50 protein-coding genes and 14 pseudogenes (2 of these 64 cut by a window edge) are annotated in these 57671 nt (G+C 38.8%); 32 read left to right on the plus strand and 32 right to left on the minus strand.

Going from position 1 to position 57671, the window contains the following annotated elements; genetic code table 11:
- Nucleotides 1-170, plus strand: the 3' portion of a protein-coding gene (locus tag AC4CV5_RS12520; protein ID WP_490923186.1) for a MerR family transcriptional regulator. It extends 235 nt beyond the left edge of the window; 170 of the gene's 405 nt are visible here — the last part of the coding sequence; the start codon falls outside the window, past its left edge; it ends in the stop codon at nucleotides 168-170.
- Nucleotides 171-318: 148 nt separating this feature from the next.
- Here AC4CV5_RS12520 and AC4CV5_RS12525 read toward each other — a convergent pair whose 3' ends face one another.
- Nucleotides 319-1221 (minus strand): AraC family transcriptional regulator, encoded by a 903-nt coding sequence (locus AC4CV5_RS12525; RefSeq protein WP_373923693.1) that lies wholly within the window; start codon nucleotides 1219-1221, stop codon nucleotides 319-321.
- 165 nt (nucleotides 1222-1386) lie between these two features.
- On the opposite strand from AC4CV5_RS12525, the gene AC4CV5_RS12530 reads away from it, so the two are divergent.
- A complete protein-coding gene (locus AC4CV5_RS12530) occupies nucleotides 1387-2367 on the plus strand; it encodes an aldo/keto reductase (RefSeq protein ID WP_490922923.1) in 981 nt (326 codons plus the stop codon).
- Between the two features lie 34 nt (nucleotides 2368-2401).
- Complete coding sequence (locus AC4CV5_RS12535) at nucleotides 2402-2680, plus strand: HPr family phosphocarrier protein (protein ID WP_166850361.1); 279 nt, start codon at nucleotides 2402-2404, stop codon at nucleotides 2678-2680.
- 131 nt (nucleotides 2681-2811) lie between these two features.
- On the opposite strand, the gene AC4CV5_RS12540 is transcribed toward AC4CV5_RS12535, so the two are convergent.
- From AC4CV5_RS12540 to AC4CV5_RS12560, 5 genes are read right to left on the minus strand one after another with little or no spacing between them, the layout of a single operon-like run.
- Nucleotides 2812-3111 carry a spore coat protein gene (locus AC4CV5_RS12540; RefSeq protein WP_326221415.1) on the minus strand — a complete coding sequence of 100 codons (300 nt, stop codon included), beginning with the start codon at nucleotides 3109-3111 and terminating at the stop codon, nucleotides 2812-2814.
- Nucleotides 3111-3323: a hypothetical protein gene (locus tag AC4CV5_RS12545; RefSeq protein ID WP_326221417.1), complete on the minus strand. Its 213-nt coding sequence runs from the start codon at nucleotides 3321-3323 to the stop codon at nucleotides 3111-3113. Before AC4CV5_RS12545 ends, AC4CV5_RS12540 begins: the two co-directional genes overlap by 1 nt.
- 17 nt (nucleotides 3324-3340) lie before the next feature.
- Entirely contained in the window at nucleotides 3341-4477 is a 1137-nt protein-coding gene (locus AC4CV5_RS12550; protein WP_166850367.1) for a zinc-dependent alcohol dehydrogenase, read from the minus strand.
- A gap of 18 nt (nucleotides 4478-4495) precedes the next feature.
- Complete coding sequence (locus tag AC4CV5_RS12555; RefSeq protein ID WP_222143225.1) at nucleotides 4496-4864, minus strand: spore coat protein; 369 nt, start codon at nucleotides 4862-4864, stop codon at nucleotides 4496-4498.
- A gap of 17 nt (nucleotides 4865-4881) precedes the next feature.
- A complete protein-coding gene (locus AC4CV5_RS12560) occupies nucleotides 4882-5127 on the minus strand; it encodes a spore gernimation protein GerQ (RefSeq protein WP_166850373.1) in 246 nt (81 codons plus the stop codon).
- Between the two features lie 449 nt (nucleotides 5128-5576).
- On the opposite strand from AC4CV5_RS12560, the gene AC4CV5_RS12565 reads away from it, so the two are divergent.
- The 3 genes and pseudogenes from AC4CV5_RS12565 to AC4CV5_RS12575 all read left to right on the plus strand — a co-directional run.
- Entirely contained in the window at nucleotides 5577-5936 is a 360-nt protein-coding gene (locus AC4CV5_RS12565) for an SH3 domain-containing protein (protein WP_166850376.1), read from the plus strand.
- Between the two features lie 51 nt (nucleotides 5937-5987).
- A complete protein-coding gene (locus tag AC4CV5_RS12570; protein ID WP_004398671.1) occupies nucleotides 5988-6344 on the plus strand; it encodes an SH3 domain-containing protein in 357 nt (118 codons plus the stop codon).
- 404 nt (nucleotides 6345-6748) lie between these two features.
- Nucleotides 6749-7468, plus strand: a pseudogene (locus tag AC4CV5_RS12575) (DMT family transporter); the annotation flags it as partial.
- A 139-nt stretch (nucleotides 7469-7607) separates the two neighbouring features.
- On the opposite strand, the gene AC4CV5_RS12580 reads toward AC4CV5_RS12575, so the two are convergent.
- Entirely contained in the window at nucleotides 7608-8411 is an 804-nt protein-coding gene (locus AC4CV5_RS12580) for an alpha/beta fold hydrolase (RefSeq protein WP_222143222.1), read from the minus strand.
- Nucleotides 8412-8553: 142 nt separating this feature from the next.
- Nucleotides 8554-8817: a CD3324 family protein gene (locus tag AC4CV5_RS12585; protein ID WP_222143221.1), complete on the minus strand. Its 264-nt coding sequence runs from the start codon at nucleotides 8815-8817 to the stop codon at nucleotides 8554-8556.
- 444 nt (nucleotides 8818-9261) lie between these two features.
- Here AC4CV5_RS12585 and csn point away from each other — a divergent pair, with 444 nt between their 5' ends.
- Entirely contained in the window at nucleotides 9262-10098 is an 837-nt protein-coding gene (gene csn, locus AC4CV5_RS12590) for a chitosanase (RefSeq protein WP_490922925.1), read from the plus strand.
- Between the two features lie 830 nt (nucleotides 10099-10928).
- On the opposite strand, the pseudogene AC4CV5_RS12595 reads toward csn, so the two are convergent.
- Nucleotides 10929-11045, minus strand: a pseudogene (locus tag AC4CV5_RS12595) (aldo/keto reductase); the annotation flags it as partial.
- A gap of 115 nt (nucleotides 11046-11160) precedes the next feature.
- On the opposite strand from AC4CV5_RS12595, the gene AC4CV5_RS12600 reads away from it, so the two are divergent.
- The 3 genes and pseudogenes from AC4CV5_RS12600 to AC4CV5_RS12610 all read left to right on the plus strand — a co-directional run.
- Complete coding sequence (locus tag AC4CV5_RS12600) at nucleotides 11161-11934, plus strand: metal-binding protein ZinT (RefSeq protein WP_222143219.1); 774 nt, start codon at nucleotides 11161-11163, stop codon at nucleotides 11932-11934.
- A gap of 361 nt (nucleotides 11935-12295) precedes the next feature.
- The gene (locus AC4CV5_RS12605; RefSeq protein ID WP_490922927.1) at nucleotides 12296-14077 is read left to right on the plus strand and encodes an acid phosphatase; all 1782 of its coding nucleotides are present in this window, start codon (nucleotides 12296-12298) and stop codon (nucleotides 14075-14077) included.
- A 34-nt stretch (nucleotides 14078-14111) separates the two neighbouring features.
- A pseudogene (locus AC4CV5_RS12610) lies at nucleotides 14112-14354 on the plus strand (hypothetical protein); the annotation flags it as partial.
- A gap of 679 nt (nucleotides 14355-15033) precedes the next feature.
- On the opposite strand, the gene nikE reads toward AC4CV5_RS12610, so the two are convergent.
- From nikE to nikA, 5 genes are read right to left on the minus strand one after another with little or no spacing between them, the layout of a single operon-like run.
- Nucleotides 15034-15855: a nickel import ATP-binding protein NikE gene (gene nikE / locus AC4CV5_RS12615; protein WP_373923685.1), complete on the minus strand. Its 822-nt coding sequence runs from the start codon at nucleotides 15853-15855 to the stop codon at nucleotides 15034-15036.
- A gap of 31 nt (nucleotides 15856-15886) precedes the next feature.
- A complete protein-coding gene (gene nikD, locus AC4CV5_RS12620; RefSeq protein WP_060399099.1) occupies nucleotides 15887-16714 on the minus strand; it encodes a nickel import ATP-binding protein NikD in 828 nt (275 codons plus the stop codon).
- Nucleotides 16715-16731: 17 nt separating this feature from the next.
- Nucleotides 16732-17562, minus strand: coding sequence for a nickel ABC transporter permease subunit NikC (nikC, locus tag AC4CV5_RS12625; protein ID WP_326221429.1), 831 nt, complete (start codon nucleotides 17560-17562; stop codon nucleotides 16732-16734).
- The gene (nikB, locus tag AC4CV5_RS12630; RefSeq protein ID WP_326221430.1) at nucleotides 17559-18503 is read right to left on the minus strand and encodes a nickel ABC transporter permease subunit NikB; all 945 of its coding nucleotides are present in this window, start codon (nucleotides 18501-18503) and stop codon (nucleotides 17559-17561) included. Before nikB ends, nikC begins: the two co-directional genes overlap by 4 nt.
- A gap of 9 nt (nucleotides 18504-18512) precedes the next feature.
- Entirely contained in the window at nucleotides 18513-20129 is a 1617-nt protein-coding gene (gene nikA / locus AC4CV5_RS12635; protein WP_490922930.1) for a nickel ABC transporter substrate-binding protein, read from the minus strand.
- 713 nt (nucleotides 20130-20842) lie between these two features.
- Here nikA and AC4CV5_RS12640 point away from each other — a divergent pair.
- The 5 genes and pseudogenes from AC4CV5_RS12640 (at nucleotide 20843) to AC4CV5_RS12660 (ending at nucleotide 25857) form a co-directional block, all read left to right on the plus strand.
- Complete coding sequence (locus AC4CV5_RS12640) at nucleotides 20843-21751, plus strand: arginase family protein (RefSeq protein ID WP_490922931.1); 909 nt, start codon at nucleotides 20843-20845, stop codon at nucleotides 21749-21751.
- A gap of 241 nt (nucleotides 21752-21992) precedes the next feature.
- Entirely contained in the window at nucleotides 21993-22547 is a 555-nt protein-coding gene (locus AC4CV5_RS12645) for a flavin reductase family protein (protein WP_490922932.1), read from the plus strand.
- Nucleotides 22548-23358: 811 nt separating this feature from the next.
- Nucleotides 23359-24390, plus strand: coding sequence for an alanine/glycine:cation symporter family protein (locus AC4CV5_RS12650; protein ID WP_490922934.1), 1032 nt, complete (start codon nucleotides 23359-23361; stop codon nucleotides 24388-24390).
- An 898-nt stretch (nucleotides 24391-25288) separates the two neighbouring features.
- Nucleotides 25289-25444 carry a hypothetical protein gene (locus AC4CV5_RS12655; protein WP_490922935.1) on the plus strand — a complete coding sequence of 52 codons (156 nt, stop codon included), beginning with the start codon at nucleotides 25289-25291 and terminating at the stop codon, nucleotides 25442-25444.
- A 40-nt stretch (nucleotides 25445-25484) separates the two neighbouring features.
- Nucleotides 25485-25857: pseudogene (locus AC4CV5_RS12660) on the plus strand (YrdB family protein).
- A gap of 192 nt (nucleotides 25858-26049) precedes the next feature.
- Here AC4CV5_RS12660 and AC4CV5_RS12665 read toward each other — a convergent pair.
- Nucleotides 26050-26127, minus strand: a complete 78-nt coding sequence (locus tag AC4CV5_RS12665; protein WP_072175780.1) for a YjcZ family sporulation protein — start codon at nucleotides 26125-26127, stop codon at nucleotides 26050-26052.
- 1170 nt (nucleotides 26128-27297) lie between these two features.
- On the opposite strand from AC4CV5_RS12665, the gene AC4CV5_RS12670 reads away from it, so the two are divergent.
- Nucleotides 27298-28602: a hemolysin family protein gene (locus AC4CV5_RS12670; protein WP_222143215.1), complete on the plus strand. Its 1305-nt coding sequence runs from the start codon at nucleotides 27298-27300 to the stop codon at nucleotides 28600-28602.
- A gap of 177 nt (nucleotides 28603-28779) precedes the next feature.
- Here the strand turns inward: AC4CV5_RS12670 and AC4CV5_RS12675 are convergent.
- From AC4CV5_RS12675 to blt, 3 genes and pseudogenes are all read right to left on the minus strand, one after another.
- Nucleotides 28780-28863: pseudogene (locus tag AC4CV5_RS12675) on the minus strand (ImmA/IrrE family metallo-endopeptidase); the annotation flags it as partial.
- A gap of 3 nt (nucleotides 28864-28866) precedes the next feature.
- Nucleotides 28867-29325: a spermine/spermidine acetyltransferase gene (gene bltD, locus AC4CV5_RS12680; protein ID WP_326221448.1), complete on the minus strand. Its 459-nt coding sequence runs from the start codon at nucleotides 29323-29325 to the stop codon at nucleotides 28867-28869.
- Nucleotides 29326-29606: 281 nt separating this feature from the next.
- Nucleotides 29607-30809 (minus strand): multidrug efflux MFS transporter Blt, encoded by a 1203-nt coding sequence (blt, locus tag AC4CV5_RS12685; RefSeq protein ID WP_490922937.1) that lies wholly within the window; start codon nucleotides 30807-30809, stop codon nucleotides 29607-29609.
- Between the two features lie 123 nt (nucleotides 30810-30932).
- Here blt and bltR point away from each other — a divergent pair, with 123 nt between their 5' ends.
- Complete coding sequence (gene bltR / locus AC4CV5_RS12690; protein ID WP_456520376.1) at nucleotides 30933-31754, plus strand: multidrug efflux transcriptional regulator BltR; 822 nt, start codon at nucleotides 30933-30935, stop codon at nucleotides 31752-31754.
- A gap of 219 nt (nucleotides 31755-31973) precedes the next feature.
- Nucleotides 31974-32159 (plus strand): annotated as a pseudogene (locus AC4CV5_RS12695) (recombinase family protein); the annotation flags it as partial.
- A gap of 120 nt (nucleotides 32160-32279) precedes the next feature.
- Here AC4CV5_RS12695 and AC4CV5_RS12700 read toward each other — a convergent pair.
- From AC4CV5_RS12700 to AC4CV5_RS12715, 4 genes and pseudogenes are all read right to left on the minus strand, one after another.
- A pseudogene (locus AC4CV5_RS12700) lies at nucleotides 32280-32678 on the minus strand (sigma-70 family RNA polymerase sigma factor); the annotation flags it as partial.
- The gene (locus tag AC4CV5_RS12705) at nucleotides 32671-33192 is read right to left on the minus strand and encodes an ImmA/IrrE family metallo-endopeptidase (protein WP_490922938.1); all 522 of its coding nucleotides are present in this window, start codon (nucleotides 33190-33192) and stop codon (nucleotides 32671-32673) included. The pseudogene AC4CV5_RS12700 and the gene AC4CV5_RS12705, both read right to left, overlap by 8 nt.
- 581 nt (nucleotides 33193-33773) lie before the next feature.
- The gene (locus AC4CV5_RS12710) at nucleotides 33774-34301 is read right to left on the minus strand and encodes a PadR family transcriptional regulator (RefSeq protein ID WP_490923188.1); all 528 of its coding nucleotides are present in this window, start codon (nucleotides 34299-34301) and stop codon (nucleotides 33774-33776) included.
- The gene (locus AC4CV5_RS12715; RefSeq protein WP_268375704.1) at nucleotides 34298-35140 is read right to left on the minus strand and encodes a sialate O-acetylesterase; all 843 of its coding nucleotides are present in this window, start codon (nucleotides 35138-35140) and stop codon (nucleotides 34298-34300) included. The genes AC4CV5_RS12710 and AC4CV5_RS12715 overlap by 4 nt, the downstream gene beginning before the upstream one ends.
- 455 nt (nucleotides 35141-35595) lie before the next feature.
- On the opposite strand from AC4CV5_RS12715, the gene AC4CV5_RS12720 reads away from it, so the two are divergent.
- The 4 genes and pseudogenes from AC4CV5_RS12720 to AC4CV5_RS12735 all read left to right on the plus strand — a co-directional run bounded on the left by AC4CV5_RS12720 (nucleotide 35596) and on the right by AC4CV5_RS12735 (nucleotide 38216).
- Complete coding sequence (locus AC4CV5_RS12720; protein WP_490922940.1) at nucleotides 35596-35991, plus strand: hypothetical protein; 396 nt, start codon at nucleotides 35596-35598, stop codon at nucleotides 35989-35991.
- Between the two features lie 266 nt (nucleotides 35992-36257).
- A pseudogene (locus tag AC4CV5_RS12725) lies at nucleotides 36258-36849 on the plus strand (phage portal protein); the annotation flags it as partial.
- 59 nt (nucleotides 36850-36908) lie between these two features.
- Nucleotides 36909-37312: pseudogene (locus tag AC4CV5_RS12730) on the plus strand (phage holin family protein).
- Nucleotides 37309-38216 (plus strand): annotated as a pseudogene (locus AC4CV5_RS12735) (N-acetylmuramoyl-L-alanine amidase). Before AC4CV5_RS12730 ends, AC4CV5_RS12735 begins: the two co-directional pseudogenes overlap by 4 nt.
- A gap of 54 nt (nucleotides 38217-38270) precedes the next feature.
- On the opposite strand, the gene AC4CV5_RS12740 reads toward AC4CV5_RS12735, so the two are convergent.
- Nucleotides 38271-39110, minus strand: a complete 840-nt coding sequence (locus AC4CV5_RS12740) for a hypothetical protein (RefSeq protein WP_490922941.1) — start codon at nucleotides 39108-39110, stop codon at nucleotides 38271-38273.
- A gap of 369 nt (nucleotides 39111-39479) precedes the next feature.
- Here AC4CV5_RS12740 and AC4CV5_RS12745 point away from each other — a divergent pair, with 369 nt between their 5' ends.
- Nucleotides 39480-40127 (plus strand): hypothetical protein, encoded by a 648-nt coding sequence (locus AC4CV5_RS12745; RefSeq protein ID WP_490922942.1) that lies wholly within the window; start codon nucleotides 39480-39482, stop codon nucleotides 40125-40127.
- Between the two features lie 447 nt (nucleotides 40128-40574).
- On the opposite strand, the pseudogene AC4CV5_RS12750 reads toward AC4CV5_RS12745, so the two are convergent.
- The 3 genes and pseudogenes from AC4CV5_RS12750 to AC4CV5_RS12760 all read right to left on the minus strand — a co-directional run bounded on the left by AC4CV5_RS12750 (nucleotide 40575) and on the right by AC4CV5_RS12760 (nucleotide 43245).
- A pseudogene (locus AC4CV5_RS12750) lies at nucleotides 40575-40866 on the minus strand (contact-dependent growth inhibition system immunity protein).
- Between the two features lie 105 nt (nucleotides 40867-40971).
- Nucleotides 40972-41331 (minus strand): ribonuclease toxin immunity protein CdiI, encoded by a 360-nt coding sequence (cdiI, locus tag AC4CV5_RS12755; protein WP_490922943.1) that lies wholly within the window; start codon nucleotides 41329-41331, stop codon nucleotides 40972-40974.
- Between the two features lie 21 nt (nucleotides 41332-41352).
- Nucleotides 41353-43245, minus strand: coding sequence for a T7SS effector LXG polymorphic toxin (locus tag AC4CV5_RS12760; protein ID WP_490922944.1), 1893 nt, complete (start codon nucleotides 43243-43245; stop codon nucleotides 41353-41355).
- A gap of 191 nt (nucleotides 43246-43436) precedes the next feature.
- Here AC4CV5_RS12760 and AC4CV5_RS12765 point away from each other — a divergent pair, with 191 nt between their 5' ends.
- Complete coding sequence (locus tag AC4CV5_RS12765; protein WP_003237178.1) at nucleotides 43437-44564, plus strand: Rap family tetratricopeptide repeat protein; 1128 nt, start codon at nucleotides 43437-43439, stop codon at nucleotides 44562-44564.
- 585 nt (nucleotides 44565-45149) lie between these two features.
- On the opposite strand, the gene AC4CV5_RS12770 is transcribed toward AC4CV5_RS12765, so the two are convergent.
- The gene (locus AC4CV5_RS12770) at nucleotides 45150-45710 is read right to left on the minus strand and encodes a TetR/AcrR family transcriptional regulator (protein WP_490922945.1); all 561 of its coding nucleotides are present in this window, start codon (nucleotides 45708-45710) and stop codon (nucleotides 45150-45152) included.
- Nucleotides 45711-45902: 192 nt separating this feature from the next.
- Between AC4CV5_RS12770 and AC4CV5_RS12775 the strand changes: the two genes are divergently transcribed.
- Both AC4CV5_RS12775 and AC4CV5_RS12780 read left to right on the plus strand, forming a co-directional pair.
- Entirely contained in the window at nucleotides 45903-46430 is a 528-nt protein-coding gene (locus AC4CV5_RS12775) for a GNAT family N-acetyltransferase (protein ID WP_490922946.1), read from the plus strand.
- Between the two features lie 234 nt (nucleotides 46431-46664).
- Nucleotides 46665-47900 (plus strand): cytochrome P450 family protein, encoded by a 1236-nt coding sequence (locus tag AC4CV5_RS12780; protein ID WP_490922948.1) that lies wholly within the window; start codon nucleotides 46665-46667, stop codon nucleotides 47898-47900.
- A 543-nt stretch (nucleotides 47901-48443) separates the two neighbouring features.
- Here the strand turns inward: AC4CV5_RS12780 and AC4CV5_RS12785 are convergent.
- Nucleotides 48444-49001, minus strand: coding sequence for a recombinase family protein (locus tag AC4CV5_RS12785; protein WP_166850475.1), 558 nt, complete (start codon nucleotides 48999-49001; stop codon nucleotides 48444-48446).
- Between the two features lie 218 nt (nucleotides 49002-49219).
- Here AC4CV5_RS12785 and AC4CV5_RS12790 point away from each other — a divergent pair, with 218 nt between their 5' ends.
- Nucleotides 49220-50686 carry a SulP family inorganic anion transporter gene (locus AC4CV5_RS12790; RefSeq protein WP_490922950.1) on the plus strand — a complete coding sequence of 489 codons (1467 nt, stop codon included), beginning with the start codon at nucleotides 49220-49222 and terminating at the stop codon, nucleotides 50684-50686.
- A gap of 17 nt (nucleotides 50687-50703) precedes the next feature.
- On the plus strand, nucleotides 50704-51123 hold the full coding sequence (locus AC4CV5_RS12795; protein ID WP_490922951.1) for a universal stress protein: 420 nt from the start codon (nucleotides 50704-50706) through the stop codon (nucleotides 51121-51123).
- A gap of 329 nt (nucleotides 51124-51452) precedes the next feature.
- Here AC4CV5_RS12795 and AC4CV5_RS12800 read toward each other — a convergent pair.
- A pseudogene (locus tag AC4CV5_RS12800) lies at nucleotides 51453-52133 on the minus strand (cation diffusion facilitator family transporter); the annotation flags it as partial.
- 503 nt (nucleotides 52134-52636) lie between these two features.
- On the opposite strand from AC4CV5_RS12800, the pseudogene AC4CV5_RS12805 reads away from it, so the two are divergent.
- A pseudogene (locus AC4CV5_RS12805) lies at nucleotides 52637-52792 on the plus strand (recombinase family protein); the annotation flags it as partial.
- A gap of 120 nt (nucleotides 52793-52912) precedes the next feature.
- On the opposite strand, the gene sigK reads toward AC4CV5_RS12805, so the two are convergent.
- The gene (sigK, locus tag AC4CV5_RS12810; protein WP_013308023.1) at nucleotides 52913-53641 is read right to left on the minus strand and encodes an RNA polymerase sporulation sigma factor SigK; all 729 of its coding nucleotides are present in this window, start codon (nucleotides 53639-53641) and stop codon (nucleotides 52913-52915) included.
- A gap of 195 nt (nucleotides 53642-53836) precedes the next feature.
- On the opposite strand from sigK, the gene nucB reads away from it, so the two are divergent.
- Nucleotides 53837-54247: a sporulation-specific Dnase NucB gene (gene nucB / locus AC4CV5_RS12815; RefSeq protein ID WP_003226105.1), complete on the plus strand. Its 411-nt coding sequence runs from the start codon at nucleotides 53837-53839 to the stop codon at nucleotides 54245-54247.
- Between the two features lie 31 nt (nucleotides 54248-54278).
- On the opposite strand, the pseudogene AC4CV5_RS12820 reads toward nucB, so the two are convergent.
- A pseudogene (locus tag AC4CV5_RS12820) lies at nucleotides 54279-54991 on the minus strand (YqeB family protein).
- Nucleotides 54992-55328: 337 nt separating this feature from the next.
- Between AC4CV5_RS12820 and gnd the strand changes: the two are divergent.
- Nucleotides 55329-56222, plus strand: a complete 894-nt coding sequence (gene gnd / locus AC4CV5_RS12825) for a phosphogluconate dehydrogenase (NAD(+)-dependent, decarboxylating) (RefSeq protein WP_490922952.1) — start codon at nucleotides 55329-55331, stop codon at nucleotides 56220-56222.
- 18 nt (nucleotides 56223-56240) lie between these two features.
- Here the strand turns inward: gnd and AC4CV5_RS12830 are convergent, their stop codons facing one another.
- The gene (locus AC4CV5_RS12830; RefSeq protein WP_222143202.1) at nucleotides 56241-56867 is read right to left on the minus strand and encodes a TVP38/TMEM64 family protein; all 627 of its coding nucleotides are present in this window, start codon (nucleotides 56865-56867) and stop codon (nucleotides 56241-56243) included.
- A gap of 190 nt (nucleotides 56868-57057) precedes the next feature.
- On the opposite strand from AC4CV5_RS12830, the gene AC4CV5_RS12835 reads away from it, so the two are divergent.
- A protein-coding gene (locus AC4CV5_RS12835; RefSeq protein ID WP_373923105.1) for a peptidoglycan recognition protein family protein crosses the window boundary here: on the plus strand, nucleotides 57058-57671 show its 5' portion. 139 nt of this gene lie beyond the right edge of the window; the window shows 614 of its 753 coding nt (coding positions 1-614); its start codon is at nucleotides 57058-57060; its stop codon lies off the right edge, out of view.

Below are 57671 nucleotides of genomic sequence, written 5' to 3' on the forward strand. Positions count from 1 at the left end.
ATGATAGAATGCATTTACTTGAAAAACGTAAGCACTTGGTCGAATTAGAAATTCAAGCTCTACAGCAAAACCTGCTGGTATTAAACCGAAAGATTGAATTCTATAAGGACCAGATAGAGGGGGATCGATATGAGTTTGTCCTTTATCCAAATGAAGAGGAACAGCCATAAAAACAAATGGTTTAAGGCTGAAGGTGATTTTTAAAAATGAAAATTCCCTTCAGCCTTTATTGTTTAGAGATGAGAAGGAAGTCGAAAGTTTACTTATCAAAAAAACAGTTAGTATCGTTTTTATAAAATATAGATCCCCGTTGCTCATTTAGTCAGATTTTCCCCTCAGCCGTTTGATATCTTCTTTAGGCGGCAAACCAAACATGCGGGAGTATTCACGGCTGAATTGTGAGGGGCTTTCATAGCCGACCCGGAATGCAGCATCTGCGGCATCTGTTGACTTCATTAATAATAGGCGTCTGGCTTCCTGAAGTCTCAGCTGTTTTTGGAACTGAATCGGGCTCATAGCGGTCACAGCTTTAAAGTGCCTGTGCAGGGAAGAAACACTCATATTCGCTATATCTGCAAGCTCCTCAATTCGAAGAGGCCGGTCAAAGTCTTTCATGATGTGTTCAATGACATCTTTGATTCGATAGGTATAGCTCCCCTCAATCGCGATTTGCTCCAAAGTGCGTCCATGCGGCCCTTGCAGAACTCTATAAAGAATTTCCTTTGTAAAAATAGGGGCAAGTACTGGGATGTCTTTCGGGGTGTCCAGCAAAGAGGCCAACCTGAGTACTGCATCCAGCAAAGCTGGCTCTATTTTACTGACAAACATAGCCCTCTTCGTGTGTTTTTTCAGCCCTGCTTGAAAGTCAGAATCACTTAAAACCTCTAAGACTTGGCTCGGAGTAAATTCAAGTTTAAGAGCCATATAAGGCTCATCAGATGAGGCTTTTATCACTTGTCCGGCAACCGGCAAGTTAACAGATGCCACAAGGTAGTCAGCAGGACTGTACCTAATGCGCTCCTTTGCAAGCAATACTTCTTTTTCACCTTGAACGATAAAACAAAATGATGGCTTGTAAACGCTATAAACCGGTTCGGAAGGATGAGATTCACTGATGAAAAATAAAGACGGAACAGCAGTCTTGTGAACACCGTCCCGGCATGAATAACGTTCAATGAGTTCAGTAAGCTCTTCCTGTTGTTGGGCTATTTGCACAGACATATGTCATTCTCCTTCATCTTGATATTTTTCATTATAAGGCTTGTTTGCAAATTGTGTCATTGGCTGTGAGAGTTTTAGGCAATCATTTGATATAAATGGGATAACGGCTGCTGTTTCATTCATTGCATAATGAGAAGCAGAAAAAAGGAAAGAGGGGATCAAGAAATGGATTATGTAAAACTTGGACATTCCGGTTTAGATGTCTCTAGGCTTTGTCTGGGGTGTATGGGCTTTGGTGCAGCAGAAAAGTGGGTTCATCAATGGGTACTCGATGAAGAAAATAGCCGCCCCATCATCAAAAAAGCGCTTGAGCTTGGCATCAATTTTTTTGATACGGCGAATGTGTATTCACTGGGAGCAAGTGAAGAAATACTTGGCAGAGCGTTAAAGGATTATGCCAATCGAGATGAAATCGTGCTTGCAACGAAGGTTCACCAGCGAATGCATGAGGGCCCAAATGGTGCCGGTCTCTCACGAAAGGCGATTATGAGTGAAATTGATAAAAGTCTCAAGAGACTGGGAACAGACTATGTAGATCTGTACATCATCCACCGCTGGGATTACCATACACCTATTGAAGAAACGATGGAAGCATTGCATGATGTGGTGAAGGACGGGAAGGCAAGGTATATTGGTGCTTCTGCGATGTATGCGTGGCAGTTCCAGAAGGCGTTACATGTTGCAGAGCAGCATGGATGGAACAAATTTGTCTCGATGCAGAATCACTTAAACCTGATATATCGGGAAGAGGAGAGGGAAATGCTGCCGCTTTGCAAAGAAGAAAAAATTGGAGTGACTCCGTACAGCCCGCTCGCATCTGGGAGATTGACACGTGATTGGTCTGAAACAACGCATCGCTCCGAAACCGATCAAATCCAGAAATCCAAATACGATGCGACTGCTGATGCTGACCGGATTGTCGTGGAACGGCTTGCGGCAATCGCAGAAAAACACGGAGTTCCCCGAACCCATATCGCGCTTGCTTGGCTGCTGCAGAAGGAACCAGTAACAGCTCCTATTATTGGTGCTACGAAAACGTCCCATCTCGAAGATGCTGTCAGAGCTCTATCCGTTACGTTAACATCTGAAGAAATTGCGTTTCTCGAAGAACCATATGTACCCCATCCGATAGTCGGCCACCATTAAATGCCGATAATATGGTGATAAGGAGCAGGGAAGCATGATTGAAAAACAGTATACGATTATTGCAAGCACAGGATTTGCCCGTGCAGCAACTTTGTTGGTTCGTGCAGCCTGCAAATTTCGCTCTCACATATTTCTTTTATATGAGGAGAAATCCGTTGATCTCAAAAATCCGCCCAAGTCCCTTATTGATGTGATGTCATTAAGCATTACACCTGGTACCCACATTCATATCAGAGCTGAAGGGATTGACGAAGAACAGGCTTTGCAAGCGATAGAAGACCGGCTGGGAAGAAGCGGGTTTACGAAGAGTTAATGTATTTATAAACATAAAAACAAATGTCGAAGTTTAAAAACGGTCGCTCATGACGATTCAACTATTAATAAAACAGAAGCTGAGGGACAGTTGTGGTCAATTAATACTGTTCCTCAGCAAATCAATGTATGTTAAAGGGTTGGCAACTGAATCGCAGTTTCGATATTTTGTAAATTCAGCTTGACTTGTTCGTCTGTATTCCAAGGATGGTACCAGCCCTTTTTCATCATATAACTTGAGATTTGTTCGTGCATATCGAGGGCTTCCTCTAGATGCCGGGTAAGGATCTCTTTCACTTCAGGCGTTCCAGCTTCCGTGGCGGCCATCGCATAATTTCTGACTCCGTTTTTTGCTGCAATCAATAAGTCCATGGCAATGATTTGATCTGTTAAAACATTCATGCCTGTCAGATATTCAATGATAGGATTCATTATTCACTCATCTCCTCATTCATGCTTGCATTAGATAAAATAGAGGCAAATTCTTGTAACTGCCGTGTGGTGATGTCAACGTCTTGCTGCATGATTTCTTTCAGTTTCGGATCAGATACCAGCGCCTTCATCGTTTTGGATTTCGTCAAACAAAGGGTCTTAAATGCAGTCATTTCTTGGACCTCAAGCACTTCATGTAAGGCGTATTCCATTCTGTCACCTCCGTTTTTTAAGGTTTCAACACAACTTTTATACAATCATCCATTTTTGAATCAAAAATGTCATAGCCATGCTTCGCTTCACTGAGCGGCAGGACATGGCTTACAACATCTCCCGGATCAATTTTGCCGGTTGACACTAATTCAAACATGTATGGCATGTAGTGGATCACCGGAGCCTGTCCAGAGCGTATATTAATGTTTCGCTGCATGATATCACCTAACGGAAAACCGTTATATCTGCCGCCATACACACCAGTAATTTGGATGGTTCCCCCTTTGCGAACGGCTTGGGAAGCAATGACCAATGCACTCATCGTTCCGCCATGAAGCTTTAATCCGCTGGCAAGGAACTCAAGGTCGCTCATTTTCCCATCCATCCCAACAGCATCAATGACAACATCCGCTCCGCCTTTGGTGATTTCCTTCAAGTAACTCCCTGTATTTTCATGGTCTTCAAAATTAACAATTTCTACTTTGTTTGTTCGTTTGGCATGCTGTAAGCGATAGTTTACATAGTCAACTGCTATGACGCGTTTTGCGCCCTTTAGCCAACAAAACTTCTGAGCAAACAGGCCGACTGGTCCGCAGCCGAGAACGACAACTGTATCGCCGTCTTTTACCCCTGCATTGTCAACACTCCAAAAGCCGGTGGTCATGGCATCGGCAATCACGCTTAATTTCTCATCGGGTTCCTCACAGGATTCAGGAATTTTAAAATGGGTAAAATTTGCAAATGGCACTCTTAAATATTCTGCCTGCCCGCCTGGATATCCGCCAGTATGGCCTGAATAGCCGAAATAGGCGCCCATTTCTCCATTGTCATTAGATTGATCACATTGGCTTTCCAGTTGGTTTTTACAAAAAAAGCATTCACCGCAGGCGATAGTAAATGGAATAATGACGCGGTCGCCTTTTTTTACCTTTGTAACCCCTGGCCCAACTTCTTCAACGATTCCCATTGGTTCATGGCCGATGACATAGTCTTCATGCAGATTTGGAATGAATCCATGGATTAAATGTAAATCTGATCCGCAAATAGCTGTACTGGTGACTTTTATAATCATGTCATCGGATTTTTCAATCTTTGGATCCGGGACATCTTTGACAACAACATTTTTGATGCCTTGATACGTTACTGCCTTCATGCTGTAAAACCTCCAGTGTTAGTGTTCATCAGGTGTCCGGTCAAACATCCCTTTTCGATTTGTTTCATCAGGAAAGAGGTTCATGTTGCCGACCATGATCGTGTTTTTTGCAGAGAGCTGATCCAGCTTATACTGTTCGCTCAGCTCATACGGGTGGAACCATTTTTTGCTTATCATCAGTTCCGTAATCTCTTGGTGCATCGCGATTCCTTGCATCAGCTGTTTCCGCAACAAGGCTCTTACATCTGGTGAAGCGGTTTCAGTCAAAGCTACAGCGGTATTTCTCACGCCTTCTTTTACTCGAATAAGGAAATCCATCGCAAATGTAGTGTCTGCAAGTTCAGGCATATTTAGCGAATTAATAGGGTCTAAGTGATCATGATTCAAAGGGGCTTACCTTCCTTTCAATTGATGATTGGTGTTGGGCGGCTTTGAGGGACAGGGGCCTGAAATGGGGCACGCTCATAAACCGCTTGTAAATCAGTAAGGTCTTGAATGGATTGCTGTACATCTTTTTGCATCAAGTCCTTAAGATCTTGGTCAAATACAAGTCCTTGCATTAACTTCGATTTCGCTATACAAAGTGTTTTAAAGTTGACGATTTCATGTAGATCTACAGCCTCGTGAGCAGCTAATGTTTTATGATCCATAGTGATTCAACCTCCTTTAATCAACGTTACATTTCCCGAAATGAAGATGAAGCATACAGAAAGAACTTTTCTCCGCTAAAAAAGGCATATTCGGAATGTCCACAAGTCGCTTTATTCTCATCAAACACACAAAGCGCTTTTACGCAGTGACGTTTATTCTCGTTTCTAATTAAACAGCTTCTGTTGCAGCAGTTAATGAAATGATCACAAAAAAGTGATTTACTGCCTTGTCTCATTAAAAAATGGATAGGTCATATTTGCAAATTCTGAAAATGCACGATGTCACGAGCTTTTTGTCGAAAACATAGGAACAATTCCACTTTTGAAAGATCTAGTTTATGGTACATTGATAAATATATGGCAGAGAGGGGGGGCGCGGTTTTCCAATAGTATTTTCTTAACTGGATGTAAGAAAGTCAACGCACGACATTTAAGGGGGAGGATATAAGGTGAAGAAATTAAAAATGCTAAGTACACTAACGGTGATGATTGCATCATTGCTCATTTTTTCTAGCCATGCCCTTGCCGCTCAGTATTATACGGTCTCAACAAGCAGCGGTGCGCCTGTAAATATGCGCAGCGGTCCAGGTACAAGTTGGGGGATCGTAACGACTATACCGAGCGGAACCCGCATCCCGATCTTTTGCTACAAAACCGGTACAACTGTAACTGGAAAGTATGGAACGAGCAATATTTGGAATTACACAGAGCGAACGCTTGCCAGCGGGGAAGTCGTTTATGGATTTGTCTCTGATACATATGTCTACACGGGTTCAGACGGCCCGGTTGTTCCTAAATGCAGCTGGTAGCATATGTTCAATCGTTCTTAAAATGAAGGAATTGAAGAAAGAGGGATGACATTGACTAAACTGAAAATGCTGAGTATGTTAACCGTTATGATTGCATCATTATTCATTTTTTCCAGTCAAGCACTTGCCGTTCAGTACTTTACTGTCTCAACAAGCAGCGGTGCGCCTGTAAATATGCGCAGCGGTCCAGGTACAAACTATCCTATTATGCTTTCCATTCCTAGCGGCTCGCGTGTTCCTTACTATTGTTATGCTTATGGAACAACTGTTACCGGTAAGTATGGAACGAGTAATATTTGGGATCAAATCCAGTGGAAAGATTCCCGGGGTGTCGTGAATATTGGATATGTTTCTGACACATATGTGTACACAGGTTCAGACGGCCCTGTCGGTTACAAATGCAATTAGCTTCGGATCAAAAGTAAATTGAGATAACCGGCCCTCTCTTAGGTGGCTTACTTAAAGAAACCATACCAAGTATTATCGGTATGGTTTTTTAGGTTTATATTTTTGGATTTGCCAGAACAGCTGAGACGTTTAATAAGCAGATCAAGGAGAGGCTTGAGCATAAAAAACATGTTATCGGTACACTGAAAACTTAAACTAACTTGTGTATACAAGTTAGAATATAGCAGCATGAATAGTGAAAAGGTTAAGGAGATTACATCATGAAAACTGAAAAGCAAAATAACGTCGTGGCCCGCCCTTAGTGGAGTAAGGTGACTACTTCTCTCCGTTAGAGGCATTTATTGACCTAAATGAAAAACGGAGGGTGCAAAAATGAAAAACACTTTGTTAGGTTCTATATATTTGGTTTGGTAAAAAGGCTATCCTGGCGAATTCACAGATGTGACCTTTTGTTAATCATAGCCATTGGGATCATCGGTAATACAATTTCAATCGTTACACAGGAAGTTGGCACTAACCTATCTTCGGCACAAATGGGAGCCATTATTACTTCTTCCACACCTGCATTTATGGTGATCTTTGCTAGGCTTTTGCTAAAAGAACGGTTGAATGTAAAAAAGGGAATATCTGTGGCTTTGGCGACTATTGGCGTTTTAATGATTGTAGGGAACGGTCACATTGACATGACGAATCAAATGGGCGGAATTTCGCTGCTCATTGCTGCTTTAACGTGGGCACTGATGTCTGTTCTTTTAAAATGTGTTCCAAATCATTATTCTCCCATTGTGGTGACAACTTACTCAATCTTGGTTGCCATGATTATTTTGACTCCTTTTGTATGGATGAACGTAAATGAAGTTCATTTCTCGCAGCTGGCCCATCCGACAATATGGGGCGGGCTATTATACTTGGGGATTGTTTCAACAGCTTGTGCATTTATACTTTGGAATCGCGGATTACAAATGCTGAATGCATCAAGTGGAGGTTTATTTTTCTTTTTTCAGCCTCTCGTTGGAACATTGCTCGGATGGCTTTTGTTAGGAGAACGTATAGGCGGAACCTTCTTGGCAGGTTCAACTTTGATTCTAGTTGGTGTGCTATTAGTTATCCGGGAAAAAAAGTAGATGAATAAAAAAGAAACCTGCGGATTCACAAAGTCCAAAGGTTTCTTTTTTTATTTTAAGATCATATAACAAAAATAGCGTAAAAAACGCTCCTGTGAAATTCTCCGATAATCTAAGTTAGTTGTACATGGTCCTATGTTTATTTTTCTAACATATCGTGTAACCTCTCAGCGAATTCTTTATGATGCATTATGTTATAACCTGCATGGTTTCCAGGAAACTCAACAATTTCTGTTTCCAATTGTTCCGCTAAGGCGTTTGCGCAACGATAAGGAAAAAAATCCCGTGAAGCACTTCCGCCAGCTGGAAGTACCTTCATCGGAGCAGATGTAAACACCATCTTTAATGCTTCGATATCTAATGTATAGTTGAGAATTCCCTGAATTTCATATTCAGTGAAATACGTTGAATTACCGAGAAGCCGCTCTGTCAGCACATCCTTTGATTGTTCGTCTGTTTCTAAACTTGACAATAATGTAATGACCTCATTTCGGTGATTTTTCTTAAGGTCTTCCATGAATTGCTCGGCTAGTTTCAGCTCATTTCCATTTAAAAACTGCAATAAGACTGGTTCGTGAGGGATCATGACACTTACCTGTTCGGGATGGCGTATGCACAGATCAAGCCCGATAACAGCGCCGGAGCTGCTTCCAAATACGTATGCCGGCTTGTCGGTGAGTTTGGCTAGAAGACGGTGGGTGTCATCACTGTGTGTTTCCACACGGTATTCCTCAGTCTGATTGGCGAGATTGCTGCGGGAATGGCCACGGCGATCGTAAGTCACAACCGTGTACCAGTTAGCCAGATGGTCTGCAACATGATGGAACTTGTCGGCATCACCGCCTCCGCCATGGATCAAAAGAATGATTGGACCTGTGCCACGCACCTTATAGTGGATGTTCGCTCCAGGTACTTGCAATGTTCCTTTGTTTACTATATTCATTTGTAAATCCTTCCTTTCTTCTCTTCTCATCTCCCTTAACTTTACACAGTTGGCCAATGATATCATATGCAGGAAATAACTAAGAAACAAACTCGCCATATAAAAAAGCACTGATTACATTTCATCAGTGCTTTCGTTTTGTTTATTTAGAGTAGACAATTTTTTTTATTGTTTCAGTAGAGAGGTGATATTCATCAGATAATTGATTAATTGTTTTGCCGTTTTTAAATGCTTTTTTAATAGAAGCGTTTCTGTCATCGATTAGCTTTCTTGTTCCTGAACACGCACCCCATTTTTGATGAGAGGTTACAGGCTTAGGAATATATATTGTTTTTCCTTGAACATATTTTTGAATTTCTGATATCAGCTTTTCAGGTAAAATAGCGGTTGCTTTTACATATGCCATATCTGCCAGCTCCTTATTTTTTATAGCTAAATAAGGCGCAAAGCCACTATATCAGAAAAGCTTACTTGGGCGATTTTTTAGAAAGTCTACCCCATGCAAAGTATCGCCTTCCTAATAATAGGCTTTGCATGGGACGTTGCGGAATCTAGCATTCTCATCTTACTTGCCATTTTCATCACCTCCCAACTATTCGATGATCATTTCCATTATAGAATAGATTAAAGCCTTATTGCATTTTGTTAAATAAAGTAGTAGCAAAAGGGCTTCTCCCAGAGAGAGGGGCTAAGGCTGATTGGCAATGAAAAAAGAGTAAGATTCAAGCTGCCAGCCTTTTATTATTACTTTAGATTCAAAATATTGACAAAACAATGTATTTTCAACAATAGAGCAGCCCCTCGATGTATACTGTGTCTGTATTTACAATATTTAGCAGGAGGTAATTGGATGAAAATCAGTTTGAAGAAAAAAGCGGGTTTCTGGAAGAAAGCAGCGATTTCATCACTTGTTTTCACCCTGTTTTTCACCCTGATGATGAGTGAAACGGTTTTTGCGGCGGGACTGAATAAGGATCAAAAGCACCGGGCAGAACAGCTGACCAGTATCTTTGAAAACGGCACGACGGAGATCCAATACGGATATGTGGAGCCATTGGATGATGGAAGAGGCTATACATGCGGACGGGCAGGCTTTACAACAGCTACCGGGGATGCATTGGAGGTAGTGGAAGTATACACAAAGGCGGTACCGAATAACAAACTGAAAAAGTACCTGCCTGAATTGCGCCGTCTGGCCAAGGAAGAAAGCGATGACATCAGCAATCTCAAGGGATTCGCTTCTGCTTGGCGTTCGCTTGGAAATGATAAAGATTTCCGTGCTGCCCAAGACAAGGTAAATGACAGCTTGTATTATCAGCCTGCCATGAAACGATCAGACAATGCCGGGCTGAAAACGGCACTGGCAAGAGCTGTGATGTACGATACAGTTATTCAGCATGGCGATGGTGATGACCCTGACTCCTTTTATGCCTTGATCAAACGCACGAACAAAAAAGCGGGCGGCTCACCTAAAGACGGAATTGATGAGAAGAAATGGTTAAATAAATTCTTGGATGTGCGATATGACGACCTGATGAATCCAGCAGACCCTGACACCCGTGATGAGTGGAGAGAGTCGGTTGCCCGTGTGGACGTGTTTCGCTCAATCGCCAAGGAGAACAACTATAATTTAAACGGACCGATTCATGTTCGCTCAAACGAATATGGTAATTTCGTAATCAAATAAGCAGAGTGCTGACAAACTTAATCTAATAAAGAAGATACCAATGATATTGGTATCTTTTTATCTAATCGTGATGATCTGATTTCTCTTGAATCTACATTTATTTTTAGAAATTACTTTTTTGAAAAGGAAAGGACATAGAATACTTCCGGCTAACCCGGTGCATTCGTAGAAAATATTATTTTTATATTTAAAAATCCAATATGCTGTCGACCCTATGATCATTTCAAAAATCAAAAATTCTATTAATTGTTTTTTTGATAAAGAGATGATTAAAACTCTTGTTGGTTTTATTTTATTCATGGTGATCACCGCCTCATTGATCAAATGTATTCAGGAATTTTATAATAAATTACAAGTATGAACCAACTGGTCGGTTTTGTTGGTAGAAAGTCAAGTTCTCTAAGCTCCGCGAACTTTTGGTTTCATTTTTTTTGTAGGACAACTATAGAGACATCTTAGATGCAACGGATATTAGTAAAGGAAATCTTTATCATCATTTTAATTGAAGACATTTTAAAAGAGGGGATCAACGATGGGGGGGTTATTGATAGCATACAAATCACTTCCAAAATTCTTTTAGCATGAGGTTTACAGCTTAGATACATTATATCGAAATGATTCCATTCAACAAAAAACAGCTGGAAAAAGAGGCTATGAGGATCTTTATTAAAGGAATTAAATAAACCGTACAGTTAGAGGCATGTTTGCACGGAAACTGGATGCTGTATAGGAAAAGAAATAGAAAGACAAAAGGGCGTACAACCTCTTGTCTTTCCTATATGAACAAAATTGTTCAACATAAATATTTTAGAAGTTGAAGAATGAAAGTGTTACCAGGCATATGCCTCATGTGTCTCACCTCCAGGTACGGGAAAGATATCATTCAATATGCGAAGAATATCCTCATCCAGACTGATGTCAACGGCTTTTATCGTGTCACGCAGCTGCAGTTAAAACTGGATTTGCCAGCAATCTTTAGGAGTATTTTCCCTTTGATGTTTGACGAGATATATGTATAATATAAATCGTAATGTTTTCGATTTGAATAAAAGGAGTGTAGGAATGAAGATTTTATTTGCAAAGAGGTTAGGTATATTAACTATTGGTTCATTACTCGTATTGGCAGGATGTCAGACTTCCGGTTCATCAAAAGGTGAGTCTAATAAAACAACATCATCCTCGGCTGTTGCAGAAGACTCTTCCAAAACGCAAGAGCAAGCATCTGAAAGTCACACACACGAAAGTGCTCACGCTCATGATCATGAGCACGATCATAGTCATGCACATGATGAAGAAACGGAAAAAATTTATGAAGGCTATTTTAAAAACAGCCAAGTAAAGGATCGTTCACTTTCTGATTGGGAAGGAGACTGGCAATCTGTATACCCATATCTGCAAGATGGTACTCTTGACGAAGTATTTTCATATAAATCAAAACATGAAGGTGACAAGACAGCTGAAGAATACAAAGAGTATTATAAAAAAGGGTATAAAACAGATGTTGACCGTATCTTAATCCAAAAAGATACTGTAACGTTCTTCAAAAATGGAAAAGAATATTCAGGTAAGTATACGTATGACGGGTACGAAATTCTAACATATGATGCGGGCAATAGAGGGGTAAGATACATATTCAAACTAGCTAAAAAAGCTGAAGGACTTCCTCAGTATATTCAGTTTAGTGATCATAGTATCTATCCGACTAAAGCTAGCCATTACCATCTGTATTGGGGTGACGACCGCGAAGCTTTACTTGATGAAGTTAAACACTGGCCTACCTACTACCCGTCAGAAATGGACGGACACGATATTGCCCATGAGATGATGGCGCATTAAATGAGGAGTAACATGCCATGAAGTATGGTATTTCTGTTACACAAACGGTTAATTTTTCTTTGTGAAAAGTTGATAGAATAGGGAAACACGCTTGGTCCTTTATGGAGATTGAATGTTTAGATACCCCCTGCGTTAGCTGCTGACCTTTGTCAGCAGCTTTTTTGCCCTCTTTCGTTTCTTCCGTTTCTTTCTCTCCGCAACGGCTACTACTATTTCATTGACGCCTAGAAAAAATAAACAAAACATTAATAAAACAATGCTATTTCATTAACAAAGTTAAGATACGATCAATAATAACTTGACGGTTGGGAAAAAGCTTTTTGGAGATAGGATAAAGAGTAAGGGAGAGTATGATGAAAAAATGAAATTACTAAAGATGAAGAAGCATTTGGTAGTGGCTTTATTTTCTCTTATATTATTTCAAAGTTCTGTGAGTGTATGTTATGCGGGCTCAACAACGAAAGCAAAAACAGTAACTCCGCCGCCGCCCCCTGCTTCAGGATACTTCGTAGACCATTACAAAAATAACAGTTCTGCTAATACTACAGTGAATTCCAATCCCGCGATCGGGGTACTTTCAGAATTTAATAGACTTTGGACTCCCGGAAGTACCTGGGATAGTGGAGCCAAACTGAACAGCAGCGTGTTGGATCCCAACATTCAAAAAGTTGTTGACATTGCTGAACGCCGCACTTCCAATGAGGAAAATGCTGCATATTTTGATGATCGCAGGAATCAGAGTTACAGTGTGATTGACGGTCTCGGTCCGCTTACAGATGTATATCGAATGAATGCGGGCGCGACGACCACGATTAACAGTATCCCGGCAGATGCCATCACAAAAAAATATACTGACCAAGGAACCAACTCTGGCAGCACGAGCTCCAGTCTCGGCAGTATCGTGAGTTTGGTTAATACACTACGCGGCCCGTATTCTTCAACAAACCCGGCTAAGGGATACTTTCAATATCCCCGCCCGTTTCGCTGGGAAAGCAATACGATTCTTGTTCCGACCCTTGTTCCTGCTATCAATCCAGATCCGGGCAAAGACGGAGGTTTTCCGAGCGGACATACGAATGCTGCATACCTCAGCGCTTTTGCTATGGCTTATGCTGTACCGGAGCGTTATCAGGAACTCCTTACCCGGGCTTCAGAGCTCGGCAATAACCGCATTGTTGCCGGTATGCATTCCCCGCTTGATGTAATGGGAGGACGTGTCATGGCAACTGGCTTGGCGGCTGCTATATTATCTGATCCAGCGAATAATCATTTGAAAAGGGCTGCTTATGATGAAGCCCACAGCAAGTTGTTAACACAAACTGGTACAGCGGAAGACCGATTCAGCGATTATGACATGAATAAAAAACAATACATTCAACGATTGACATACGGATTTGAGCAAATCAATTCGACTGTTAAACTAATGGTGGTTCCTAAGGGAGCTGAAGTTCTGTTGGAAACCCGTTTTCCTTACCTTGACAAAACGCAGCGCCGTTGGATTTTAGCTACTACCGGTCTTCCTTCCGGCTATCCTGTGCTTGATGATCCAGAGGGGTGGGGACGGCTTAATCTCTTTTCCGCAGCTGATGGATATGGCGCTTTTGCCAAAGACGTCACCGTGAATATGGATGCTTCAAAAGGCGGCTTCCATGCATTGGATCGCTGGCGCAACGATATCTCCGGCACCGGAAAGCTGACTAAAAAGGGGACAGGTACGTTAAAGCTGGAGGGGAACAATACATATTCCGGCGGTACACGGATTGACCAGGGAACACTTGAGGGCGACTCGAAGACAGCCTTTGGGAGTGGTGATGTTTCAAACAACGGAGGCACTCTGAAGGAAGATGTATCAGGAAAACTGATCATCCGAGGAGACTACAAACAATCTGCCAAGGGGATACTTGAGCTGAATCTCAGCGGAAAAAATGATCTGTTTCATATTAAGGGCAAGGCAAAAATGAAAGGGACATTGCGTCTCAACTTTTCGGGAAATTATATACCTGCTGACGGATCCAAGATCATCACCTATGATAAGCGACATGGATCTTTTTCTTCAATCGAGACCGTAGGATTACCAAGCAAGTACAAAGTGAAGGTTGTCTATAAGTCCAACAGTATCCAATTAAAAGTCAAGGCAAATTAGGTTTGCTCCTAAGTATCTGCTAGCTTAAAAAGCAGTTGGTCGCGTGGCGTTAACGATGTATGCAGCTCAGTTTGTCTTCATATGGGGTCTCGAAATAGCTGGGGTCACGTATGATCTCGGAGCGATTCCATTTGGTGATCTGCTCGTTGCAACAGTTGCGCTGGTGATAGGGTGGTTGATCGCACGATTCCCTACTGGTCCGCTTGAAACGTCGATGCGACGCTTCGACCGGGTATTCAGCGCCTTGCGGCCAGTCACGGAACCGACATCGAAGTAGGCAGTGTCTTCAACATCTCGTAAGTATTGCCTGAAGGAAAATATCTGAGCTGAATATGGACAGTTTTCCGGCCTTTAGGCTTCAATCTCATAAGCAGAACTCCGAGATATAACAGAGCAGAGTGAGAAGTTTTCGAAATTGAATTTTTCCAAGGTTCTCCATATGTTAAACCCGATTTTGTTCGTCACAGTGTTTTATGGAAACGTGCAGTCTGGAGAAATTGTATGGGATCCCGGAAACCTTGGAAGGGCTTCATGGCTTGGTTAAATTTAATAGAATCCTCATTCATGGACGAAATCTATTAAAAGAACGAAGAGATTATGAGGAGCCTAATCCACCTTGCTATTTTCTCCTAATGAGGCATGAAAAACATTTTGTCGTTTAAACATAAAATAATAACGGTTTAGAGGGTGTAGAAAAAGAACCAATGGTTTAAAGCCAACGGTTCTTTTTCTATGTCATATTTAAAGCAGGAAAAATGGTTGAAATGCGGCATGTGTAGCCGTGAGTTGAAGGAATGTAACAGATCGCAGTCATCATTTGATGCAGTTAATGGTGCAACCGTTCTATTGATATCAGCACTCCATGCTTTGAACAACAAAAGACATGCCGTACTTGTTAAAGCAAATATCATGAAAAAACGATGTAACCGGGAATGCTATATCTACACGCGATTTTCTTATTGTAGCATCGTCCCTCTTCCTATCGAACGAAAGCGCGGGTGTTCTGCAAGTATGGAGCTTCTCATTTCTTTTACTGCTGGATGGTCTGATGCAAAGAACTGAGGTTTGGACTCGTAAAGCTCAACTAATTTTCCGTTATCCAGTACACCTAGTGTGTCACTCAATTGATAAGCGGCTTTCAAATCATGCGTAATAAATAAATACGATAACCCAAACTCGTCTTTGAGCTCTTTTAACAAATCGAGTATAAGCGTTTGGGTAACCATGTCCAGACTGCTGACTGATTCGTCTAATACGATCAGTTTCGGTTTGAGCGAGATTGCTCTGGCGATATTGATCCGCTGCAATTGACCGCCGCTGAATTGGTGCGGATATTTTGTTAAATCATTTTTGCTTAGGCCTACCCTTTCCAACAACTCGATAATAGTTCGTCTTTGTTCCGCCGTAGTGAGGGTTTCATAGTTTTCTAATGGTTCTGCAATAATCCGTTCCGCCGTCATTCGCGGGTTGACGGACGAGTATGAATCTTGAAAGACAGCTTGAAGGTCACGACGGATTTTTCGCCGGATCGATTTATCTGCGCTATACATATCATGGCCTTGAAAAAGGATTTGACCTGATTGCGGCCGTTCTAAACCAAGCAACACTTTTCCCAATGTACTCTTACCGGCTCCACTTGCCCCAATCAAGCCTAAGCATGTACCCTTCTCAATCGAAAAGCTGACATCGGATAGGACTTGTTTAGATTGAAATTTCCATTTGAACAATGAACGCTCCGCATAACGATGAGAGACTTCTTTCACTTGTAATAAACTCACATGTTCACCTCATTAAAGTGCCGCTCTTTTGTCAAATTGACCCAATGGCACGTTCATCAATTGGCAATGTCAAACGTGCACTTAATAGCTTCTTTGTATATTCATGCTTTGGTGCATCAAACAGCTGAAACACATCTGCTTTTTCTGCGATTCTCCCTTTCTGCATCACAGCGACTTCATCCGCCATTTCAGCAATGACGCCCAGATCATGAGATATAAGCAAAATCGCCGTTCCACATTCAGAACGCATGGCGTCTAAATGTTTCAGCACGGTCTTCTGATTATTTACGTCTAGTGCAGTTGTGGGTTCATCCGCAATGAGAATGCTTGGATGTAAGCATACAGCGGTTGCAATCATCACCCGTTGAAGCATTCCGCCGCTTAATTGAAAAGGGTAAGATTTTAAAAGTTTAACAGGATTGGATAAGCTCACATTATGCAATGCTTCTATTGCAAGCTCCTTTGCCTGCTTTTTGTTAAAAGACGTATGAGAGCGAATCGTTTCAATCATTTGATGACCAATCGTAAAAACAGGTGTAAAAGCGTTCATCGGATTTTGCATAATATAGGCAATATCTTTACCGCGTATCTTGCGCATTTCTTTATCTGCCAATCCGTTTAATTCTCGGCCTAGTATTGAAATGCTTCCTTCCACCTTGGTTGTTTTCTGATGAAGCATCTGAAGAATGGACATGCCTGTTACTGTTTTTCCGCATCCGCTCTCACCAATCAGGCCAAGGACTTGACCGCGCTTCAGTTCGAAATTGACGTGTTGCACTAGAGTTGAAACTCCTTTGTGCGTTTTGGCCTGTACATGCAAATCTCTAACTTGCAGTACCGGTGATTGTTCTGTTCCCAACTTCCTCATTCCTTTTATCATCGACGTTTGATTCCGTATTTTTCTGATAAGCTCTCGCCCAATAAATTGAACGTTACAACCACAATCATGATCATCATCCCTGGATAAATCATCAACTCAGGGTTCGTCCGGATATACGATTTACCTTCATGAATCATCGCTCCCCATTCCGCAGCCGGTGGCTGGACGCCTAATCCAAGAAACGACATAGCGGATATGTCCATAATGGCCCAGCCCATTTCCAATGTACCCATGACAACGAGGGGAGGGAGCACATTAGGTATGATATGTTTTTTCAGAATCTTCCATTGTGATGATCCATTGATTTTTGCGGCTTTAATAAAGTTTTCCTCTTTCAGACTAAGCACCATTCCTCTAAAGATTCTCGCATAGTAGACCCATTGCACAAGCATGAGGGCAAGAATGACTTGAGGAAGTCCAGGTCCGAATATGCCTACTAGACCAAGAACTAAAATTAAGTTCGGAAAGGCCATCACACCATCACAACATCTCATTAACAAATGATCAATCCATCCGCCTTTATATCCCGAAATCGTACCGACGATGAGACCGATCACAAGTGAGGAGATAAAAATGAGCACTGCAAATCCCAAAGAAATTCGTGTTCCGTACAAAAGGCGGGATAAGTTGCATCTTCCTAAATGATCAGTTCCTAAAGGGAACTCCATGGATGGAGGGTGCAGCTTATATGCCAAATGAACAGCAACAGGGTTATTCGGCGCAATCCAAGGGGCAAATACAGCGATGAGAAATAGGATTGATAATATGATGATACATGCCGTTACCACTTTTTGACTTTTATATATCATGCGTATGCTTGTGATCATCGATACTGCCCTTCTTTCCTGGAAATGCGCGGATCAATATACATTTGAATGAGATCAACGATTAAGCTGCTCAATATAAAAAATGTGGCAGCTATGAACACATAGCATTGAATGACAGGGATGTCACGATTGAAAATGGCATCAATAAAATAACGGCCAAAGCCAGGCCAAGAAAAAACCACTTCAACAATAATTGTTCCGGTGAGAAGTTTGCCAAGATTCATTCCTAGGCCAGTAATCATCGGAGAAATGGCCATTTTCAATACATGCTTAGCCATAATGCTTTTATTCTTCAGTCCTCTGATTTTTGCGTATTGTACATACGGTTCTTGCAGGTTTTCTATAATACTGGCGCGCAAAAGCCTTGTATACATTGCAATTAAAGGAAGCGCCAGCGTCATTGACGGCAGTACGAGGTGCTGCCATGTTCCAATTCCTTCTACTGGAAAAAGATCTAATTGAACAGAAAAGAAAAAAACCAACATATACCCTAACCAAAAAGTCGGAATGGATGCCCCGAAAAAGGAAATAAAGCGACTGATATGATCAATTGCGCGATTTCTTTTGATTCCCGCAAAGAAGCCGAGAGGCACACTGACAAGCACCGCGATCAATAAACTCCCAAGAGCAAGTTCGATCGTTGCTGGCATTCGGAGTGTTACCTCGTCCCAAACCGGCTTATTCGAAACATAAGAAATGCCGAAATCCAATTGGCATATCTTCAAAATAGAGTTTACATATTGAATAAAGAATGGTTGATCTAAGCCAAACTCATGTCTTTTTTGCTCTAGAATGTCATCGGTTGGCTGGATATGCGCTGCGGCTACATATGCTTCAGCCGGGTCAACCGGTGAGAGTTGAATCATTCCTGTTGTCAGAAGCGTAGCTAAAAGAAACACTGGTATGATGGACATGATTCGTTTTAATATATAGATGCCCATAAAAGCCTCCTACTGCTTAATGCGAATACCTGTAAATGGATGTTGGTCACGGTTGGCAGGGAAAGTAAAGTCTGTAATATTCTTTTGGTAGATCGCTGTCTTTTTTATATAAGAGATAGGAACGATGGCTCCCTGATCTTGAAGGGATGTTAAAATAGATGAGTAAAGATGTTGACGCTCTTTTTCATCAGTTGTTTTGGGAACCCTTGCCATCTGCTTCAATAGCTCATCCTTGTTTGGATATGCCGAAATCGCTTCATTAAATCCAAATCCTTTTGACGCGACAATGTTTACAAATGTATGCGGGTCATAAGGCGCGCCATAGTTGCTAAAGAAGTTCATATCAAATTCATTCGCTTTGAACCGTTTAACCTGAGTTGCCAATTCTACTCCTTCAAGATTCAACTTCACCCCAATCGCTGCCCACTCTGCTTGCAGCGTTTCTGCCATTGCTTTTTGAATGGATTCCGCTGAATCATACATTAAACTAAATTCAAGAGGCTTTCCGTCTTTCTCACGCACCGTCTTGCCATTAGGAAGCTTCCAACCTGCTGCATCTAATAACGCTGCCGCTTTTTCCGCATCATATTTCACTGGTTTTACATCAATATCAGATGTGTATGGGAAGGTTGTCGGCAAAATATAATCTGCTTTTTCTTCTAACCTGGAGGTAATGCCTTCCACCATGGTGTCTTTATTAAAACCATAGTGCAGGGCTTGGCGAACACGTTCATCAGAAAGCTGTTCTTTTTTCGTATTCATGACAAGCTGTCTCGTCGCCACCGGTTCGGAAAGGCTTGTTTCATATTGTCCTGTCGATTGCAGCTGCTTATATGCATCCAAACTGATGACGCCTTCACCGTAAATTAAGTCCAGTTCACCTTTTTCAAATGCGAGTACTCTTGTTTCTGCGTCTGGGATGACTTTCACCTTGATTTTCTCGACTTTAGGCTTTTCACCCCAATAATTTTCATTGCGTTTAAAAATCGCATATTCATCGGTTTTATGCTCTTCCAATACCCATGGACCCGTCCCAACCGGTTTTGCTACACCTTTTGATGTATCGCCATCTTTAGGGAATCCAGCCTCTCCTAAAAACCGAACAGGCCGTACAACTGCCAGCTCCTGAATGGTTGGATAATATGATTCAGTCAGTATCAATTGAAATGTATGATCATCGATCACTTTTGTTTGAGCTATTTTTGTAATAAATCCTAACCAGCTATGTAACTCAGGATGTTTTAAAATGGAGTTAAAATTCTTTTTCGCGATTTTTGCATTAAATGTTGTCCCATCAGAAAATGTTACATTCTTACGCAAATGAAACGTATACACTTTGCCGTCATTAGATATATCCCAAGACTCAGCTAAATGCGGTTTAAGCTTTCCGCCCGCTTCATAAGAGACCAAAGGCTCATACACCATTGACTGTGTAAACAATTGGGAAGGATTATAGACATGTGGGTTTATTTCTCCTATATCTCTAGGCCAAGCAATTGTGACCATATTGTTAGGATCTTTCTTCTCTGTTTGTCCTGCATTTGTACATCCTGTTAATAAAATAGAAAAGATGAGCATCGATAAGAAAGTAAATTTAATTTTCAAACGAATCTTCCCGCTAAGCATCTGTATTTCCTCCTAAGTGATGTTGATAATCATTTTCATTTTATGGAGGCAGCATACCCTTGTCAATGTAAGAATATAGGTATTGATTTTGAACCCGATGTTCTGCCAACGGCTGTGGGTAGTAATCGCAACAAAAACAAGTAATTGATTTCGAAAAGGGTAACAAATAATCCTTCGAATGATTAAGATGTAACCGACTAAGCATCACTAATCCCCCATCGTTCGTGAAGAGGTTTAATTAAGACGTTCCGATAATGTTGTAGTTGGCGGTAATCCAGCCAAAATTATAAAACAAATAACCAGATGAGCTAACTGTGAGATTTAGTTCCCTTTTTGGAATTTTGGTGTGATTTTAATACTTATTCAGAAATAAGAGTCCAAACCTGACTCATATAAAAAATACACTTTTGTTCCATTTTCATATAAAAAATTATATAACGTGTAAAACTGTCGAGCTTAAAGGAATTCTCACACATGACGGGCATTCTTATAAAGCGAAAAGTATAGAACATTGTAAAGAACTTTAAAGGCATTTACCAACAACCAACAAGCAGCTCAACCCGTTGATAACAGCGGTACACTTGCAGAAGGCATTGCGATTGCCAAACGAATTAAAAGTGCTGAAAAAATAACAAACACTTGACCCTATACTTGCTATAAGGTTTATAATTTGTGCATCATACTTATGAATATTTGAAAGGAAGGTGTATAAGATGACAAATAAAGAAGATAAGACGCTTCGGTTACTCATGCCGCAATGGCAAGGAGGAAACAACCCTCCGTACGTTCTCGGAGCACACTTATTAAACTGGCTTGCTCCTAAAACGAATGGCCCATTTGAAGAAGTACCTGTCAATTTAGATGCGAGCCTTGAAAAAGAGCAGGGGATTGTTGGCAGGAGTGTTTTATTAAAGCAAGCTCGATCTGCCAAAGGCTTAATTCAAAAGCACAGTCCTGATCGTGTTATCGTTCTTGGCGGCGATTGCGGTGTAGAGCTTGCTCCTTTTGCATACTTAAATGAAAAATACGATGGTGATACTGCTTTGTTATGGGTTGATTTACACCCTGACGTATCAATTCCTGAGGATTGGCCACACCACCATGCTCATGTACTTGCTAATTTGTTGGGTGTTGGTGATAAGGAATTCGTCGCTGAGGTACCTCGTCCATTTAAACCGGAACAGGTATTGTTTGTAGGGTTGAACGATATGATGGAAGCACTTCACTCTAAACCATTACAGAATATGAAATTCGACATTGCAACCCCAGATGATATTGAAGAAGACAGTTCCAAGGTGCTTCAGTGGCTGGATGCACGCAAACCTTCTAAGGTTATCGTTCATTTTGATTTGGATGTACTGGACTTAAGGGAATTCCGTTCTCTCTTAATTGCGAACCCTGATACTTATGATGAAATGGTTGGAAAAGCTCCAAAAGCATCCAGCATCGAAACAATTATACGGGTGCTTCAAGATGTAGCCAAAGCCCATGATGTTGCAGGATTAGGGATTACAGAACATTTTCCATGGGATGCGTATCACTTACAAAATATGTTGCAGCGACTTCCGTTACTGGGGGATATCAATAAAAAGGATAAAGCTCCATTTAACTGGATCTTTTAAACGTTACGGAATATCACAGAGGTTATTTACCAGTTCACTGTTGATAATAAAAGCAAATGCGGCACACCTTCCAACTATTATTGGCAGTTTAATGTTTCGGTTTGAGTTTGAGCAAAGATGAAGTTAAACATTACTAGCTGTATGTGCTGCTTTGGCTTTTGATAGCGTTTACGTTGAAACACGTTTTACAGTATCTCAGATTCTAATAAAAAATGCATCTAAAACAAAAGGAGCGATGAATATGAGAACACCGATAGATGAACCAATTTGGTACGCCTACCCTGGAATGGTAGCTGTAGTTACGGCTCAATATGAAGGTAAAAAAAACGCAATGGCTTCCGGTTGGCATACGTATATCGGATCTTCTCCTGGAATGTATGGGATATCAGTAAACAAAGAGACATATACTTACAAACTGATTGAGAAAAGCGGTGTTTTCGGTGTGAATTTTCTTCCAGGGAGATGTTCAGAATTAATCCAAGCATTAGGCACCCATAGTGGTAGAAATATAAATAAGTTTGAAGAATTTAATATTCAATACGAAGAGGGGCTAAAAGCTGAGATACCGATTTTAACTGATGCGTATTTCGCTTATGAGTGTAAAGTACACAGTATATCCACTTTGGGTGATCAAGAGTGGATTGTGGGAGAAGTTTTACAGAGATATCAAGATAAAGAGTTTTTCTTAAAAAATGGAATGCCAAATTTAGAAAAATTGGATATACCGCTTCATATTGGAAAGTCTAGCTACCGGATATTAAATAGTAAAGCAGAGGAACATCAACACCCTTTTTAAAACAAAACGGATTGAAACATTTAGGTTCCTTCACATTCATTGTTACGTGGCATACATGCTCTTGAAGAACCCCCTATGCCTTGGGTTCATCTCACACGGGCCAAATGAATCTATCTAGACTAATATTCGTAAGAGTAGAGGAAACCTTTCAATGGATGGATGTGCAGTGGGTTCCGTTGGAAATCCTTTGACTTATACGAAGCAAAAAGAGACGCAAAGACCGCAAAGCTTCTTCAAAAATGCTTTGCGGTCTTTTATATTTCTAAGCCTCGATTCATTTCACAATGGAAAGGTATTTCAACTTTCTCTTTCGATCAACAATAGTCCATATTTAAATAACTGAAAAGATTCCCGGCCCTTTGTATTCTAAGTGATTGGTGTCAGTAGCATGCACGAGATTGGAAGGGCGTGCTTAAGACAGAGCTTTAGATCATTACGAGACACTAGAACAGGCGGTAGAGCTTGGCGTGATAATCTGAATATTTCTGTATTGTTAATATATTGTCCGGAAATGAAATTTGAAAGCAGATTGAGAAATGAAAAATAACTTGGTTTGAAGAATAACGGAATGAAGGCTAGATTGTAAAAGTGGATATGTTTTAATGGTTTATGGCTGAAAGTATATCGAGTTTGTCGTAAACAACGAGTTAATTATCAATCTTTTGATATAGTTCTTTAACGGTTTCCACAAACATTTTTGTTGCATGAGATATTTGAGATGTTGTACAAATTCCTATGGTACGATAAGTATTTTCCTCCAACTCAATCGCCTTAATTTTGTTGTGTATTTGCTGTTGTCACCATCATTGTGATGGCTGGGTTATGGCCAACACTACAAGCAAATACAATTGCTGCCGCTGTTCACCAAGCATTTGGCCTTTCTACTGTCATCACAGGCGGGTTATTGGTTTTCATACTGGCAATCATTATTTTTGGGGGAGTCAAAAGATTGGGAAAGGTTGCCGAAACAGTGGTATCTACAATGGCTGTTGGTTATGTCCTATTATGTCTTGTAATCGTAGGATTTAATCTAGAGCATTTACCCGGTGTCCTCATGTTAATCTTAAAAAGTGCGTTTGGCGCCGATTCGGTGTTCGGAGGCGTTGTGGGGTCAGCGATTACTTGGGGAGTGCAGCGAGGTGCTTTTTCACATGCTGCGGGAATTGGCAGCGAGACCTTTGAAGCTGGAGCTGCTGAAGTATCTCATCCTGCAAAACAAGGATTAGTGCAAGCTTTTTCCGTCTACCTAACCACGTTAGTGATTTGCTCAGCAACGGCGTTTACTATACTGATAACGGGAATGTATAACGTGTCCCCTGATGGAGGAGGCTTCATCACGTCACACGCTGTTGCTGGGAAAGACCCTTCTGCTTATCCTTCACTTGCTGTAGATTCAGTCATCTCTGGTTTTGGTGCAGCCTTTTTAGCTATTGCTCTGTTCTTCTTTGGTTTTACTACCCTCATGTCATACTACTATAAAGCTGAGACTTGTTTAGCTTTTATTAATCAAAATCGAGAAAAATCTTATAAATTGATCTTGTATCCTTTAAAACTCACTTTGCTCGTTATGGTATTTTACGGCAGTGTGCAATCGGGGGAAATCGTATGGGCACTCGGAGATCTTGGAATGGGGAGTATGGCATGGCTGAATTTAATAGCCATCTTATTCATGACGAAAACGGCTTTAAAAGTACTAAGAGATTATGAGGAGCAAAAAAAGGAGGGGAGAGATCCAGTATTTGATCCGGAAAAACTAGGGATAAAGAATGCACATTTTTGGGAGAAAGAGTATCAAGTAATAGAAAACGATGAAGAAGGAAGTAAGGTCAAGGAAGTCCTTTAAAAGTTAATCTCTTCTCTAGGTAAACGAACAACATCCTTAGGATATTCTGTTTAGCAGAAGAACCAATTGTTTTTAGCCATTGGTTCTTTTTCTATTTAGATGTTATTAACATGAGGACAAACAGCTCTCACATAGAGAACGGCAGATCATTGTCATCCTATATATGCAGCCGGAAGAAATGGTGAGTATGAAGTATATACGGAAATGAGTATCACAACTATTATCGAGTGAAGGCAAAAGCTTTCTGGCGATTGCTCTAAGAGAAGAGGTGTACATGAAGAGTCAAAAATAAGTTTCAGTTTGATAGATGGATGTTAGAAAATGGAGAAAAAACACGATTCCGTATGATATTATCGTGTTACAGGAGGTGAGCGGAATGAGTAGAGGTGCTGGATCAAAGAAAGAACAAAAAGGTATGGTTTGATTGCTTTTGAAAATCCAATCAGGTGGTGATACATATGGACAGAGGTTCAACAGGTTCAGCTTTAGAACAAAAGGGCATGTATTAAAGAATGGCACAAACATGACAGGATAATGGAACGCCGTTTTGTTTTACGGAAGGCAGTAATTAAAGAATTTTTCTTATGTGCTCATCTGTTTATCAAAACAGACGAGCTTTTTTTATGAATAAACCATTTGAGAAGTATCAAATTCATTTTCAATCTAGTAATGGCAAAGGGTTCAGCGGTTAGGGGAATTCAACACAAGTATAAGTCATGGGTAATTCGAGGATAACAATAAGTGTATAAGGGCGGTAATACAGCAGCCAGTATACTGCTTAAACACATTAAATATCCAACAAATTATAGTATTATTCCATACTATCGTTCGACAAATTCCGCGAATTGCAGACAACTTCCTGACTATTTGGATAATTATCTGGATAGGAGGGGAAAAGTTGTCATATTTCATTATTCTTATAATTGTTGTAATAGTCGGAGCATTGCTAACAGCAGCAGTCGGTATCCTATCTTTAAAAGTGGAGGTGATCTCTCCGAAAACTACAATAGAATCTAAAGAAGAAGAACAGAAAAGTTTTTATACGCTGAAATAAAGTAGAGAAAGAGCATCTCCTGCGAGGTGATACAGAGGAGTTGGGAAAACTGAATCAAACTAATTTACTTTTAAGATTCGCCCTTGAAATCGCTGCACTAATCTCCATAGGTGTGTTTGCATGGACCCACTTTAATGGTTATTTTAAATATATCCTAACTTTAGTTTTACCGATTGTAGTTATGATGATCTGGTCCGTGTTTGCAGTGCCTAATGATCCTAGTCGAAGTGGACAAACTGTAATAGCCATAAACGGGCTAACAAGATTAGTTATTGAATTATTGATCTTCGCAATGGCAGTTGCAGCGCTTTATTTTAGTAATGTCAAAACAGTTGGTATCATGTTTTTTTGTCTTATATTGCTACACTACATCACTTCAGCTGATCGTATAAAAATGGCTTCTAAATCAATAGTGAATTATTTTTAAGCAAACATTGGGGACGATTTTAAAAAACTAGAGGTCGATATACAGCTTCAGAAAGATGAAGATTTGTAAAAATGGCCTGGTTCAGAAACTTTATCAGCATTTGGAATTAATCACATAACAAAACAGACGCCATAAAGATTTCTTATGGCGTCTGATGGATATGGGGCAAGGTGAGTTCTTAATAGCCACCGAAGAAAGATGTCCCAACGATGATTAACAGGATGAATAGCACCACTATTAATGGAAATGACCGCATAACATCACCTTCCTTAAAAGAGGATAGTACATGATATGCTGATCGAGCTCATTCGATAGTGATGATAGTTTAATTGATTTTAAAATATGTTTTAGCCTAAGTAGAATAATACTAAAAAAACTCAATATATACTAAAGATGAGAACCAATGTTGATGCAGTTAAACTGTTTCAGAGTTTGCACAGGCTCAATTCTGACGGCATTTACGTACCGAAAACAAACGAAAGCAAAACTTGAACGATAATTGTAAATAAAAAAGCGCCCTGTTTCTCTATGAGGGGAGGCCTGCTCTTTTTTGAGGGCTTGCACCGTGACGTAGCATCAAATACATGTTGGAAGCAGGGTACCCCGCTTCTTCTGTATACATGAATAAAAGATAACTTTGGATTTCAGGTAAAAATCATCCCTAAGGATGCCGAAAAACCGAAAAACAACGTTTTGAATTATTATTTGTTACATCTTTTAACTGGTTTAAACATGGTTTTCTCAAGTCGCTTTCACAATCATTTTCCTCAACGATGTTTTCATTCTTTACAGATTGTGTCGCTGGTAATTTTCTGCTCTGTTCACATTCACAAAATGAGTAGGAGGGACACGTCTAATCCGTTGATTGGTTGAGGTATTAACAACATTTGGAGTAAGAGAAACATCGCTTCTACCTTGTTGCCTCCATTGAACCTGCCATTGTTCCCAGACGGGATACAAAAATGAATTCGTCAACATTTCTAAATCCACCATTGAAGCTCATCAAATCACCTTTCCATATAATCTTGGCTCACAACACTTTGAACTTGCATATCTTCATGTGGAAAATCTATCTTTGAAAATTTATATAGCCAAGAATCTTATAAGAGGTTTAACTATAAGTTATACCCTTGTGAAAAAGGGGAATGAAATGAAGACAAGTGGCTATATTCAATAGTTACAATTTTGGCGTTGGTTTTTCGAGTGCTTCTCTTCTCTCCATGGGAACCACTTTCCACAGGGTAAGAGATTATTTAAAATCATTCAAGGGTTGATATTGAGGTTCGTTTGAACTTATAATGTTATTATGTAAATGTTTTTTGTTTATTCTGAAAAAACAGCTTGGTTAATGAACGTTAAAAATTATTAATAATATAAAGAGGATCTTTATATGGGAGGTGTATGCCTTACTTGGTAAGGCAAATCATTGACAACCATTAATCTTATCATCTTTACTATTTTAATTGTCTTAACAGCATTTTTTGTTGCGACTGAATTTGCAATAGTGAAGATTAGATCATCAAAAATTGATCAACTCATATTAGAGGGAAAAAAAGGTGCTGTATCAGCCAAAAAAGTCATTACTCATTTGGACGAATATTTATCAGCTTGTCAATTAGGGATCACGGTTACAGCGTTAGGAATTGGTTGGGTTGGAGAATCGACTTTTGAAGTGATTTTGCACCCCTTATTTGCTCATTTTCATGTAAGTGAAGCAGTTTCACATGTATTGATCTTAGTGATTGCTTTTGTTATGGCGACTTTTTTGCATGTTGTAGTTGGTGAGCTTGCTCCTAAAACACTCGCTATCCAAAAAGCTGAAACCATCACTCTTTTGACTGCAAAGCCAATTATTTGGTTTTACCGCATCTTGTTCCCTTTTATATGGTTTTTAAATGGTTCAGCCCGGTTTATAGTCGGACTCTTCGGTTTGAAACCTGCATCAGAACATGAGCTTGCCCATTCTGAAGAAGAACTGCGCATCTTATTGTCTGAAAGCTATAAGAGCGGTGAAATTAATAAAAATGAGTTGAAATATGTAAATAATATTTTTGAATTTGATGAAAGAATTGCTAAAGAAATTATGATTCCAAGAAGAGAGATAGTAGCGATTTCGATCGACGATTCTTATGAAACTATTGTTAAAACCATTAAGACAGAGAGCTATACAAGGTACCCTGTTCTAAATGGAGATAAAGATACAATTATAGGTTTTATCAATGCTAAAGAGTTCTTGTCAGCCTATATTGACACAGATCAGAAAATAAAAGAGAATTTCAAGTTAGAAAATCATATCAACCCTGTTATACATGTCATTGAATCCGTTCCAATTCATGATTTATTGGTAAAAATGCAAAAAGAGCGTACCCATATTGCTATTCTTGTTGATGAATATGGTGGTACTTCAGGTTTAGTCACTGTTGAAGATATTCTTGAAGAAATTGTTGGGGAAATCAGAGATGAATTTGATGAAGATGAAGTACCTGATATTAGAAAAGTAAAAGACAATCATTATATCTTAGATTCGAAAGTGCTCATTGAGGTTGTAAATGATTTATTGGGAACGACGTTAGTGAGTGACGAAGTGGATACGATAGGCGGCTGGTTTATGACTCAAAATATAGACGCTGCAGTTGGATCTGTTTTAGAAGCTGAAGGTTATATTTTCAAAGTGCACAAAATAGTTGGGCGACATATTAACTATTTAGAAGTTGTCCGAAAAAAAGAATAACATCTATATAAAATGAAGTGAAGTTTTTTCTTATGAGATCATAAAGCCTGAGATGAATTGGATTTTTCATCCAGGCTTTTTTTCTGCTTTTATACTTATGAAAATCCCCTCATTCGTACAAACAGCTATAACATAGCTTTACCCAAGGGGTAATGCATTTTAATCATCATTGAGAGACTATTGAATAAATAAATGATGAGTCAGCTTCCGGTAATAAAGGTTCAAACGTTTCTTAGCAAATGAAGGGAGACTTGGAAACAGAACCTATAGCTCTTTTACCATTACTTTTTCGCCATTAAAATCGAGTTCACCATTAAATTGAAAACCAAACCTTTGATAAAGGCGAAGAGCATGACTATTATTTTCAAATATACTTAAATAGATCCTCTTACATTCATATAGCTCAGCAAGATGCTGAATGAGAGTTTTAAGCATTTTCTTTCCTAATCCTTTTCCTTGATAGTGTGCGTCAATAAAGAATCGATCAAGCCAGACTCTTCCATTTTTATTATCTTCATCATACTCAGGAAACAATCCATACATTGCAAAACCGACTAGATCTCCTTCATAGTAAAGTCCGACAGGTTTATAATAATGACATTCTTTTGCATCCTCTAAACATACTCTCGCTGATTCAATATATGATGTTTGATTCTCGCTGACATGAAGAGCAAGAATTGCAGCACGATTATCATCAGTTACTGCTTTTATTTTTATACTCATTCTACATACTCCTTATGTTTCTAATTCCAAAAAGGATAATTTTCAATGGATGATCATAAATAATGTTGTTGTACCTCGGGCTAACGGAAATGCAAGCCATATACGTCCGAGAAATATAGGAAGAGGACAGGTATCAATAAAATCAGGCTTCTGCTTAGGGTGATGGCAGAGATAAACTATATTCACCTCAAGAAACATGTAGCCGATCAAATAAAGGTGACCTTTCCTTTTTGTGCCTATTCAGAGGCATTTCCTGCTATCCAAATGTCAAGAGAATAAAGTTAATTCAAGGCTGAAGCATCATTCCATTTTTCTTTCCAAACCATTGTAAGGCCAAGGCCAGCAATCATAACGAAACCTGCAAAAAGGAACGGATAATGAATGTTAAGATCAAATAGTATACCGCCTAGAGCAGGACCAAATATATTTCCTAGGCTGGTGTATGTGGAGTTCATGCCTGCTACGAAACCCTGCTGGTTACCAGCCATATTGGATAAATGAGTAGTTAAGGCCGGGCGCAGCAAATCGAACGCCAGAAAAATAAAACAAGTGACAAGCAAAACAGTTAAAAATCCAGACACAATAGTAGACACGAAAGCTAAGATCGCTCCGGTTATTAAGCACAGCTGAATCATTCTTTTTTCTCCAAGTTTGTTGACCAATTTCCCGAATAGTAAAACTTGAATAACTACCGCAACAATGGAACTGATCGTAATAATGGTTGCAATATCTTTTGGTGTGAAACCAAATTTATGATCAGAAAACAAGCTGAATACCGTTTCATAAGCTGATAAACCGAAAGCCATTACAAAGACGATAATAAATGCAATAAAATAGACAGGATGAATGGACCTCTTCAAGTCTAAAAAAAAACTTGATTCCTTAATATGAGATGAGAGTTGATGGCGTTCTTCTAGTGACAATGACTCTTTTAGAATAAAAACGGAAGATACAGCTGCTATCAATGCTATGGCGGAAGCGAAGAAAAACGGCATGCGGATACCAAAGCCGGCAATAAACCCGCCCGCACCAGGTCCAATAATAAAGCCAGTGCTAATTGCAGCAGAAACATACCCCATAGCCTTTGACCTTTCCTCTAGGGTTGTCATATCAGCTACATATGCTGTTACAGCGGGCATGATAAAGGCTGCACTTATACCACCCAATATCCTCGAAAAATAAAATATTGAAACATGGGTCCCTAATCCAAAAATCAACTCTGATAAACTGAATATAAGCAAACCGAGAACAATCATTTTTTTTCGTCCGAAACGGTCAACCCACCTTCCTGCAAAAGGTGAAGTAATTAACTGAGATATGGCAAAAGCCGCAACAAGATAACCCATAGTGCTTCCAGATAAATTCATGATTTTCATAAAAGAAGGCATAACTGGAATAATTAAACCGATACCAAGAAAGGCTACGAAGATGTTGCTTAATAGTATAATGAATATCGTTTTTTGGTCATTTATAGATTTTTTCATCTGAAGTCCCCTTTACTAAAATTGAAACCTTCTTTGTCTATCCTTTTCTTTGTAGATTGAAGATCTTTTCAAGTACAATCAAATCATAAGGTATATGGTTACCGTATAGTCAAGGAGGTTTTTATGAGCGAAGATGTTAGGAAGTATTTCACAACAGGTGAGTTTTCGAAGCTCTGTCGTGTAAAAAAACAAACCTTATTTCATTATGATGAGATTGGTCTTTTCTCGCCGGAAATAAAAAAAGAAAATGGGTATAGATATTATTCCTATCATCAATTTGAGATTTTTCAAGTCATCAGTCTGTTTAAAGAGCTTGGGGTTCCTTTAAAAGAAATAAAGTATCTAATAAAAGGAAAAACACCAGACAAGATCCTGCATGTTCTAAAAGAAAAGTCCATTGAGATTGATAAAAAAATAAATGAGCTTAAGCAGTTGCAAACGATCTTACAAACAAAAGTGGCTCTTACTGAACAAGCACTTGAAACTGATTTTTCCTCGATTTCTTTTGAATATTTACATGAAGAAACATTCATGCTAAGCCGAAAAACATTAAACTTGCCGGAACGAAAATATGTGGCTGCCATTTCAGAACTCATTCATGAAGTTCAACAATATGAGTTAGATGAAGGGTATCCGATAGGCGGAATCTTTGCACGGGAACAAATATTAGAAAAAGACTTCTACAATTACAGTTACTTTTATATAAAAGTAAAAGGTGGGATAGAGAAAATAAATTATCATATTCGGCCAAAGGGCCTGTATGCAGTTGGATATGAAATAGGCGGAAACACTGAAGAGGCTTACCGCAGAATCATTGAGTTCGTTGAAAGGAATGGAATGCAAATAGGGGACAATGCATATGAGGAATATATGCTGGATGAGATGGTAGTTGACGGATATGAAAATACATATGCAAAAATCCTCCTGCAAGTTAAGGAGAGGTAACGTTGATTTTAAGATCGACAATATAACAAGTTACTGTGATTTTGATTTCAAGATATTTATACTCTTGAAAATCTCCTTATTAGAACAAACATCCTTTACATTACATTCATTACCTAAGGGGTGATGCATTTTATGAAGGAGATAATCATCGAAGGGCCGAAAAGCTGACAAATGCATTAACGATTGCTATCTTTAAAACTTTATAGGCAGGACAGCTAGATGCTAGCGATATATGTAAGGGTGTCAGCCGAGGAACAATCGATAAAGGGATCGAGCATTGACAGTCAGATTGAGGCCTGGGGACTAAGGATGTGCTGAAGTATACGTCCGGCTTTGAATCGTTTGAGGGAGGATGCAAGTAAAGGGCGGACTAGTAAGGTTATTTGGTACGACCCAGACCGGCTTATCTTGGAGAGCTATCAGTGATGACAAAAAATGATTTTCATAAATCTTTTCCTATTTCAATGAAAAGAAACCTTTAAATGAATAGAGAAAGCCGGAATATGAGATCCGGCCTCTTCTGCGTTATTTCCCCTTCGCTTTCTTCCGCTTTTCCTTCTCCGCCCGATAAAACTCATGAAACATCTTCATCAGCGCCCGCTTTTCAATCCGCGATACATAGCTGCGCGAGATACCGAGTTCTTTGGCAATCTCACGCTGCGTTTTTTCCTTCTTCAAATCAAGCCCAAACCGTCCGACAATCACTTCCTTCTCACGATCATCTAAAATGTCAATGTATTGTTTCACTTTTTCAAGCTCCATATTGAGCTGGATCGTATCAATCACGTCTTCGTTTTCTGATTTTAGTACATCGATCAGGCTTATTTCATTCCCTTCTTTATCCTGCCCGATCGGATCATGAAGGGAAACGTCTTTTTTTGTTTTTTTCAATGCGCGTAAATGCATGAGGATTTCATTATTCATTACAAAAGGGGGGTGCACAGATTTCCCGTGTTTGATTAAATAAATGTTGAGTCAGTTTTCTGTAATAAATGCTTAAACGTTTCTTAGCGAACGAAGGGGATACTTTAAAAAGCCAAGCTGCATTTTCAATTGCATGTGTTTGTATGTACGAAAGGTTGATGTCACGCAACATGAAATTTGGTATGCAAAAGTGATATGTAAAATAATTGGACTGCCACTCTAAATAATCAGTCCAGGTTGCTGGCATTGTTTTTTTATCGCCTTCGTGTCTATATATATGGCAAAATTCATGAGCGAAATCATACCATTGTTCAATTCGGGTTTTTCGGCTGTCCAAACATATATTATAAATCCCGCTGTGCTTTAGTGCGAAGCTTGAAACAGGTGTTAACAAAAGCTTGATATCTAAAGCCTCGGCAATCCGTTCAAAATTAATTTGTTCAGGTTCTGTCATATCAATCTTCCTGTATAAGTTTTCAATCCAATCCTCTGAATGACTGTTTGTACACCTCAAGATGAAAAACCTCCTTAAAGACGACAATCTAAAAATTGGATTCGTTAAATATTATAGGGAGACACAACTTTTTTTATAGGAAAAACGTCCAAAAGATGCAGGGTTATCCAAAGAAATGGATTGTTAAACGGAGTTATCTTGTTGGAGTGGTTTAATATCAATCAATTGAAAGTTGCTTACGCAGAGGTATATAAAAAATTTTAGTTTATGTCGAGAACGATGTTCACCTTCACTGCCTGGTTAATTAGAGGAAGTGATTCTTCCTTAAGGGAGATCACTTTTTCTTGTTCGACTAAAGCAGCAGTTTAGCGGAAGAAGGAGAAAAATCAGTTGACTCACTTGAATACTAAATAGGTGTAAAAAGTAGTTATGAATACGAAGGATTGAAAAAGAAGAACACGCAGCAGATTCACTTGCTCTTGTTGGGGGGCAAGTGTTGACAACCCTATTACTGGTTTAATTAAAGAAGGAGTATAAAACCTGTATCAATGATGTTACTAGATATCTACGACACAGGTTTTATATTTAGGTAACTAATATTCTTATATATTTAACATTGCATTTTTTTATTATGCAATAGTTCACTCTATTTCTGCTTTCAATTTTTCGAACCACTCTAAATTAACCAAGTGATGTGAACGGGAATTTTCGTTCATACGGCGAAAGTAATTGATTGTGCCGGGAATTTCTTGAGTGATGGACAGGTATTCATCAAGGAGCCCGATTCGTGTTTTAGTCTGATCGATTTGTGATTGGATCAGATCCAGTAATTTATTTTTGTCGAATTCATCGGCAAAGAGTAACGCCCCATAAAATTGCAGGTTCACATATTCCGATTTGGTGCCGTATTTGATCATTAATTTTTCGAATTCTGCCCTTCCCGAATCTGTGACTTTAAAGTTACGGATTTCACGCCCGCTGGTTGAGGGGTTCTGCTGAATCTGTTCAATAAAGCACTTTTCTTCAAGTTGCTGCAGATTGTAATAAAATGAACCTTTCGTGAAGTTAACAATGTATTTGTAATGACGTTTTTCCATTAAGGCCAGAAGTTCATAGCCGTGAGCTCCGGGGTTTTGGATTAGCAAGCCAAGGATAAGTAAAGGAATTATGGTTTCATCACCTTCGCCATCCGCGCCTCAAATTCCGCGTACGTGATTTTCCCCGAAGCCAAATCCATACTATGAAGGTAAATCTGTTCTGTTTTAGAATAGTCACCATTCACTTTCAGTGATTGCTCCTCTCCCGAAATGGGTTTTAGGATATGGTACTTTTTCGAAAAAGCCTCGAAATAGCGGTAACCGAATTTGCGTTGTGAAGCTGCGTCTAAATGAATGCCATCAGGATTCGCAGTCAAACCTGATGCAGTAACAAAGTAACAATTCTGTTGTTCATTAGCAAAACGCAGCAATTGTTCATTAACCTGTCGAAATTCAGTCGCGTGCTGTCCAAAACCGGTCTTCCCAAGAAAGTCACCAAGCCCTCCAATAATCAACGGTATCTCATCAAGTTTCAACTCGTTTCTTAGCGTCTCGATGATAAGAGTTAATTTCTCGTAATAAGTTTCATGTAGCGACTGATAACTGTCACTCTCACCCTGGTGCCAAAGGATTCCGCAAATTTGACTGGACCGGAGGGCGAAGCGGGCTTCGGACAAAGCATGCTGAAAAAGGATGCCTTCCGGATGCCAGTCATTCAATGAACTGCCACCCTCCGCACAAGGGATCAAGCCAATTTCTTCATCGGGATGAGCTTTCGACCATGCATCTGCAAAAGATGCCGCCAGGCCAACGCCGGAAACCGGACGGTCGTAATTAATCGGCTCTGTCATCATCTGCCACTGTCCATTGCGCAGCATTTTTATTTTTTCATTATAGATAGGGTCTACTTCATTCAAAAATCCACGGCCCGCCATATTCGACTGCCCCAACATTAAAAAAGACTTTATCATCTCATTTTTCACTTCTTTACATCAATATTTTAGTCTAATTAGACTATAGTCAATTCAGTTTGTCTTGTAAAGTTTTAATAAGGTTTTACTTTTATTATTAGTATGTATGAACAACAAACTAACATTGAAAATTTGGTGGATGTATTTGAGAAATAGCAAGTTCTTTTGCTTTTTCTTATCCAACTATCGGTGGCTTTCGTTCAATAACGATCTTCCACAATCGGCCGCGATTACGAACAAGAACTATAGGAGTGATACATATTAGTCATGTATAATATGTATCACTCCTTATTTTTTATGGCTTTTTTTGATTTAGGTCTTGATAAACAATGAAAAAACAACAAAAACCCTGTCATGTAAGGGTTCCTATGAGGTTCAAAATCATTTTTCATAGGAAATACGTTCAATGATGGGGGTGTATCTCAAATGAAATGGATTGTTAAAAAGGGAGGGCTATGTTGAAGGGGTTAAATATCAATAAAAAATTATTTAAAAGGTTAACGATTGTACCAATTCTATTCATTTGTTATGTTTTATTTTTAAATCCTGAAGTTATACTTGAAGAGCCTAATAAGCCTTATAGTTTAACAATCGTAAAGCACGGGACAGGTATATTCGATAAGAAAATTGTTTTAATATATTACAAGATCAACGGAAAAACAGTAGCTGTTGGGAATTTAGTGTTTTTTGAGAATTTCGGCAGAGATATAGATGTTACTTGGGATACGAATACTGATGATGGAACTTGGTGGATAGATAAAAGCGTACATTTAACCATGACTTATGCTAAACATTTTAAGGGGGATTTAGACAAGAAAGATATTGATTTTGATTATGGTACTGTCCAATAATAATGAAGCAGTTTTAAAATAGAGGAATATACACTAAAAGAACCGCCAGTCGCGGTTCTTTTGTGTTATACTCTGCTCTAAATTGCTTTAGTAGCAGTTTTTTCTTTCCTTACAAATACCATGATTCCAGGGATGATCATAAGTATAGCTGGTATTAAGTAAAACCAGTCAATGCATATAAGTCCTCCAATCCCTGAAATAAAAAGTAGTACACTGCTCAACTTTGGTTTGAATAAGACAACAATTGAAGCGGTAAAACCAACGTAATCTCTTCATTGGTTGTTAAAGCAAATACGCTTGGCGAGACTGAATGGATTCACTTAACTAAACGCTATTTCCGTTTCAGATACGTAAATGGTAACCTACAACAATCTGAATTCTTACTTTACCAGTCATTGGGCGCAGGTGAAGAGGATATAACCATTAACCACACTGTTCCAATTACAGCAGTTGCTCCGTTCTCAGTCCAGTTAGATAAAAACGGGTTAACTAATGATGGTCGTTTAAAAGTTTAAACTGAAGGCCTGAACCTTAGCTCATTAGACACTCAAGCAAAAACAATAGATATTGTCTTTCCATAGGTGAAGGTAACCCATTCACCGTTGGAGCATTCAAACGTTACTCATTGAGGTTTATGGGACAGCTGAGACAAATGAATTGAAGTTCTGGGGTAAATCCTTATCGGGAACAAAAAGAGCCCTCAGAGGGCAGAAAGTGGATGACGGAACATTTGCCACTAGCACAAAAGGGAAATCAGAAGCTTGGTCTTTTAACATTACTGGTTTTAAAGAAATTGTTATGGAGCTTACAGCTTTAACAAATGGAAACTTTTCAGTTAGAGGGACGGCCGTCTCATAAGATCCGGCTGTCCTTTTTTATTTGCCTCGGAGGAGGTGATTAGAAATGGAGCAGACAAGTTGTTTATCAATTTTGAAACATTAGATTTAGCAAGAGTATATTTATTTGGAGGAGTGAAGTACCTTGATTTACTTCTCGTTCTTAGCATAATTGACGTTTTAGCAGGAGTAACTAAGGCATGGAAATTCAAGAAACTGCGAAGCCGGAGCGCACGGTTTGGCTATGTCCGCAAGCTACTCAATTTCTTTGCGGTCATTTTAGCAAACGTGATTGATACAGTACTCAATTTGAACGGTGTCCTAACCTTTGGTACCGTTCTTTTTTATATCGCTAATGAAGGATTGTTAATAACTGGAAATCTAGCGCAGATCGGTGGTAAATCCCTTCAACAATAACAGATCGATTACAAACAATTGAGAACGAAAAAGAACAGAGTAAGAATAATGCAGACAAAACCCAATGAAAGCTGAATATATCACTATTCACAACACTGCGAATGATGCTTCAGCAGCCAATGAGATTTCTTACATGAAGAATAACTCTAGCTCAACGAGTTTTCACTTTGCAGTAGACGATAAACAAGTCATTCAAGGGATTCCAACGAATCGTAACGCTTGGCACACAGGAGATGGAACAAACGGTACAGGAAATCGTAAGTCGATTGGTGTCGAAATTTGTTATAGCAAGTCAGGAGGGGCACGATATAAGGCCGCGGAAAAACTCGCTATTAAGTTTGTAGCGCAACTACTTAAAGAACGCGGATGGGGTGTTGATCGAGTTCGCAAACATCAAGATTGGAACGGGAAATATTGCCCTCACCGGATTTTGTCAGAGGGTCGATGGGATGAAGTAAAAGCCGCTATCGCTGATGAATTAAGAAAAATCGGAAAAAAAAGACAGCGTCTTCAGGCGGCTCTTCAGGATCCGGAACAACATATACAGTGAAAAAAGGTGATACTCTTTCTGCAATAGCAAAAGAGCACGGAGTGAGTGTGGCAAATCTTCAGAGCTGGAATAACATTAAAGACCCGAATAAAATTACAGTTGGCCAAAAGTTGAAACTAAAAGGATCCAGTTCATCCAGTAGCACTAAAACAAGCGGCAAAAAGACATCGTACCCGCTTCCTTCCGGAATTATTAAAGTGACAAGTCCGATGACGAAAGGAACAAATGTCAGACGAGTTCAAAATGCTCTTGCTGCTCTTTATTTTTACCCGGATAAAGGGGCGAAAAATATCGGCATTGATGGCGTGTATGGTCCGAAAACAGCAAACGCAGTCAAACGGTTCCAGTCAGTGTACGGGCTTACTCAAGACGGTATTTATGGACCTGATACGAAAGCTAAACTTGAAGCATTATTGAAATAAAGGAAGGCCCTCTGTTAAAGGGCCTTTTAATGAACATTAAAGAATGTGTATTTTTTATCTGCGTGCCCATTCATTCCACAAAGGTTCTAAGCTGTTTTTTAGGTCTATTAATACCCATGGGTAGAGTGAGAAAAATATAATAATAATAAAAATATAAGAAGCAAGTTCATTAACCAATATTTTTCTTCTATTGAAAGACTGGTGTTGAATATAAATTGGTAATGCATTCTTGCCTGTTGTATAGAATACAAAAAGAGTAAGAACCATCATCCCTACGCTTCTAAAAATGAAAAAATAAAAAGTAGTAGTATTCCATATACTGAATGTGTATTTAAATAAGTCTATTAACCAAACTTTAAAAGAGGTACCTCCTTCAAAATTTACTTTTATATGATTAGCAACTATCTGTAATTCCTGTGGTACCGAAAAAAACAGCAGACTTAGAAGAATGCAACATAAAATTATTTGCTGAATAAAATTGATGTAGAATTTACTTTTGTCATATAAGTTTGGTGTAAGCTTTATGGCAATAGAAAAACGAATATACATAATAAATCGGATTATAAAGACAACCAACAGAATTGCAACAAACCAGTAATAGTAGCTAATATAAAATGCACCAAAGATGATGATAGCTATATAAAAAAGAACAATCATAAAATGGTTATCTGAGTCGGGCTCCCTTTTTGCGTTAGCGACTTTATCTATTTGGTTTTGGGTAGGCATGAAGATGTTTATATTGATTTTCTTTTTTCCAACATGTACTGAGTTGTTATTGCCTCTTTGAATTATTTTAGTAGGGGTTTCTTTAGTAGCGGCAAAACCTATAATTATTGTTATAATGGTTAATAATGATGCAATAATACTTAAAGCTGTATTTGTAAGCTCAATCAATAGTTAATCTCCTCCTCGTTTTAAAAAATGAATTTATCCCATACAACATTTTACCATATAAGGATTTTTTTATTTTTATATCTTTGAAGAGATCTTTACTGTATGGTTAATCAATGCTCATAAGCTTTTTATCTTCTTTTATGTAATGTTCATTTTCAGTTGTCATTTCTAAAGCACCAAACTATATCTGAAACGAAAATCCTTCCTCAAAAAAATAAAATGGTCATTCCCTCCTCCTAAACAAATACCAAAATGACAAATTAACTATCAAAAATAAAATAAGCTTAGTATTTATTAACTAAATAATGGGTTAGGGGTTTTTTTATATTTTTAAGTTTGTTAGGGTTTTACCAAGGAGGAGGAAATATTATGAAATTAAAAATCTTTAGTTCTGTAATGTCTGTTGCACTTGTTTCTAGTCTTACATTACCGTCCTTCGCATCCGCGAAAACTGTAGAGTCCAATATATCACATGGGTGTAGTCAACCATTAACTGGGGAACAGGTGAAAGAAAAATATGGGACACCCGCACATATTAGTGACAAAAACGTTGACTTAGATTTAGCGTTGGAAATAGCTAATTCAGATTTAGAGGAAAAAGCAATCGTTAATGATCAAGGTTTAGCGGAAAACTATTATAAAAATGCAAAAGAAGCAAATGTAAGTGAAAAAGCATACAATGAATTTAACGCTGTATTGGATAACCTAAATGCTGGAATTGAATCTGGACAATATACTTTAGGTGAAAATCTATCGGATATTAATTTTCCGGAGCAGAATGGTGACGTATCACAACAGGGAGTTTGGTTTATTTCACACTCTAAAGCATCAAAAGCGCAAAAGTTAATTGCAGGAGGTGCTGGAGTAGCTCTCCTTGCCTCTGAATTGGGTCTTCCAGTATTAGTGGCTTCTGGGTTAGCGATGTTGGCTGCTGGTACAGGTCTTTGTGACTGGAATGACAAAGGCTTCTATATCATAAACGTTGGAAGCATGTGGACTTGTACTCCTATGATTTAAAAAAGAATAAAGATTCAGGGTGATCAAAATGCATAAAATTATTAATTACATCCTAGTGGGGTTATTATTACTCTACATCATTGTTTCTTTCACATTAAATATAAATAATGATACTCCTTATATAACAGTTGCTCTGGTTCTCATCATTGTATCTTTTGTAATAGAAAGAAAAAAGGTACACAAAAATTAGAAAAAACAACCCTCTTCTTATGTTGAAGAGGGTCTTTATTTTTAACAAATTAACTGTAATACACAAATTATTGATTAAAGTATGTATGAATTATTGTACACAGCGGATATGTTTAATTTCATTTAAATCCATTTTACATGTTTTGTTTTTTGACTTCTCATGCTGACGGCTTTATGGACCTCAAAGTGATAGCGAAACCGAAGCATGCTTGAATTAAAAAGGCCTTCTCATAAAATGGAGGCCCTTCAGTGTTTCTTTTAAATAGCTTTCTTTAGTTGTTCTATTACACTTTTCAACCATTCTATAGGTGGTAATCCAATTGTCGGGAAATATATTTCTGCATTACACTTTATAATGTCTTCCTTTTCTTCTTTAGTTAGATCGCTATTTAGAAACTCTTCGCAAAACTTAACTGTAAATAGCAAACCTTCTTTACTAATTTCCTCAATAAATTCGTCTAATGCGTGTTCAGGTGATTGGATATCTTGATGAAATGTTCCTACCTAAAAAATTTTCTAATTCGTCTAAGAAATTATAACTTTCATCCATGGTACTTCCTCTCTTTTTTATATGGTTGGTTGGAATAAGCCCCCATTAAGAATGGGGCTTCAAAATAACATAACAATGTACAACATAGAAATATTCTGCTTTTCCTTATAACTTAATATTATATTTCTCTTTAATGGTTCCCATGTATTTTTCTACTTCTAATTTATTGTCTGGGTGTCGTTTTATATATTGACCAACAATTTCATTTAAATATCTATAGAAATTTTCGTAATCTAATATGACTTCTTCATCTTCCTCGACTGCTGGGTAATCGAAATAAAAAGCTATACCCTCATCTCCAAAATAATCTTCTTCCCACTCTTCGTAGTCATCAGCAAATACACACCAGACATTCTCTATACCATAACCCTCTCCGTTGGAGAATTTCTCTAAAATGCGTAAAAAACGTTCATCACCCATAACTTGAAAAAAATAGTTAATTAAGTCTTTGTTTTTATTATCCATTTCACTTTCACTCCGAATTATTTAATCATTTAAGGTAGGGAAAAAATTTGTTATTTCTCCAGTAGCTTCATCAATATAACCTTCAAACTTGAGACCATTTTTAGCGTATCCAGTTACTTTTCTCCCGACTACTTCTCCATTTTTCATTGCTTCTTCTCCCCACTGCAACATTTGTTCGTTTGAGATCTTCTCGGGATCATAAACTGTCTTTGGAGTACGGACTTTTTTCAGTTCTCCAGGTTTGATATTTCCTTCTCTATCTAATGCAGGTAAACCATATTCAATTTCATAGATACCATCAATTGTGGGGTGTTCTCTTTTTGAAATTATACAACTCTCTAAATCCCAACCTTTATCAATAAATGCCTTTTCAAAATTCTGTAAATTGTGACCGCCGACAATTCCTTTATTTTTCTTTCTAACTATATCTTCTACCTCAACTAAATGGGTATCATATCCTTGCCTAAAAGTAACATTTATTTTGTGAAAAGCATTATTTTTTTCTTCTTCAATTATACTTTTTAACAGTGGTGTGTTTTTAACGTTATGAGTATTCTCAATATCTTGTGCAATTCCTACAAGTGCAGGTTCATATCTGTTTTTAAAAAAGGGATTAATAAGGTTGTTTCCTTTTGTAATTCCTTTATTCACATGAGAAGCGGCTGTTCCACCTTCCACCACTTTACCTACTTTTGATAGCTTAGAAGTGGTTTGCACTGCAGCACCTGCACCTTTTGGACCAACGATATTACCGACCGCATAACTGATATAATGTGCTCTTGAGTATGCATCGCCATTTATCATTTTATCATTCCATGAATCAACGATGTTTGTCCAAATTATTTTAGGGTAGGAGGGGACACTTAAGACTGTTGTAATTGTTTTTGCAAGTTTTAGTTCCATAGGGAGCTGTGAAAATTCCCATGCGCCTACAACCAAGTCCTTGATTCCATATATCGTATCATCAATCGCATCGTTAAGCCCATCATTAACCCCATCGATGATATCCAATGCCGTTTTACCTGCATTGATTACACTTTCGCCGACAGACTTCAACTGTTTTGCTTGTTCTAGCTGCACTACATACTGTAACTGTGCAGGCTCAAGGTTTTCATACCCGATCTTCTTCGCAATTTCTAAATACTCATCCGGATCTGAGACACCATTCGCAAGCTTTTTCTTTAAGTCTTTTATCTCGCGTTCCTTCGCTTCTTCTTTCTTGATCTTCAAATAAGCTTCCGTACGCTTCTCAATATCACCTTTTTTCTTATGTATATCACTTTCACGGTACGCCTTGGCGTTGTAGTGGATAGGCGTAGTGTTTTTGCCTTTGCCCGTTGCTTCTTGGAGCTTTTGGAAATCTGACTTGATGAATTGTTCATTTGGCTCTGACAGGGCATATTCTGTCAGTAAATCTTCGTCAAAATCACCTAGTTTTTCAATTGTTTTTTTGCGTTTGTCATTGGCATCTGCAAGCTCATCCTTGAAGGTTTCTGTTGAAAATAGGTCGAGCGGAAGGATGTCGTCAATGTCATTTAGGATATCTTTCATGGCTTTTTTCTGCTCAGACATGATTGATTTTGATTTTTTATGGGCGTTATCCAGTTCATGTTCTAAAAAAGATTCTTCAATATAAGCATCAGAGAGACCTTTGTCCTCAACAGCTCCGGCAATGCTGTTAAAAAATGCGATTTTCATATCAATGTAGTCGATCCATTGATCGGTGACACCAACATGATCGTGATAGAATGCTTTAATGTTGTTAGCACCTTTACCTGAGAATTCGCTGTCGTCCAGTTCAGCGACGCTTTGTAAAGCTTTTCTCAAGTTGACCATTTGCATCCTCAGTTCTTTATATTCTTTGGCACGGTCTGTAGCTTCAGACATAAGTGTTTTGGCTTCAAATACTTTCATGATCAAATCCTTTCATTTAATTGTCATAACGAAATATTACCATGGAAGAATGAAGAAACGAACTTAAAATTATCTTGATTGGATTGACCATATCAAAGATAACGAATAAAAAGTTTGCGGTTTTTTTGCGGTTTAAACACTTTTTAGAAATGTTAGAATATTACATAAAAAGACATAAAAGGAGGGGTCCTGTGAATCCGGTTTTATCATCGTCAGAAGTTGGCGTAAAGATCAATGAATGGTATAAAATGATACGTCAATTTAGTGTCCCGGATGCAGAGATTTTAAAGGCAGAGGTGGAGCAAGAGATCCAACGGATGGAGGAAGATGAGTATTTACTCATTTACTTCTCCCTAATGAAATTCCGTCATCAGCTCATGTTAGATTATTTGGAACCCGTAACAACACGTATAAGACCAACTATTGACGAACTTCTTGAAAAAATTGAGACTTCAAATAAAGGCATATCTGGTCTTTTGTCGTATTATTCTCTGTTTTTTAGAGGGATGTACGAGTTTGATAAGAAGCAATACATGAAAGCTATCTACTATTATAGAGAAGCCGAAAAGCAGCTTATACATGTCCCTGATGAGATCGAAAGGGCAGAGTTTCATTTTAAGTTAGCTGAAGCATATTATGGTATGAAGCAAAGTCATGTGTCTATGCATCACGTTAAACAAGCATTGGATATTTATAATCAATATGAACTTTATAAGGTGCGGAAAGTTCAATGTATGTTTGTTATTTCAGGGAATTATATAGATTTTAAACGTTATGAAAAAAGTCAGCCGCATCTTGAAAAAGCATTAGAGTTATCTAGGGAATTGAATAACAAGAGGTTGATTAGTTCTGCGTTATATAATTTAGGCACTAATTTTGCTGACAGTGGCGATTACGAGCAAGCGGAAGTATTCATGAAGCAAGCTGTGGAGATAACAGAAAAAGAAAAGCTCACAAACTTGCCACATTCTTTATTTTCTTATGCAAAAATCCTTTTTAAACAAGGAAAAATGAATGAAGCCATCCAAGTAAGTAAGAAAGGTTTGTCAGCAGCTCTTTATCAAGGTGATGAGCTTTTCGCAAAATTACAGGGTTATTTAAAAGCTCTTTACGTCGATGCGGTGGATCAACATGGAGTTAATCAAACCATAGAATACTTAGAGAAGAATAAGAACTATTCTTATGTTGAAGACATTGCCTGTGAGACCGCAGCTGCTTATGCAAACTCAAAAGAATTTGAAACATCTTATGTTTACCATCAGAAAATGGTTGAAACTCAAACACAAATTCAAAGGGGAGAATGCCTGTATGACTTTTAAAAAGAGGTTAAGCATTATCCTGGGTTTGTCATTTGTTTTAGTATGTGGTTTCGGTACCGACTTTACAGAGAACCAAACTCAAAACACATTTCATATTGCTTCAGATCGTCTTCAAACTTGATAATACTACCCTAAACCTCCTTCATAAATGGAGGTTTTTTTATTTGATATCAACAGAAACAATGGAATCAAATGCTACATAAATAGTATCCCCTTTTAAATCCTTGAGGCATAACCTTATTTTTTGGGGAGAGAAAAAGGCAATAGGGCACCGTAATTTAAATTTTCGGTGAGACCGCAACAAGTTTTTATAATCATCATCGATTATTGTTTAGGGGACTCGATCTAAGAAAGAAGAGAATGATGTAGTACTTTTTGTTTTAGAATTTTTCATTCCTTTAGAGTGCCAATTACTTGGGCACCAAGGTTAGCTATATCCAATAGATATGAGAATATGCTTGTTTTCGTCTTTCGCTTTTTCAAATGCCAAAGGGAACAATTCACAAGCTAATAGGCATGTAAAATAACACAGGACTTCTCTGTGAATAATCTATTGGATTTACAGAAATTCTCCTCCTTTACATGCTAATCTTCAAATTTTAATAACAATTGATGAATGATATTAGAGATACAAGTAGGTGTTTTTATCATCCCATTGTTAATCCATTCCTCTATAATTCCTACTACACCGGAAACGATAAATGTTGTTTCGAATTTTTCAGTTTCTGTAATTGATTTTGCTGATTGTCGCATCATGCTCAATTCCTCAATCATTTTTGTTTTGAAAAACTCTTTAAGTTTGTTAATTGAAAGGACATTCATTTTTGGTTTGGTTAACAATGTGAAAATTTCGATGTTTTGGTATATGTATTCTGTAGTTTTTTCTATAAAGGTCAGCATGTTCAGTGGATCATCACTTGGAAAAGATGCATCATAAATGCTTCCTAGCTGATGAAATATTTCGTCTTCGATCTGCTCATACAAGTCAAAAACATCTTTGTAGTGAAGATAAAAGGTGCCTCGGCCTATATCGGCTTCTTTAGATAAATCGGAAACAGTTATTTTGTTGATTTCTTTTTCCTGAAGCAATTTTAAAAAGGCATGTTTTATAGCACATTTTGTCTTGAGTGATCGTCTGTCCCCCATAGCATCCTCCGTTAATATACAATTTATCATGAGTTGTTCATTAATGAACAACTCATGATAAATTGCAGATTGATACTCAAATTTTCTTACCATTATAATGAACATGTGTTCATGAGTCAAAAAATGTTTATTGGAAAAGGAGGTGTATCAATGTTTCTTTAACGACAAGCAAGAGCTGATGAATTAAACAAAGTGGCAAAGCTATTCCATGAATCTTTCAATCAATATCCTTTTATGGATTTACTCGTAAAACACGAAAAAAAAGAGCGTTCATTCATTTTTGAAATGCATAAAGTACTAACAAACGCATATTTTAAAAAGCATTTCTGTTTTGTTGGCATACAGAATGGTGAAATTGTTGTTGCTGCTCTATTAAAACATCGTGATAAACCTGACATTAGCTTGATCAATTATATAGCAGCAGGAGGGATAACATTAATCAAAATGGGGGGATTTTCAGTATGGAACATGTTGACGGTGGCTAATGAGGCTAAAAAACCTTACAAATCCTTAAAAGAGCCGGCATGGTATTTAGAAGTATTAGGAGTTTCGCCATCTTATCAGGGAAAGAGTTTGGGCAGCAAAACGATTAATGACTGTCTATACCTTTTATTTCAAAAAGCGGGGGCGGAATCTTGGCCCTTATCACCAATACTGATCTCAATAGATCATTTTACAAAAAGAACGGCTTTGAAGAATTTAGTGAATCCCCCGTATTAGGCGATTTGATCATGTAATTTGCAATTGGGGTTTTAAAAGAAAAGTCCTTCAAACATATCATTAGAATTCTTTTTGTGATAGATAATGACTCAAAAATTTATATTTTAGGTGAGATGGATTGATCGAAGCCTTCATGAAATGAAGGCATTCAGATCAATAGAGAGAGTTTTACAAATCGTTCCGATTTTATATTTAAGGATCATCATAACCCTTATAAAGATGGAGGTTGAATGCATGTCTTCAAATCAAAAAAAGAGTTTAACCATTTTGACGGAAAGTCAATTGTCTTCCAGAGCATTTAAAGATGAAGCGTATGAATTTTATAAAGAAGTGCGAAAATCACAGCCTCTCTACCCATTATCTTTAGGAACTCTGGGGAAAGGCTGGCTCATATCGAGATATGATGATGCAATACATTTATTAAAGAATGAAAAATTAAAGAAAAACTATGAAAATGTAATTACCGCAAAAGAAGAGAAACTTCCTGTTCTATTGAAGAATGAAGAGCCTTTGACAAAGCATATGCTTAATTCAGATCCCCCTGATCACAATCGTTTGCGAACGCTTGTTCAGAAAGCATTTACTCATCGAATGATTTTGCAGTTGGAAGACAAAATCCAACATATAGCAGATTCTTTATTGGATAAAGTACAGCCCAACAAATTCATGAACCTAGTAGATGATTATGCGTTTCCTTTGCCGATTATCGTGATAAGTGAAATGCTTGGTATTCCCCTGGAAGATCGTCAAAAATTCAGAGTTTGGTCGCAAGCAATTATTGATTTTTCAGATGCCCCTGAAAGACTTGAGGAGAATGACCATTTGTTAGGAGAGTTTGTTAAATATCTGGAATACTTAGTTCATAAAAAAAGGAGCGAACCTGCAGGAGATTTAATCAGTGCATTAATTCAAGCGGAAAGTGAAGGCACACAATTAAGTACTGAAGAATTGTACTCGATGATTATGCTGCTTATCGTTGCAGGCCATGAAACAACCGTAAACTTAATCACCAATATGACATATGCTCTGATGTGTCACCATGATCAACTAGAAAAGCTCCGCCAGCAGCCGGACTTGATGAATTCAGCCATAGAAGAAGCATTGCGGTTTCACAGCCCTGTTGAGTTAACGACTATTCGCTGGACGGCTGAACCGTTTATACTGCATGGGCAGGAGATTAAACGGAAAGATGTGATCATCATTTCCTTAGCATCAGCAAACCGTGATGAAAAGATATTTCCAAATGCCGACATATTTGATATTGAAAGAAAGAACAACCGCCATATTGCTTTTGGCCATGGCAGCCATTTTTGCCTTGGTGCACAGCTTGCCCGCTTAGAAGCAAAGATTGCTATTTCCACCTTATTACGCCGCTGTCCAAATATACAGATAAAAGGCGAAAAGGAACAAATTAAATGGAAAGGGAATTTTCTGATGAGAGCGCTCGAAGAACTGCCGCTTAGTTTTTGATTTTTGGGGGATATGTGATTTTCAAACATATCTCGTTTTTACTCCCCAATAAGATTAAACCATTATAAACGCTGCAACATTAAAAAATATTAGATAATATAGCTTTTCAAAAACAAAGTTTAGCATTTATTTATGCCTACTGGGCATGAAAATGTCTTGCAAACACCAATAGTTTCATCCTATCGGTGTTTTTATTTGTTTTCAACCTAATTTAAAACCTCCTCATTAGGACAAACAGCTGTTACATAGCATTACCCCCAGGAAGTGATGCTTGAACGTCCGGATTTGAAACTTAAGGGCAGGTGAAATTTAAGTAAATAACTTGCAATGAGTGAATTTATCATTGGTGATGATTAGTCGAATTTCATTGACAGTATGGATTAAGTAGCATCTTACCTTTTACTCACTTTGTTGATGTAGACAGTGCTTCAAATGGTGGTTTCAAAATAGCTGCTGTTCGAGTTGGTGCATAAAGAGGAAGGGGTTAGGTACCCTTCCTCTTTTAATTTGGCGAAACAGTATTAAGAAGTGGATAAAAACAACTTACTCAAAATCATTCCAATTATCTAAGTAACGGTATAATGTTGTTTTACTGATGCCCGTTTCTTTGGTAATTTGCTGAATGGTATACTGTTTGCTTTGATACATTTCCATAGCACGGCGGACATTATGGTCAGGTTTTCTTGGACGTCCTGTATTTTTCCCCTTTAATTTTGCCTCTTGAATTCCAACCTTTGTGTTTTCACTAATAATGTCAAATTGAAATTCGCTTACTCTTTCTAAAAAATCGAAGAAAATGGAGCCGTTTTTCTTTGAGGTGTCCACTTTATCTAATATTGAGATAAAGTGGATTTGTTTTGTTTTGAAAAAATCAATAATATCAATTAGGTTTTTTGTAGAGTCCGCAATACTGTATAACTTATAAATGATTACGGTATCTCCAATATTTAAACTTTCACATAATGAATCAAATTCTGGTCTGTTTTTTGCTGAATTTGTTTGTTCAATATATATTTTTTCACAGTTGAATCTTTTAAGTGCAGCTATCTGTTTTGTTACATCCTGATCTTGACTAAACGGACGTGCATATCCAAAAATCAAATCATCAACCCCTGATGAATGTTGTATATTTTATTATAACAAAATAAGATGGATAGCGCAGAGTGCGTCAGTAGTACCAAAAAGGGTCTATTTTGGCACAAAAAATTGTAGACATTTGAATTCTTGTTTGTTACATTTTAAATAGTTACAAACGGCCCCTGACTTCTATGAGAGTTAGAAGTCAACAAAAATAATCATAAAGAGGTGTACTGTATTTTATGTTAAAAAAATTAAATATGGAGTGGTTCTCAAATATAAAGGGGGACTTATTAGCTGGTATTGTCGTTGCTTTAGCATTAATACCTGAAGCCATTGGTTTTTCCATTATTGCAGGTGTTGATCCTATGGTAGGATTGTATGCTTCATTTTGTATTGCTGTTGTGATTTCTTTTGCAGGCGGCAGACCTGCTATGATTTCTGCAGCTACGGGTGCTATGGCATTATTAATGGGAACGTTGGTGAAGGATCACGGATTACAGTATCTGTTTGCTGCTACGATACTGACGGGTATTATCCAAATCATATTTGGGGTTCTGAAAGTGGCGCGATTAATGAAATTTGTACCTCGTTCGGTTATGGTAGGTTTTGTTAATGCGCTGGCCATTTTAATTTTCATTGCACAAGTTCCTCATTTTGTTGGAATATCCGGTATGACATATGTGTTTGTCGGCATAACATTAGCCATTATTTATTTGTTCCCGTTTATTACAAAAGCTGTGCCAAGCCCTTTGATAGCGATTGTATTTCTCACTGTCGTTTCTATTTGGGGTCACTTTAATGTTCAAACAGTTGGAGACTTAGGGACAATTAAACAAGCCTTACCAAGCTTTTTGATTCCCGATGTTCCATTAAACTTTGAGACGCTGTCAATTATCTTCCCGACTTCTATTGCTCTAGCTGTCGTTGGTCTGCTTGAGTCGTTGTTGACTTCTTCAATTGTAGATGACATGACAGACACAGAAAGTAATAAAAACAGAGAGAGTCGAGGACAAGGCATTGCCAATATCGTTGCTGGATTTTTCGGCGGTATGGCTGGATGTGCGATGATCGGTCAATCTGTGATCAACGTAAAATCTGGAGGGAGAGGCAGACTGTCAACCTTTACGGCTGGTGTGTTCCTCATGTTTTTAATACTCGTTTTAGGTGAATGGGTTGTTCAAATTCCTATGCCTGCACTGGTTGGCGTTATGATTATGGTTTCGATTGGAACATTCGATTGGTCTTCGCTCCGAACGCTTAGAAAAGTCCCACTTACTGATACAGTTGTCATGATTGTTACTGTGATTACAGTTGTAGCAACAGATAATTTATCCATTGGTGTAATTGTAGGAGTCATATTAAGTGCCATATTCTTTGCTTCTAAAATTTCAAGAGTAAGGGTCGGTATCTCTTCTGTTTCAGATAAAGAAGTTGTTTATGACATTAAGGGTCAAGTGTTCTTTGCTTCTGTTCAAGATTTTGTGAATTCATTTTCATATGAAGATGTAAAAGAGCGTATCGTGATGAATTTTTCCGAGGCGCATATTTGGGATGATTCAGGTGTTGCGGCAGTGGATAAAGTTGTCTTGAAATTCAAAGAACATCATGCAGATGTTAAATTAGTTGGCTTAAACGAGTCAAGCCACAATTTGATTGAAAAGCTTGCTACTTACAATCATCCAAACGCACAGCCGTCAGGTCACTAAGGGGAAGGTGAAGGGGTATGTATAAAAATATTTTGTTGGCAGCTGATGGATCAGATCATTCCATTCGATCAGCAGAACATGCAATTCGGATAGCAAAGCTGGTACCTGATTCAAGAGTGGAAATCATTTATGTTAAGGATTTTTCAAAAGCAAAAAGTGAAGTGCTTCATACCGCGAGTTCTGTAGAATTAGAAATGGAAAGGCGTAAAAAGTTAGAGCCGATCTTAGAAAAATTTGAGCAAGCTGGCGTCCGGTATGATGTAATGATGAAACACGGAGAACCAGGCCCGACCATTGTTGCTTATGCAAATGAAAAACAATTTGATATGCTCATAGTAGGCAGCAGGGGATTGAATACTTTACAGGAGATGGTTTTGGGAAGTGTAAGCCATAAAGTTGCGAAACGAGTGAACTGCCCTGTGCTGATTGTAAAGTGATTGATGGAACAAGCCGATTTAAAACAAAATCGGCTTGTTTTTTTGTGGTTATTTTAAGATTCATGCGCCAAATGCAGGTCATAATTCAATCCATCTTATATGGAATAAAATGCAAGAGTTCAATGAAAACCAAATTTTGTTGTTACTGAAAAAAGATTAACATGGATAACGTTTTTAGAAAAAGGAAAAGAGAAATGGTAATCGTATAATATTTATAGGGAATAAGTGAAGATTAAGTTATCCAGCCAATGAAACTTTTGAGAGAGCGTACCAAGTTATTAAAACAAATGCCTTTTCACTATAGATAGGTATTAGAAATATTAGTGATGATCAATTGTAAGAATGATGTCAGTAACTTTGATTTTTTGTGGAGTTCCTTCCATTAAAACATGAATGGAATCTTTAGTCACATTGTAACCACTTCTTAGAACAAGAATAGCTACAATTACACTTGCTAGTGAATCTGCCCAGCCCCACCCATTAAAAATGATAAAAATGGCAGCTAGAATGGCACCTACAGAGCCTAGCATATCACTTGAAACATGTAAAAAAGCTCCTCTTATGTTTAGGTTATTCTCGTATCTCCGCCCTTCAGCATAATCCATGCGACCAACATATTCACTACTACCCCGATGGCACTAATAGTAAGCATGCCAGTTGTTGCGACCACTGGTGGATTAGAGAAACGTTCGATCGCTTCATATATTATATAAAGAGCAATAAGAATTAATGCGACACCGTTTATCACAGCTGCAAGAATCTCAAAAAACGTTTATAGCCGAAAGTTTTATTAGGGCTTGCTTTTTTTTTAGCTAATTTAAATGCAATTAGGGCAACCATTAATGAGATAGAGTCACTTAGCATATGCCCTGCATCTGATAAAAGTGCCAGGCTATTTGTTAAAAAACCATCTATAGCTTCAATAATCATATAACCTGTAATAATGATTAACGAGATCGCTAATACTTTTTTATTTGATCGCCCTGAGCATGGTTGTGATTATGTCCTATTATAATTCCCTCCCATAATAAAAGCTCATAACTGTAGATTAAGCTAAAACATTTGTATTCATGTTTGATATATACCTTCTTATAAACAACTTATAAACAAAAAGTACCGATGATTGTATGGCTTATCTAAGAGGTGACTCATAAATACGCATAAATCGTTGTAAACGCTCATAATCAAAACAAACAAACGCTAATAATAAGCCTTTATATTGTTTCGCTTTATTGAGGGCCTGGTGGGGTAGTAGATATTCTAGAAAATACCAATGGCTTCAAACTATCGGTGTTTTTATATGTTTTCATACTTATTGAAAATCACCTCATTTGAACAAACAGCTATTACATAGCATTACCCGAGGGGTGATGCGTTTTATGAAGATATTAATCATCGAGGGACCGCAAGCTGACAATTGCATTAACGAAGCTATTATTATTTATTAAAACTTTATAGGCAGTACATCTAGATGCTAGCGATATATGTAGGGGGTTAAACAGAGGAACAAGCAATAAAGGGATCGAGCATTGACAGTCAGATTGAGGCCTGTATAAAGAAGCGGGGACTAAGGATGTGCTGAAGTATACGTCCGGCTTTGAATCGTTTGAGGGAGGATGCAAGTAAAGGGCGGACTAGTAAGGTTATTTGGTACGACCCAGACCGGCTTATCTTGGAGAGCTATCAGTGATGACAAAAAATGATTTTCATAAATCTTTTCCTATTTCAATGAAAAGAAACCTTTAAATGAATAGAGAAAGCCGGAATATGAGATCCGGCCTCTTCTGCGTTATTTCCCCTTCGCTTTCTTCCGCTTTTCTTTCTCCGCCCGATAAAACTCATGAAACATCTTCATCAGCGCCCGCTTTTCTATCCGCGACACATAGCTGCGCGAGATACCAAGCTCTTTGGCAATCTCTCGCTGCGTTTTTTCCTTCTTCAAATCAAGCCCAAACCGCCCGACAATCACTTCCTTCTCACGATCATCTAAAATATCAATGTATTGCTTCACTTTTTCAAGCTCCATATTGAGCTGGATCGTATCAATCACGTCTTCGTTTTCTGATTTTAGTACATCAATCAGGCTTATTTCATTCCCTTCTTTATCCTGCCCGATCGGATCATGAAGGGAAACGTCTTTTTTTGTTTTTTTCAATGCGCGCAAATGCATGAGGATTTCATTTTCAATGCACCGCGCGGCATACGTCGCCAGCTTTGTCCCTTTTCCAGCGGAATAGCTTTCAATTCCTTTGATCAGCCCGATTGTTCCGATGGAGATTAAGTCCTCTGCATCTTCACCTGTATTTTCAAATTTTTTCACAATATGGGCGACCAAGCGAAGATTATGCTCAATCAGCATGTTTCTGGCATGTTCATCCCCTTTAGCCATGAGTTCTAAGTATTTTTTTTCCTCGCTGCTTGAGAGCGGTTGTGGAAAGGCATTGTTTTTCACGTAAGATACTAAAAAGACAAGCTCTTTAACAACAAAGCCGAGCGCTGCGAAAACACCTGTCACCATCGTCACCTCCACAAAAGTATGTAGGCAAAAGCCTATATGTAAATGTATGTGAGCGGGAGGCTGTCTGTGTCTGTACCGGGAAATTTCTCGCAGGGGAGCCTGGCTTTTGTGAACAGTATACTAACTTTAAATTTTAAAAATAATCTTTATCAAGCTCCCATACATTGAAATGAACAAATGTATGGGGGGATGGGAATGAAAAAATGGATGGCAGGCCTGTTTCTTGCTGCGGCAGTTCTTCTTTGTTTAATGGTTCCGCAGCAGATCCAAGGGGCTTCTTTGTATGACAAAGTGTTGTATTTTCCGCTGTCTCGTTATCCGGAAACAGGGGATCATATTAAAGATGCGATTGCAGAGGGGCATTCTGATATTTGTACCATCGACAGGGATGGAGCGGACAAAAGGCGGCAGGAATCATTAAAAGGAATTCCGACGAAGCCGGGCTATGACAGGGATGAGTGGCCGATGGCGGTTTGTGAGGAAGGCGGCGCAGGAGCTGATGTCCGATATGTCACACCTTCTGATAATCGCGGGGCTGGCTCGTGGGTAGGGAATCAAATGAGCGGTTATCCTGACGGCACCAGAGTGCTGTTTATTGTGCAGTAAAAAGAAGAGGCTCTTACTTGAGCCTCTGTTGTTATGATCCTTCGCCATGCTGAATGTTCGGGCGATAGGTTTGTGCTTTTCGCCAATACTGGCGTGTTCCTTCGTCTCGAACGACGACGCCTAGCTGTGCCAGTTCGAGACGGAATTCTTCAATATCGTCTGTTTCCTCGTCTTTCAGTGCGTTGTGACGGGCTTTCAATAAAGCATGGGCGCCTGGCGAAAGGTCTGGTGCACCAGGTATCCACCGACGAAACTGATTTTTAAACGGATCACCATCAGCTGCCCATTCGTAATGATGCTGTCTAAAGGCCTTCTCGACGTTTACTGGTTTTTCATCAATTTCTTCCCGTGCCAATTCATATCCAGCTGTTCCTAGGAGGACAAGCCGTTTGTGATCGATAAACACAAGAGCGATGTCCTTGGAACGAATCGTTTGCACTTTCTTTCCTTTGATTAATTTCACTGTGTCACCTGTTATCCTTACAGTCAGCAGTAATGAAATAACAGAGTAGGCGAACCAAATCCCCGCAGACATTCCGAGCAGCGCAGTGATAAATGCAGCTGCCTGAAAAGAGGTGACCAGCCTGAGCGGCCTTCAAAAGGAATCCATGGAAGGGAAAATGCCCATCTCGCAAACTGCGGGATCAAATATCCAATCGTAAGTCCGATGATTCCAAGTGTGGCGTATAAAAAGTATGCAGCGGTTTTCGTAACTCCGATGAGAGTGTGAGATTGATCGTGCAACGTGTCACCTTCTTTTAAAGAAATCGATCTCTTCCCATATTTTAACTCGAGTAGATGGTAAATCAAGGATAAACTTGTGATCTTCATAAAAGGAGAGTCGGTTATAGGGAGATAAAAACATAAGGCTTCCATAAGAAATGCACCTGATTTTGCAGTCGTGCAAGTAAAGCGGCCTATAGTACTTCGGAAAAAGAAAAGCTGATGCTGAACAACATACAAATCAAAATGAAGGGGCGCAGTGAAATTCTGTAAGACTCATTTGTTTTTTGCGTATCACAATACAATTCAAAGGGAACATAAAGATTATAGGCTTTTTAGAAAACCAGGAGGAACAGACATGAAAATCGGATTAATCGGCTTAGGGAAAATGGGCATAAACATAGGAAAGCAATTCATTGATCGCAATCATCAAGCGGTCGGGTTTGATGTAAATCAAGCGGCTGTTGATGAACTGAAAGCATATGGGGCTAAGGGGACAACGAATCTAAAAGAGTTGGTTTCTTCATTAGACACGCCGCGTATACTATGGGTTATGGTGCCGCATGGCGTTGTCGATGCTGTTTTGCGTGATGTGACACCTTTATTAAACAAAGGCGATATTGTCATTGAAGCCGGAAACTCTCATTATAAAGAATCGATTCGCCGCTACAATCAAATGAAAGAAGCGGGTATCCATTATCTTGATGCCGGAACGTCGGGCGGAATGGAAGGCGCGCGCCATGGAGCCTGTTTTATGGTGGGAGGTGATCCCGAAGCATGGGAGATTGTAGAGCCGCTGTTTCAGGATACTGCCGTCGAAAACGGATATCTATATGCGGGTGAGCCGGGAAGCGGACATTTCTTGAAGATGATCCATAATGGCATTGAGTACGGAATAATGGCGGCGATCGGTGAAGGATTCGAAGTACTTGAAAACAGCCAATTTGATTTTGACTACGAAAAAGTTGCGAGAGTGTGGAATCATGGCTCTGTCATTCGTTCTTGGCTTATGGGGCTGACTGAGCGAGCATTCTCTAAAGATGCAAAGCTGGATCAGATCAAAGGCATTATGCATTCCTCAGGTGAAGGGAAATGGACAGTGGAAACAGCGCTTGAACTGCAGACGGCAACTCCGGTGATCGCCATGTCGCTGCTGATGAGATACCGTTCTTTAACAAACGATACGTTTACAGGAAAGGTTGTGGCTGCACTTCGGAATGAATTCGGTGGCCATGCAACAGAAAAAAAATAAGGGGGCAAACAGGCCTCCTTATTTTTTTTGTGCCTTCAGCAGATGAGGGAACTTTTTATAAATGATCAGCATCATGATCAGAATGTAGGCTCCGTAAATACTGAAGGACAGTAATTTATTGCTGGTAAAATTAGCACCAGCAATGGTGACAACGATAATATTCGGGATTTTTCCTATTAAAGACGCGAAGAAAAAAACATGCCAGCGAACCTGACTCAGTCCACATATCACGTTCATGACAAGAGAAGGAATGACCGGAATAAGTCTTCCTAGTAAAACAGCGGCAAAAGCATTTTTGTGGAAGAGAGCCTCGTAGCTTTGGATGGCAGGATAGGCCTGAACTTTTTTTCTGGCCCAATCTCTAAAGCTGTACCTGGCGAGAAAAAACAGCATCATTGTACCAAGCATTGAGCCGGTTAATGTAATCCAAATCCCATTGGCCATTCCGAACACAGCGCCATTTAAAGCGGCAACCAAAGCAAACGGCACAATTGGGAAAAAAACATCGGCAGCAATCAGCAGCATACTGAATAAAACAGAAAACAGCCCTCCTGCTTTGATCGCATCAAGCCAAGCTTCTTTCTGAAAAAAAACGACTGCAATGATCGTAAACACCACGATGATACCTAGAATCTTTTTGAACATGTCTATGGTCACTCCCAACTAAGATGATGTCAGGAGCCAAAACCTCCGTCATCTAGGGTTAGTATAACTGGTGTCATTTCAACGGTTCAACTGAAAATCATGTTTGGGAACACAATTCTTTTTTATCTTGTAAAATAGGCTGTCCATCTCTCTGTTTGCTGCATTCTTTAATAGTAGGGAGGGATGTGAAATGGTAACGATAAAAAAGGATTTTATTCCGGCATCGAACGATAATCGTCCTGGCTATGCGATGACTCCTGCTTACATTACGGTGCATAATACGGCAAATACCGAAAAAGGCGCAGATGCGAAAATGCACGCCAATTATGTGAAAAATCCAAGCACATCTGTCAGCTGGCATTTTACAGTTGATGATTCAGTCATCTATCAGCATCTTCCGATAGATGAAAACGGCTGGCATGCGGGCGACGGCACAAATGGGACAGGGAACCGCAAATCGATCGGGATTGAAATCTGTGAAAATGCTGACGGCGATTTTGAAAAAGCAACAGCAAATGCCCAGTGGCTGATCCGAAAACTAATGAAGGAAAACAACATTCCGCTGAAACATGTCGTTCCCCACAAAAAATGGTCCGGAAAAGAATGTCCGCGCAAACTCTTGGATCACTGGAGCTCTTTTATAAACGGAATTTCTTCCTCCGATACACCTCCAAAAGAGTCATCTCCAACATATCCGCTGCCGTCAGGGATTATCAAACTCACTTCGCCTTACCGAAAGGGCACGAAAGTCCTGCAGCTGCAAAAGGCTTTAACCGCGCTTCATTTTTATCCTGATAAGGGTGC

It is taken from the genome of Bacillus sp. NS1 (assembly GCF_058248265.1).

What these genes read in the sequence shown, in the direction of transcription:
- AC4CV5_RS12525 (WP_373923693.1), bottom strand. Translation starts at nt 1,221, where the DNA reads ATGTCTGTGCAAATAGCCCAACAACAGGAAGAGCTTACTGAACTCATT.
- AC4CV5_RS12530 (WP_490922923.1), top strand. Translation starts at nt 1,387, where the DNA reads ATGGATTATGTAAAACTTGGACATTCCGGTTTAGATGTCTCTAGGCTT.
- AC4CV5_RS12535 (WP_166850361.1), top strand. Translation starts at nt 2,402, where the DNA reads ATGATTGAAAAACAGTATACGATTATTGCAAGCACAGGATTTGCCCGT.
- AC4CV5_RS12540 (WP_326221415.1), bottom strand. Translation starts at nt 3,111, where the DNA reads ATGAATCCTATCATTGAATATCTGACAGGCATGAATGTTTTAACAGAT.
- AC4CV5_RS12545 (WP_326221417.1), bottom strand. Translation starts at nt 3,323, where the DNA reads ATGGAATACGCCTTACATGAAGTGCTTGAGGTCCAAGAAATGACTGCA.
- AC4CV5_RS12550 (WP_166850367.1), bottom strand. Translation starts at nt 4,477, where the DNA reads ATGAAGGCAGTAACGTATCAAGGCATCAAAAATGTTGTTGTCAAAGAT.
- AC4CV5_RS12560 (WP_166850373.1), bottom strand. Translation starts at nt 5,127, where the DNA reads ATGGATCATAAAACATTAGCTGCTCACGAGGCTGTAGATCTACATGAA.
- AC4CV5_RS12580 (WP_222143222.1), bottom strand. Translation starts at nt 8,411, where the DNA reads ATGAATATAGTAAACAAAGGAACATTGCAAGTACCTGGAGCGAACATC.
- AC4CV5_RS12585 (WP_222143221.1), bottom strand. Translation starts at nt 8,817, where the DNA reads ATGGCATATGTAAAAGCAACCGCTATTTTACCTGAAAAGCTGATATCA.
- csn (WP_490922925.1), top strand. Translation starts at nt 9,262, where the DNA reads ATGAAAATCAGTTTGAAGAAAAAAGCGGGTTTCTGGAAGAAAGCAGCG.
- AC4CV5_RS12600 (WP_222143219.1), top strand. Translation starts at nt 11,161, where the DNA reads ATGAAGATTTTATTTGCAAAGAGGTTAGGTATATTAACTATTGGTTCA.
- AC4CV5_RS12605 (WP_490922927.1), top strand. Translation starts at nt 12,296, where the DNA reads ATGAAATTACTAAAGATGAAGAAGCATTTGGTAGTGGCTTTATTTTCT.
- nikC (WP_326221429.1), bottom strand. Translation starts at nt 17,562, where the DNA reads ATGATCACAAGCATACGCATGATATATAAAAGTCAAAAAGTGGTAACG.
- nikB (WP_326221430.1), bottom strand. Translation starts at nt 18,503, where the DNA reads ATGGGCATCTATATATTAAAACGAATCATGTCCATCATACCAGTGTTT.
- nikA (WP_490922930.1), bottom strand. Translation starts at nt 20,129, where the DNA reads ATGCTTAGCGGGAAGATTCGTTTGAAAATTAAATTTACTTTCTTATCG.
- AC4CV5_RS12640 (WP_490922931.1), top strand. Translation starts at nt 20,843, where the DNA reads ATGACAAATAAAGAAGATAAGACGCTTCGGTTACTCATGCCGCAATGG.
- AC4CV5_RS12645 (WP_490922932.1), top strand. Translation starts at nt 21,993, where the DNA reads ATGAGAACACCGATAGATGAACCAATTTGGTACGCCTACCCTGGAATG.
- AC4CV5_RS12650 (WP_490922934.1), top strand. Translation starts at nt 23,359, where the DNA reads ATGGCTGGGTTATGGCCAACACTACAAGCAAATACAATTGCTGCCGCT.
- AC4CV5_RS12665 (WP_072175780.1), bottom strand. Translation starts at nt 26,127, where the DNA reads ATGCGGTCATTTCCATTAATAGTGGTGCTATTCATCCTGTTAATCATC.
- bltD (WP_326221448.1), bottom strand. Translation starts at nt 29,325, where the DNA reads ATGAGTATAAAAATAAAAGCAGTAACTGATGATAATCGTGCTGCAATT.
- blt (WP_490922937.1), bottom strand. Translation starts at nt 30,809, where the DNA reads ATGAAAAAATCTATAAATGACCAAAAAACGATATTCATTATACTATTA.
- bltR (WP_456520376.1), top strand. Translation starts at nt 30,933, where the DNA reads ATGAGCGAAGATGTTAGGAAGTATTTCACAACAGGTGAGTTTTCGAAG.
- AC4CV5_RS12715 (WP_268375704.1), bottom strand. Translation starts at nt 35,140, where the DNA reads ATGATAAAGTCTTTTTTAATGTTGGGGCAGTCGAATATGGCGGGCCGT.
- AC4CV5_RS12720 (WP_490922940.1), top strand. Translation starts at nt 35,596, where the DNA reads ATGTTGAAGGGGTTAAATATCAATAAAAAATTATTTAAAAGGTTAACG.
- AC4CV5_RS12745 (WP_490922942.1), top strand. Translation starts at nt 39,480, where the DNA reads ATGAAATTAAAAATCTTTAGTTCTGTAATGTCTGTTGCACTTGTTTCT.
- cdiI (WP_490922943.1), bottom strand. Translation starts at nt 41,331, where the DNA reads ATGGATAATAAAAACAAAGACTTAATTAACTATTTTTTTCAAGTTATG.
- AC4CV5_RS12760 (WP_490922944.1), bottom strand. Translation starts at nt 43,245, where the DNA reads ATGAAAGTATTTGAAGCCAAAACACTTATGTCTGAAGCTACAGACCGT.
- AC4CV5_RS12770 (WP_490922945.1), bottom strand. Translation starts at nt 45,710, where the DNA reads ATGGGGGACAGACGATCACTCAAGACAAAATGTGCTATAAAACATGCC.
- AC4CV5_RS12780 (WP_490922948.1), top strand. Translation starts at nt 46,665, where the DNA reads ATGTCTTCAAATCAAAAAAAGAGTTTAACCATTTTGACGGAAAGTCAA.
- AC4CV5_RS12790 (WP_490922950.1), top strand. Translation starts at nt 49,220, where the DNA reads ATGTTAAAAAAATTAAATATGGAGTGGTTCTCAAATATAAAGGGGGAC.
- AC4CV5_RS12795 (WP_490922951.1), top strand. Translation starts at nt 50,704, where the DNA reads ATGTATAAAAATATTTTGTTGGCAGCTGATGGATCAGATCATTCCATT.
- sigK (WP_013308023.1), bottom strand. Translation starts at nt 53,641, where the DNA reads ATGGTGACAGGTGTTTTCGCAGCGCTCGGCTTTGTTGTTAAAGAGCTT.
- nucB (WP_003226105.1), top strand. Translation starts at nt 53,837, where the DNA reads ATGAAAAAATGGATGGCAGGCCTGTTTCTTGCTGCGGCAGTTCTTCTT.
- gnd (WP_490922952.1), top strand. Translation starts at nt 55,329, where the DNA reads ATGAAAATCGGATTAATCGGCTTAGGGAAAATGGGCATAAACATAGGA.
- AC4CV5_RS12830 (WP_222143202.1), bottom strand. Translation starts at nt 56,867, where the DNA reads ATGTTCAAAAAGATTCTAGGTATCATCGTGGTGTTTACGATCATTGCA.